Source organism: Sphingomonas sp., assembly GCF_025353885.1.
Lineage (GTDB): Bacteria > Pseudomonadota > Alphaproteobacteria > Sphingomonadales > Sphingomonadaceae > Sphingomonas_O.
In genome coordinates this window covers 1-54,443 of the sequence record NZ_JANXNX010000082.1, presented here as the reverse complement: position 1 = coordinate 54,443, position 54,443 = coordinate 1, and the positions used below count along the sequence as shown (strand labels likewise).

At 62.8% G+C, this 54,443-nt stretch carries 63 protein-coding genes, 2 tRNA genes and 2 pseudogenes (1 of these 67 running past the window's edge); 36 read left to right on the top strand and 31 right to left on the bottom strand.

The annotated features are described in order from the left end of the window. Positions 1–193: the 3' end of a sialidase family protein gene (locus Q0R02_RS08980; protein ID WP_293882541.1), read on the top strand. 2,216 nt of this gene lie to the left of the window's left edge; 193 of the gene's 2,409 nt are visible here — the last part of the coding sequence; its start codon lies beyond the left edge, outside the window; the stop codon is at positions 191–193. 157 nt (positions 194–350) lie between these two features. Here the strand turns inward: Q0R02_RS08980 and Q0R02_RS08975 are convergent, their stop codons facing one another. The 12 genes from Q0R02_RS08975 to Q0R02_RS08920 all read right to left on the bottom strand — a co-directional run bounded on the left by Q0R02_RS08975 (position 351) and on the right by Q0R02_RS08920 (position 9,454). Continuing rightward, entirely contained in the window at positions 351–1,664 is a 1,314-nt protein-coding gene (locus Q0R02_RS08975; protein WP_293882538.1) for a sorbosone dehydrogenase family protein, read from the bottom strand. A gap of 26 nt (positions 1,665–1,690) precedes the next feature. Beyond that, positions 1,691–2,605, bottom strand: a complete 915-nt coding sequence (locus Q0R02_RS08970; RefSeq protein ID WP_293882535.1) for a hemolysin family protein — start codon at positions 2,603–2,605, stop codon at positions 1,691–1,693. A gap of 9 nt (positions 2,606–2,614) precedes the next feature. After that, entirely contained in the window at positions 2,615–3,118 is a 504-nt protein-coding gene (gene ybeY, locus Q0R02_RS08965) for an rRNA maturation RNase YbeY (protein ID WP_293882533.1), read from the bottom strand. A 3-nt stretch (positions 3,119–3,121) separates the two neighbouring features. Continuing rightward, positions 3,122–4,117: a PhoH family protein gene (locus Q0R02_RS08960; RefSeq protein WP_293882531.1), complete on the bottom strand. Its 996-nt coding sequence runs from the start codon at positions 4,115–4,117 to the stop codon at positions 3,122–3,124. Further along, a complete protein-coding gene (gene miaB / locus Q0R02_RS08955) occupies positions 4,118–5,440 on the bottom strand; it encodes a tRNA (N6-isopentenyl adenosine(37)-C2)-methylthiotransferase MiaB (RefSeq protein ID WP_293882529.1) in 1,323 nt (440 codons plus the stop codon). Positions 5,441–5,450: 10 nt separating this feature from the next. Beyond that, positions 5,451–6,218 (bottom strand): 1-acyl-sn-glycerol-3-phosphate acyltransferase, encoded by a 768-nt coding sequence (locus tag Q0R02_RS08950; protein ID WP_293882527.1) that lies wholly within the window; start codon positions 6,216–6,218, stop codon positions 5,451–5,453. After that, on the bottom strand, positions 6,202–6,624 hold the full coding sequence (locus Q0R02_RS08945) for a Fur family transcriptional regulator (protein WP_293882525.1): 423 nt from the start codon (positions 6,622–6,624) through the stop codon (positions 6,202–6,204). Before Q0R02_RS08945 ends, Q0R02_RS08950 begins: the two co-directional genes overlap by 17 nt. A gap of 42 nt (positions 6,625–6,666) precedes the next feature. After that, a complete protein-coding gene (locus Q0R02_RS08940; RefSeq protein ID WP_293882523.1) occupies positions 6,667–7,089 on the bottom strand; it encodes a MucR family transcriptional regulator in 423 nt (140 codons plus the stop codon). A 102-nt stretch (positions 7,090–7,191) separates the two neighbouring features. After that, positions 7,192–7,653 carry a GNAT family N-acetyltransferase gene (locus Q0R02_RS08935; protein WP_293882522.1) on the bottom strand — a complete coding sequence of 154 codons (462 nt, stop codon included), beginning with the start codon at positions 7,651–7,653 and terminating at the stop codon, positions 7,192–7,194. Further along, complete coding sequence (tsaB, locus tag Q0R02_RS08930; protein ID WP_293882520.1) at positions 7,650–8,285, bottom strand: tRNA (adenosine(37)-N6)-threonylcarbamoyltransferase complex dimerization subunit type 1 TsaB; 636 nt, start codon at positions 8,283–8,285, stop codon at positions 7,650–7,652. Before tsaB ends, Q0R02_RS08935 begins: the two co-directional genes overlap by 4 nt. Further along, the gene (locus Q0R02_RS08925) at positions 8,282–8,872 is read right to left on the bottom strand and encodes a malonic semialdehyde reductase (protein WP_293882519.1); all 591 of its coding nucleotides are present in this window, start codon (positions 8,870–8,872) and stop codon (positions 8,282–8,284) included. Before Q0R02_RS08925 ends, tsaB begins: the two co-directional genes overlap by 4 nt. A gap of 18 nt (positions 8,873–8,890) precedes the next feature. Further along, complete coding sequence (locus tag Q0R02_RS08920; RefSeq protein ID WP_293882517.1) at positions 8,891–9,454, bottom strand: NifU family protein; 564 nt, start codon at positions 9,452–9,454, stop codon at positions 8,891–8,893. A 264-nt stretch (positions 9,455–9,718) separates the two neighbouring features. On the opposite strand from Q0R02_RS08920, the gene Q0R02_RS08915 reads away from it, so the two are divergent. Beyond that, positions 9,719–11,023, top strand: coding sequence for a DEAD/DEAH box helicase (locus tag Q0R02_RS08915; protein WP_293882515.1), 1,305 nt, complete (start codon positions 9,719–9,721; stop codon positions 11,021–11,023). Positions 11,024–11,053: 30 nt separating this feature from the next. Here the strand turns inward: Q0R02_RS08915 and Q0R02_RS08910 are convergent, their stop codons facing one another. The 4 genes from Q0R02_RS08910 to Q0R02_RS08895 all read right to left on the bottom strand — a co-directional run bounded on the left by Q0R02_RS08910 (position 11,054) and on the right by Q0R02_RS08895 (position 14,041). Then, positions 11,054–12,622 (bottom strand): cisplatin damage response ATP-dependent DNA ligase, encoded by a 1,569-nt coding sequence (locus Q0R02_RS08910; RefSeq protein WP_293882513.1) that lies wholly within the window; start codon positions 12,620–12,622, stop codon positions 11,054–11,056. A gap of 6 nt (positions 12,623–12,628) precedes the next feature. Further along, on the bottom strand, positions 12,629–13,129 hold the full coding sequence (locus tag Q0R02_RS08905) for a DNA starvation/stationary phase protection protein (protein WP_293882511.1): 501 nt from the start codon (positions 13,127–13,129) through the stop codon (positions 12,629–12,631). A gap of 93 nt (positions 13,130–13,222) precedes the next feature. Further along, on the bottom strand, positions 13,223–13,714 hold the full coding sequence (locus Q0R02_RS08900; RefSeq protein ID WP_293882510.1) for a hypothetical protein: 492 nt from the start codon (positions 13,712–13,714) through the stop codon (positions 13,223–13,225). Between the two features lie 3 nt (positions 13,715–13,717). Next, complete coding sequence (locus tag Q0R02_RS08895; protein WP_293882508.1) at positions 13,718–14,041, bottom strand: hypothetical protein; 324 nt, start codon at positions 14,039–14,041, stop codon at positions 13,718–13,720. 164 nt (positions 14,042–14,205) lie between these two features. Here Q0R02_RS08895 and rpmG point away from each other — a divergent pair, with 164 nt between their 5' ends. Beyond that, the gene (gene rpmG / locus Q0R02_RS08890) at positions 14,206–14,379 is read left to right on the top strand and encodes a 50S ribosomal protein L33 (protein WP_121152860.1); all 174 of its coding nucleotides are present in this window, start codon (positions 14,206–14,208) and stop codon (positions 14,377–14,379) included. Between the two features lie 11 nt (positions 14,380–14,390). Here the strand turns inward: rpmG and Q0R02_RS08885 are convergent, their stop codons facing one another. Then, a complete protein-coding gene (locus Q0R02_RS08885; RefSeq protein WP_293882506.1) occupies positions 14,391–14,774 on the bottom strand; it encodes a response regulator in 384 nt (127 codons plus the stop codon). A gap of 80 nt (positions 14,775–14,854) precedes the next feature. Between Q0R02_RS08885 and Q0R02_RS08880 the strand changes: the two genes are divergently transcribed. The 5 genes from Q0R02_RS08880 to Q0R02_RS08860 are packed head-to-tail and all read left to right on the top strand — an operon-like array spanning position 14,855 to position 18,125. Continuing rightward, complete coding sequence (locus Q0R02_RS08880) at positions 14,855–15,094, top strand: DUF3572 family protein (protein ID WP_293882505.1); 240 nt, start codon at positions 14,855–14,857, stop codon at positions 15,092–15,094. After that, a complete protein-coding gene (locus Q0R02_RS08875) occupies positions 15,091–15,720 on the top strand; it encodes an HAD family hydrolase (protein ID WP_293882503.1) in 630 nt (209 codons plus the stop codon). The genes Q0R02_RS08880 and Q0R02_RS08875 overlap by 4 nt, the downstream gene beginning before the upstream one ends. Positions 15,721–15,752: 32 nt before the next feature. Continuing rightward, positions 15,753–16,220, top strand: coding sequence for a RidA family protein (locus Q0R02_RS08870; protein ID WP_293882501.1), 468 nt, complete (start codon positions 15,753–15,755; stop codon positions 16,218–16,220). Continuing rightward, a complete protein-coding gene (locus Q0R02_RS08865) occupies positions 16,192–16,968 on the top strand; it encodes a glycerophosphodiester phosphodiesterase family protein (protein ID WP_293882500.1) in 777 nt (258 codons plus the stop codon). Before Q0R02_RS08870 ends, Q0R02_RS08865 begins: the two co-directional genes overlap by 29 nt. Beyond that, positions 16,965–18,125, top strand: a complete 1,161-nt coding sequence (locus tag Q0R02_RS08860; protein ID WP_293882499.1) for a GNAT family N-acetyltransferase — start codon at positions 16,965–16,967, stop codon at positions 18,123–18,125. Before Q0R02_RS08865 ends, Q0R02_RS08860 begins: the two co-directional genes overlap by 4 nt. On the opposite strand, the gene Q0R02_RS08855 is transcribed toward Q0R02_RS08860, so the two are convergent. After that, positions 18,122–18,418, bottom strand: a complete 297-nt coding sequence (locus Q0R02_RS08855; RefSeq protein WP_293882498.1) for an SEL1-like repeat protein — start codon at positions 18,416–18,418, stop codon at positions 18,122–18,124. The genes Q0R02_RS08860 and Q0R02_RS08855 overlap by 4 nt on opposite strands. Positions 18,419–18,503: 85 nt before the next feature. Next, complete coding sequence (panC, locus tag Q0R02_RS08850; RefSeq protein WP_293882496.1) at positions 18,504–19,346, bottom strand: pantoate--beta-alanine ligase; 843 nt, start codon at positions 19,344–19,346, stop codon at positions 18,504–18,506. A 97-nt stretch (positions 19,347–19,443) separates the two neighbouring features. Between panC and Q0R02_RS08845 the strand changes: the two genes are divergently transcribed. The 4 genes from Q0R02_RS08845 to Q0R02_RS08830 all read left to right on the top strand — a co-directional run bounded on the left by Q0R02_RS08845 (position 19,444) and on the right by Q0R02_RS08830 (position 22,375). Next, positions 19,444–20,235, top strand: coding sequence for a division plane positioning ATPase MipZ (locus tag Q0R02_RS08845; protein ID WP_293882494.1), 792 nt, complete (start codon positions 19,444–19,446; stop codon positions 20,233–20,235). Further along, positions 20,232–20,483: a J domain-containing protein gene (locus tag Q0R02_RS08840; RefSeq protein ID WP_293882492.1), complete on the top strand. Its 252-nt coding sequence runs from the start codon at positions 20,232–20,234 to the stop codon at positions 20,481–20,483. Before Q0R02_RS08845 ends, Q0R02_RS08840 begins: the two co-directional genes overlap by 4 nt. An 83-nt stretch (positions 20,484–20,566) precedes the next feature. Continuing rightward, positions 20,567–21,949 (top strand): phosphoglucomutase/phosphomannomutase PgmG, encoded by a 1,383-nt coding sequence (gene pgmG, locus Q0R02_RS08835; protein ID WP_293882490.1) that lies wholly within the window; start codon positions 20,567–20,569, stop codon positions 21,947–21,949. A gap of 78 nt (positions 21,950–22,027) precedes the next feature. Beyond that, a complete protein-coding gene (locus tag Q0R02_RS08830) occupies positions 22,028–22,375 on the top strand; it encodes a hypothetical protein (RefSeq protein ID WP_293882488.1) in 348 nt (115 codons plus the stop codon). Between the two features lie 64 nt (positions 22,376–22,439). Here Q0R02_RS08830 and dnaN read toward each other — a convergent pair whose 3' ends face one another. After that, on the bottom strand, positions 22,440–23,543 hold the full coding sequence (gene dnaN, locus Q0R02_RS08825) for a DNA polymerase III subunit beta (RefSeq protein WP_293882486.1): 1,104 nt from the start codon (positions 23,541–23,543) through the stop codon (positions 22,440–22,442). Positions 23,544–23,658: 115 nt separating this feature from the next. After that, on the bottom strand, positions 23,659–24,279 hold the full coding sequence (locus Q0R02_RS08820) for an outer membrane beta-barrel protein (RefSeq protein WP_293882484.1): 621 nt from the start codon (positions 24,277–24,279) through the stop codon (positions 23,659–23,661). A 131-nt stretch (positions 24,280–24,410) separates the two neighbouring features. Here Q0R02_RS08820 and Q0R02_RS08815 point away from each other — a divergent pair, with 131 nt between their 5' ends. From Q0R02_RS08815 to Q0R02_RS08785, 7 genes are read left to right on the top strand one after another with little or no spacing between them, the layout of a single operon-like run. Further along, the gene (locus tag Q0R02_RS08815; RefSeq protein ID WP_293882482.1) at positions 24,411–25,058 is read left to right on the top strand and encodes a histidine phosphatase family protein; all 648 of its coding nucleotides are present in this window, start codon (positions 24,411–24,413) and stop codon (positions 25,056–25,058) included. Next, entirely contained in the window at positions 25,055–25,531 is a 477-nt protein-coding gene (locus Q0R02_RS08810) for a hypothetical protein (RefSeq protein WP_293882480.1), read from the top strand. Before Q0R02_RS08815 ends, Q0R02_RS08810 begins: the two co-directional genes overlap by 4 nt. A gap of 45 nt (positions 25,532–25,576) precedes the next feature. Further along, entirely contained in the window at positions 25,577–26,761 is a 1,185-nt protein-coding gene (gene rlmN, locus Q0R02_RS08805; RefSeq protein WP_293882479.1) for a 23S rRNA (adenine(2503)-C(2))-methyltransferase RlmN, read from the top strand. After that, a complete protein-coding gene (locus Q0R02_RS08800) occupies positions 26,754–27,512 on the top strand; it encodes a sulfite exporter TauE/SafE family protein (RefSeq protein WP_293882478.1) in 759 nt (252 codons plus the stop codon). The genes rlmN and Q0R02_RS08800 overlap by 8 nt, the downstream gene beginning before the upstream one ends. 60 nt (positions 27,513–27,572) lie before the next feature. Further along, on the top strand, positions 27,573–28,307 hold the full coding sequence (locus Q0R02_RS08795; RefSeq protein ID WP_293882477.1) for a cytochrome b/b6 domain-containing protein: 735 nt from the start codon (positions 27,573–27,575) through the stop codon (positions 28,305–28,307). Beyond that, positions 28,304–29,065, top strand: coding sequence for a molybdopterin-dependent oxidoreductase (locus Q0R02_RS08790; RefSeq protein ID WP_293882475.1), 762 nt, complete (start codon positions 28,304–28,306; stop codon positions 29,063–29,065). Before Q0R02_RS08795 ends, Q0R02_RS08790 begins: the two co-directional genes overlap by 4 nt. A 31-nt stretch (positions 29,066–29,096) precedes the next feature. Further along, entirely contained in the window at positions 29,097–30,335 is a 1,239-nt protein-coding gene (locus Q0R02_RS08785; RefSeq protein WP_293882473.1) for a cyclopropane-fatty-acyl-phospholipid synthase family protein, read from the top strand. A gap of 6 nt (positions 30,336–30,341) precedes the next feature. Here Q0R02_RS08785 and fdxA read toward each other — a convergent pair whose 3' ends face one another. Genes fdxA through Q0R02_RS08770 form a run of 3 tightly spaced genes read right to left on the bottom strand, consistent with a single transcriptional unit; the run spans position 30,342 to position 33,489 of the window. Then, on the bottom strand, positions 30,342–30,680 hold the full coding sequence (fdxA, locus tag Q0R02_RS08780; RefSeq protein ID WP_293882471.1) for a ferredoxin FdxA: 339 nt from the start codon (positions 30,678–30,680) through the stop codon (positions 30,342–30,344). A gap of 36 nt (positions 30,681–30,716) precedes the next feature. Beyond that, on the bottom strand, positions 30,717–31,010 hold the full coding sequence (locus Q0R02_RS08775; protein ID WP_293882656.1) for a S4 domain-containing protein: 294 nt from the start codon (positions 31,008–31,010) through the stop codon (positions 30,717–30,719). Positions 31,011–31,032: 22 nt separating this feature from the next. Then, complete coding sequence (locus Q0R02_RS08770) at positions 31,033–33,489, bottom strand: helicase-related protein (RefSeq protein ID WP_293882654.1); 2,457 nt, start codon at positions 33,487–33,489, stop codon at positions 31,033–31,035. A gap of 151 nt (positions 33,490–33,640) precedes the next feature. On the opposite strand from Q0R02_RS08770, the gene Q0R02_RS08765 reads away from it, so the two are divergent. Then, positions 33,641–35,122, top strand: coding sequence for a M23 family metallopeptidase (locus Q0R02_RS08765; protein ID WP_293882469.1), 1,482 nt, complete (start codon positions 33,641–33,643; stop codon positions 35,120–35,122). 62 nt (positions 35,123–35,184) lie between these two features. Here Q0R02_RS08765 and Q0R02_RS08760 read toward each other — a convergent pair whose 3' ends face one another. After that, positions 35,185–35,886 (bottom strand): RlmE family RNA methyltransferase, encoded by a 702-nt coding sequence (locus tag Q0R02_RS08760; protein WP_293882467.1) that lies wholly within the window; start codon positions 35,884–35,886, stop codon positions 35,185–35,187. 13 nt (positions 35,887–35,899) lie between these two features. Then, complete coding sequence (locus Q0R02_RS08755; protein ID WP_293882466.1) at positions 35,900–36,979, bottom strand: Ppx/GppA phosphatase family protein; 1,080 nt, start codon at positions 36,977–36,979, stop codon at positions 35,900–35,902. 141 nt (positions 36,980–37,120) lie between these two features. Here Q0R02_RS08755 and Q0R02_RS08750 point away from each other — a divergent pair. The 4 genes from Q0R02_RS08750 (at position 37,121) to Q0R02_RS08735 (ending at position 40,195) form a co-directional block, all read left to right on the top strand. Continuing rightward, a tRNA-Gln gene (locus Q0R02_RS08750) sits at positions 37,121–37,194 on the top strand. Positions 37,195–37,331: 137 nt separating this feature from the next. Beyond that, positions 37,332–38,720 (top strand): MFS transporter, encoded by a 1,389-nt coding sequence (locus Q0R02_RS08745; protein WP_293882465.1) that lies wholly within the window; start codon positions 37,332–37,334, stop codon positions 38,718–38,720. A 204-nt stretch (positions 38,721–38,924) separates the two neighbouring features. Then, positions 38,925–39,470 carry a CarD family transcriptional regulator gene (locus Q0R02_RS08740; protein ID WP_293882464.1) on the top strand — a complete coding sequence of 182 codons (546 nt, stop codon included), beginning with the start codon at positions 38,925–38,927 and terminating at the stop codon, positions 39,468–39,470. 41 nt (positions 39,471–39,511) lie between these two features. After that, complete coding sequence (locus Q0R02_RS08735) at positions 39,512–40,195, top strand: DUF2807 domain-containing protein (RefSeq protein WP_293882463.1); 684 nt, start codon at positions 39,512–39,514, stop codon at positions 40,193–40,195. A gap of 15 nt (positions 40,196–40,210) precedes the next feature. Here Q0R02_RS08735 and recF read toward each other — a convergent pair whose 3' ends face one another. The 3 genes from recF to Q0R02_RS08720 form a co-directional block, all read right to left on the bottom strand. Further along, the gene (gene recF / locus Q0R02_RS08730) at positions 40,211–41,284 is read right to left on the bottom strand and encodes a DNA replication/repair protein RecF (protein ID WP_293882462.1); all 1,074 of its coding nucleotides are present in this window, start codon (positions 41,282–41,284) and stop codon (positions 40,211–40,213) included. A 3-nt stretch (positions 41,285–41,287) separates the two neighbouring features. Further along, on the bottom strand, positions 41,288–41,812 hold the full coding sequence (locus tag Q0R02_RS08725) for a DUF2721 domain-containing protein (RefSeq protein WP_367271449.1): 525 nt from the start codon (positions 41,810–41,812) through the stop codon (positions 41,288–41,290). A 137-nt stretch (positions 41,813–41,949) separates the two neighbouring features. After that, positions 41,950–43,155, bottom strand: a complete 1,206-nt coding sequence (locus Q0R02_RS08720) for an LL-diaminopimelate aminotransferase (RefSeq protein ID WP_293882460.1) — start codon at positions 43,153–43,155, stop codon at positions 41,950–41,952. A 97-nt stretch (positions 43,156–43,252) separates the two neighbouring features. On the opposite strand from Q0R02_RS08720, the gene Q0R02_RS08715 reads away from it, so the two are divergent. The 11 genes from Q0R02_RS08715 (at position 43,253) to Q0R02_RS08665 (ending at position 52,788) form a co-directional block, all read left to right on the top strand. Beyond that, complete coding sequence (locus Q0R02_RS08715) at positions 43,253–44,863, top strand: class I poly(R)-hydroxyalkanoic acid synthase (protein ID WP_293882458.1); 1,611 nt, start codon at positions 43,253–43,255, stop codon at positions 44,861–44,863. Between the two features lie 282 nt (positions 44,864–45,145). Further along, positions 45,146–45,589, top strand: coding sequence for a phasin family protein (locus Q0R02_RS08710; protein ID WP_293882456.1), 444 nt, complete (start codon positions 45,146–45,148; stop codon positions 45,587–45,589). A 113-nt stretch (positions 45,590–45,702) separates the two neighbouring features. Next, complete coding sequence (gene clpS, locus Q0R02_RS08705) at positions 45,703–46,047, top strand: ATP-dependent Clp protease adapter ClpS (protein WP_293882649.1); 345 nt, start codon at positions 45,703–45,705, stop codon at positions 46,045–46,047. 48 nt (positions 46,048–46,095) lie between these two features. Next, positions 46,096–47,379 (top strand): UDP-N-acetylglucosamine 1-carboxyvinyltransferase, encoded by a 1,284-nt coding sequence (gene murA / locus Q0R02_RS08700; protein WP_293882454.1) that lies wholly within the window; start codon positions 46,096–46,098, stop codon positions 47,377–47,379. A gap of 18 nt (positions 47,380–47,397) precedes the next feature. Then, positions 47,398–48,276, top strand: coding sequence for a thiamine-phosphate kinase (gene thiL, locus Q0R02_RS08695; RefSeq protein WP_293882452.1), 879 nt, complete (start codon positions 47,398–47,400; stop codon positions 48,274–48,276). 96 nt (positions 48,277–48,372) lie between these two features. Then, positions 48,373–50,499: a sodium-translocating pyrophosphatase gene (locus Q0R02_RS08690; protein ID WP_293882450.1), complete on the top strand. Its 2,127-nt coding sequence runs from the start codon at positions 48,373–48,375 to the stop codon at positions 50,497–50,499. Positions 50,500–50,703: 204 nt separating this feature from the next. Next, positions 50,704–50,922 carry a translation initiation factor IF-1 gene (gene infA / locus Q0R02_RS08685; RefSeq protein WP_293882448.1) on the top strand — a complete coding sequence of 73 codons (219 nt, stop codon included), beginning with the start codon at positions 50,704–50,706 and terminating at the stop codon, positions 50,920–50,922. Further along, complete coding sequence (locus Q0R02_RS08680; protein WP_293882446.1) at positions 50,922–51,509, top strand: Maf family nucleotide pyrophosphatase; 588 nt, start codon at positions 50,922–50,924, stop codon at positions 51,507–51,509. Before infA ends, Q0R02_RS08680 begins: the two co-directional genes overlap by 1 nt. Continuing rightward, positions 51,502–52,500, top strand: coding sequence for a ribonuclease (locus Q0R02_RS08675; RefSeq protein ID WP_293882444.1), 999 nt, complete (start codon positions 51,502–51,504; stop codon positions 52,498–52,500). The genes Q0R02_RS08680 and Q0R02_RS08675 overlap by 8 nt, the downstream gene beginning before the upstream one ends. Continuing rightward, positions 52,481–52,684, top strand: coding sequence for a DNA gyrase inhibitor YacG (locus Q0R02_RS08670; RefSeq protein WP_293882442.1), 204 nt, complete (start codon positions 52,481–52,483; stop codon positions 52,682–52,684). Before Q0R02_RS08675 ends, Q0R02_RS08670 begins: the two co-directional genes overlap by 20 nt. 28 nt (positions 52,685–52,712) lie before the next feature. After that, a tRNA-Phe gene (locus Q0R02_RS08665) sits at positions 52,713–52,788 on the top strand. A 460-nt stretch (positions 52,789–53,248) separates the two neighbouring features. Here Q0R02_RS08665 and Q0R02_RS08660 read toward each other — a convergent pair. Then, positions 53,249–53,458 (bottom strand): annotated as a pseudogene (locus Q0R02_RS08660) (IS3 family transposase); the annotation flags it as partial. Positions 53,459–53,516: 58 nt separating this feature from the next. Here Q0R02_RS08660 and Q0R02_RS08655 point away from each other — a divergent pair. Beyond that, a pseudogene (locus Q0R02_RS08655) lies at positions 53,517–54,305 on the top strand (IS256 family transposase); the annotation flags it as partial. Between the two features lie 33 nt (positions 54,306–54,338). Here Q0R02_RS08655 and Q0R02_RS08650 read toward each other — a convergent pair. Continuing rightward, a partial coding sequence (locus Q0R02_RS08650; RefSeq protein ID WP_293879742.1) for an integrase catalytic subunit occupies positions 54,339–54,443 on the bottom strand: 105 nt, incomplete at its 5' end.

The following is a 54,443-nucleotide window of genomic DNA, read 5'->3' as shown; positions in this document are numbered from 1 at the left end:
AGTGATCGTGATCGAGGGGGACAAGAACATTTTCGGCCGCGTCTACGTCGGCTATATGGGTTCGGGATGGCTGTATGGCGGGCCGACAGGGTGCGGGGCGCTCCCGTTTCGGGCAACCGACGACCGCGATTGCCAGGCGGTCGGCCGTGCCGCAATCACCGCTGAGCCGTCTTCGCGGCCGCAGGGGCGCTGAACCCTCGTCACCCCGGCGCAAGCCGGGGCCTATACGGCTGTCGGATCGGGTACGGACCGGAACGCGTGCGCATCTTTCGGAAGCCCGTATAAGCCCCGGCCTGCGCCGGACTGACGGAATTGGCGGTGTAGGGCACTCAAGCGCCTCGCCCCACCCCTCACCGACCCAATGAGACCCGCCAGATCCGGTTGCCGACATCGTCTGCCACCAGCAGGCTGCCAGCCTTGTCGACGATCACGCCGACCGGTCGGCCCTGCGCCTTGCCGTCCTTGTCGAGAAAGCCGGTCAGCACGTCCTGCATCTTGCCCTGCGGAAACCCGCGAGGCCCAAAGGGGACAAACGTCACCTTATATCCTGAAACCGGCTTGCGATTCCACGATCCGTGCTGGCCGATGAACGCGCCGTCGGTGAAAGTGCCGAGCGACCCGAACGCCAGACCCAGCGACGCCGTATGCGGCCCCAGAGCATAGTCGGGGCGGCGGGTATATTGCAGCAGTTCGGGACGCGCCTCGACGCGCGGGTCCTCGTATCCGCCCCAATAACTGTACGGCCAGCCATAAAAGGCACCGAGTTCGACCAATGTCAGATAATCGGGCGCAAGGTCGGAACCCAGCATGTCGCGTTCGTTGACCACCGTCCAAAGCTGTTGCGATTTCGGTTCCCATGCCATGCCGACCGGATTGCGAAGCCCGGCGGCATAGATGCGGATCTTGTGCGTCTGCAAATTATACTCGAGGATGTTTGCACGGTTTTTTTCCGCGTCCATCCCGTTGTCCGCGATGTTGGTCGACGATCCGACCCCGATATACAGCAGGTTGCCGGTCGGGTCGGCCACCACATTCTTGGCCCAGTGATTCCCGCCACCGGGCAACGCCACGATCTTCTGCGCAGGCGCGGTGATCCTTGTGTCTCCGGGTTTATAGGGAAAGGCGACCAGCGCATTGTGATTGCCGACAAACAACCGGTCACCCACCAGAGCCATGCCGAACGGTGACTCCAGGCCGGTCAGGAACACCGAACGAAAGTCTGCGACGCCATCACCGTCGGTATCACGCAACAGGGTGATGCGATTGGCCGACGGCCCCCCTGCGCCAACCTTCGACATCAGCGTCTTCATGACGAAATCGGATATCCCGCCGGTCGGCCGCTTCGGTGAATTCGTCTCCGCAACCAGCACGTCGCCGTTGGGGAGTTGGTAAAGCCAGCGTGGGTGGTCCAGATCGGCCGCAAACGCATTGACCGACAATCCCGCCGCAGCGACGGGCTTTGCCGCGCCCTGCCATCCGACCACATCGGCGACATCGATGGTCGGGAATTGCTGAACCCGCGGACTGGTGATCCGTGGCCGGGTGCCGGACACCGCATCCGCACTCAATTGGGCGGTGTCGCCGCGCGTGAGGTAAAAGATCACGCCGGCGATGATGGCGATCAGGACGACGATAATGATCAGGATGCGGCGGCGAATTGTCATACCCCTCTTTATGGTGACTGGCAGCACTACTTGCCAGTGGGCGCGTCGTCATCACCGATCACCGGCGGATGCAGGCGCACGCGGGTCGCGCGGCGGGTATCGCCCTCGGTGATTTCGATGCGCCAGCCGCTGGCGTGGGTCAGGCATTCGCCCGGTTGGGGAACATGCCCCGCCAGTACGAACGCCAAGCCGCCGATGGTATCGACATCGCCGTCGACTTCTCCCAATCGGGGGTCGATGGCGGCGGCGATATCCTCCAGCTCGGCGCGGGCGTCGGCCTCCCACAGGCCATCGTCCAGCGCGACGATCAATGCCTCGGGGGCGTCGTCATGCTCATCCTCGATATCGCCGACGATCTCCTCGACCAGATCCTCGATCGTCACCAGTCCCTCGGTTCCCGAATATTCGTCGATGACGATGGCCAGATGGACGCGTTGCAACCGCATTTCGGCAAGCATGTCGAGCACGCCCATCGACTGCGGGACATACAGCGGCTGACGGATCAGGTCGGCGATCGTGTCAGGGCGCGGCCCCTCGTGCGCCAGGATCGCAAAGACGTCCTTGATATGAATCATGCCGATGATGCTGTCCAGGCTGGCGCGATAGACCGGCAGGCGGCTGTGACCGGCGTCGGCAAAACAAGCGACCAGTTCGGCGAAATTGGTCGTGTCGGGGATGGCGATGATGTCGGATCGCGGGACGGCGACATCGTCCACGGTGCGCTCACCGAAGTGGAGCAGGTTACGGACCATCTGGCGCTCGACCGGCGACAAATCCCCCGCCGAGGTCGGCTCGGGATCGTCCTCATGGTCGGCGATCGCTTCCTCGATCTGGTCACGCAGAGTCGGCTCCGCATGCTCGCCGAACAGCATTGCCCGCAACCCGCTGAAAAAGCGACCGTTTTCGGGCGGTCGGACGGTTCTACTATCACCTTCTTTCATTGCGGGTTGTCAGTCCTCGATCGGATAAGGGTCGTGCAGCCCGAGCGCAGCCATCGCGGCCTGCTCGATCGTTTCCATGGCCTCTGCCTGCGCATCGCCCATATGGTCATGGCCTAGCAAATGCAGGACGCCATGCACAATCAGATGCGTTGCGTGGTCCGCCAGCGCAACCCCGCGCGCCGCCGCCTCGCGCGCGCAGACATCATGGGCCAGGACGATGTCGCCCAGCAATATCTCCCCATCGTCGGTATTGCCCAGCGTCTCGATCAGGTCGGGTTGCACCATCGGGAATGACAGGACGTTGGTCGGCTTGTCCTGCTGGCGATACTGCCGGTTGAGGGTGTGCACCGCGTCATCGGACGTCAGCCGTACCGAGATTTCCACCGTCGCCGACGTCTTGGCTAGGTCGGCCTGCGGGCTGGCGGCCAGCGCTGCCGCAACGGCGCGCTCGCCCAGCGTCTGCCAGTCATGATCGGGCCAGGGGGGCTCAACAAGATGCTCTACCAACATCATCGCCTAGGCGTCCGGACCTTCATAGGCCTGGACAATCCGGCCGACGATCGGATGCCGGACCACATCGGCAACGCCGAAACGCACCGTCGCGATGCCCTCGACCCCCTCCAGCTTGGCGACGGCATCGGCGAGGCCGGACTTGGTGATGTCGGGCAGATCGATCTGCTTGGGATCGCCGCAGACCACCATCCGGCTGTTCTCGCCAAAGCGGGTCAGGAACATCTTCATCTGCGACGGCGTCGTGTTCTGCGCCTCGTCCAGGATGATGAACGATCCCGCCAGCGTCCGCCCGCGCATGAACGCGATCGGCGCGATCTCGATCTCGCCACTGGCAATCCGCCGCTCGACCTGTTCGGCGGGCAGGCAATCGTATAGCGCATCGTACAACGGGCGCAGGTAGGGATCGACCTTTTCCTTCATGTCGCCGGGCAGGAATCCCAAACGCTCACCCGCTTCGACCGCCGGCCGCGACAGGATCAGCCGGTCGACCGAACCGGTGATCAACTGCGACACCGCCTGCGCGACGGCGAGGTAGGTCTTGCCCGTACCGGCTGGCCCCAGGGCAAAGATGATGTCGTGCTTGACCAGCGCTTCCATGTAGCGGATCTGCATCGCCGAGCGCGGCACGATGGTTTTCTTGCGCGTGCGGATCATCACCGTCGGCGATTCGGATACGTCGTGGCGGATGATGCCGTCCAGCGTCGGTTCGGACGACATGGCAATCACCGCCTCGACCGCGCCGCTGTCGATGTCCTGCCCCTGCACGATCCGGTTATACAGACCGGTCAGCACATCACGAGCGCGCGCGATGGCCGATGCCTCGCCCTCGATCTGTAATTTATTGCCCCGTGCCGCGATATAAACGCCCAGCTTGTTCTCGATCGCGACCAGGTTCTGGTCATATTCCCCGAACACCCGCCCCAGCAGTTGCGGTTTATCGAACATCACTTCCAGTCGCGAACGGTCTCCAGCTTTTGCGGGAACGGGCTTACGCGACATTCAGGCCGCCTTTCTTGTGTCGGGTGAAGTTCCGGTAACAGAATTAGGGCCGGCCGCTACAATGTCGACCTCTATCAAATCGCCAGCGGTCAGTTCGGGATGAACGACATGAACCGACTGCAGCCAGGGCGATTTACCCAACATCTGCCCCGGCAGCTTGCCCGCCCGTTCGATCAAGATGGTTGTCCGGGTGCCGATGGAAGCAATGTTGAACGCGTGTTGTTGCTCGTTGATGACAGCCTGCAACCGCTGGAGCCGTTCGTCCATCACTGCTTTCGGGATCTGCGCACCCATCGTCGCGGCGGGCGTTCCGGGCCGCGGCGAATAAGTAAAGCTGAACGCCTGCGCATAGCCGACCTCGGCCACAAGTGTCAGCGTGTCTTCGAAATCCGCATCGGTCTCCCCGGGGAAACCGACAATGAAATCACCCGACAGCGCGATGTCGGGCCGGGCGATCCGGACCCGGTCCAGCAGCCGCAGATAACTGTCGTGCGAATGACTGCGGTTCATTGCTTTCAGGATTCGGTCGCTACCCGACTGCACCGGCAGATGCAGGAACGGCATCAGTTTTTCGACGTCGCGGTGCGCATCGATCAGCCCCTGCGTCATGTCGTTCGGATGGCTCGTCATATAGCGGATGCGCGAGAGCCCGGGCAGTTTGTCGAGCGCGATTGCCAGCCCATCCAGACCGACGCCATCGTGCCCCCAGGCATTCACATTCTGCCCGAGCAACGTGATTTCGCGCGCTCCACCATCGATCAGCGCCCGTGCTTCATCCATGATCGCATCGAACGAGCGCGAGACTTCGGCCCCGCGCGTGTATGGCACGACGCAATAGGTGCAGAACTTGTCGCACCCTTCCTGAACCGTCAGGAACGCCGATGTCCGCTGACCCTTCGTCCGCGCCGGCAGTGCACCGAATTTCGACAGCGCGGGCATTTCTGTATCGATCACCGCCTTGCCGCCGCGCGCCGCCGCCACCAGTTCGGGCAACCGGTGATACGCCTGCGGTCCGACCACGACATCGACGTCGCGCGCCCGTTTGGCGACCTCAGCCCCCTCGGCCTGCGCGACACAACCCGCGACCGCGATCATCGGCCGCGTGCCATCTTCGCGCTTCAGCGTGCCGATTTCCGAATACACGCGGTGCACCGCCCGCTCGCGAATGTGACAGGTATTCAGCACGACGAGGTCGGCATCGTCGGACCCGACCGCGACCATGCCTTCGCTCGTCAGCAACTCGCCCATGCGGTCGCCGTCATAGACATTCATCTGGCAGCCGAACGACTTGATATGGAATGATTTGGGGTGCGGGCGAGTCAAGATTGGGCGGCTATACAATCGCAACGCCGCCCAAGGAAGCGGAGAGCGCCTTGGTCATGCGTTTTCGTATTTCGGCGGTCAGTGCCTTGCGATCGGGAAAGGCGTTCGGGTCAACCGGATCGAGCAATTCGACGCGGACCGGAAACTTGCCCCGCCTCCGCAGCAATCGAACGGCATTCTCGCCCGCCCCTTCCTCGCCAATCCAGGCAATATCGGTCGCCGCCGACCCATAGTTCAGCAACACCGGCTGCACCAACAGCTTTCGTGATGGGCGCATAACCACTTCGAACAGGGACGGCTTGAAGGGCAACAGGCTCTGACCATCGGTTGTCGTCCCTTCCGGAAACAAAACGACCGGCTGCCGATGATCGAGCGCATCGCGCAGCGTCGCGATCTGCTGGCTCACGGTTAGCCGGTCAGTCCGCGATACGAAGACGGTCCGGTTCAACTTTGCGAGCCATCCAATCAGCGGCCAGTCCGCCATCGGCGCCTGCGCAATGAACGCCGCACCGGTCTGCCCGGCCAAAACCGGGATATCGAGCCAGCTGATGTGGTTTGATATGAAGAAAACATCTTTGGTCAGCGCTTTGCCATGAACCGACACGACCGCACCGCAAATCCGCGCAACGCGTGCCAGGAAAAGCCGCGGCACGGTGGATGGCAGCCGAAGAAAGCGGACCGCAAGGTGCAACGGCAGCGCCACACCCAAGGCAATCGCGAGCATTGCAAGTCGGAGCGCCAGACGGGCGGTCCCGGCCCGGTCAGGCCTTGCGATCAAGCGCGACCCCGTAAAGCTCCATCCGATGATCGACCAGGCGGAAACCCAGTTTTTCGGCAATCACCTTTTGCAGGGCTTCCAGTTCGGGATCGACAAATTCGATCACCTTGCCGGTTTCGACGTCGATCAGATGATCATGATGCGCTTCGGCAGCGGCCTCGTAACGCGAACGTCCGTCGCCGAAATCGTGCCGTTCAAGGATACCGGCTTCTTCGAAAAGTCGTACAGTCCGATAAACCGTAGCAATCGAAATGCCCTTGTCGATGGCCGCAGCGCGCGAATGGAGCAGTTCCACATCGGGATGATCCTCGGCCTCCGACAGAACGCGTGCTATGACCCGCCGCTGTTCGGTAATCCGAAGTCCTTTTTCAGCGCACAGCGCTTCAATATCGATTCTACGTTGCATCGCGGTGACGCTAGCCCAACGCCAACGTCACCGCAAAAAAATTCAGCGAGCCGGTGGTTTACGACGCTTCGTGCCGAGCCCGATTTTCTTGGCAAGCGTGCGCCGCTGCTCGGCGTAATTCGGCGCCACCATGGGGTAATCGGCAGGCAGGCCCCATTTGGTGCGATACTGGTCCGGCGTCATTTGGTAATGCGTCATCAGGTGGCGCTTGAGCATCTTCAACTTCTTGCCATCCTCAAGGCACACAACATAGTCCGGCTTGATCGACGTGCGAATCGAAACCGCAGGTTCCTGTTTGACGACCGGGGCAGCAGCAGGCTGATCCAATTTGCTCAGCGCGCCGTGAACATTGGCAATGAGCGCAGGCAGATCGTTTACCGAAACGCTGTTGTTGCTCACATGCGCCGCGACGATGTCGGCGGTCAATGTGATGAACGTTTCCTGCAGTTCCGACATTTCACTCATATTATATTCCATTTCGTCTGGTTTTGCGCGCGACGCGCTAACTCTTGGCGTTTACCGATATTCATGATCTAGACTTATATTTGTTTTGTTAAAGGTCCAATTTTAACGCAGCATCCGGCGATACGTTTCAGCGTCGAAGACCTGGCCCGCACTACCACGATAATAGCGCGCGCGAACGCCGACTTTTTCAAATCCTGAATAGCTATACAATGCAATTGCCGGGTTTGCGGCACGCACCTCCAGAAATACTGCGGTCGCGTTTTCCCTCATCGCCGTCGTTATTACAGTGTTGAGCAACCCCTTGCCCAACCCTTGCCGTTGCGCCGCCGGATCCACGCCGAGCATCATCAACTCACACTCGCCGACGATGGTCCGCGAAAGCGCAAAGCCAAGCACCCGATCAAACCGCGCCAGGACTAGGCGGGTTCCGGGCATGGTCATCAGCGCCAGGCACTGGCTGGACGTCCATGCCTCACCAAAAGCTGGATCGAACGCGGCTGTCATGACCGCCATCACTTCGGGCAAATCCGTGGCCGATCCCTCGACGAACGCGGTATCGATCATCCCGCCGGGGCCCGCGGCACCATGGGTTTGGCATCAGCATCGCGACCGTAGATCGGGGTGGGGGGCAACGACGCCAGCACGACCGGCAACAATCGCGCATTGCCTGCATCGGGCGTCCGCTCGAACGCCTCTCCACTACCACGATCGTCAACGATCGCCCTTGCGGCATCGCCGACGATCACCGAACCGGCGACAATCGCCGCCTCGCCTGGCGTAATCGAACGCAGCGGAGTGACGCTTCTGACCGGATTTCCTTCGAATGACTGAACGAACAACTGGCCATGTCCGGCGCTGATCGCGACGGTCACCGACAGGTCGGAACCGCGACAGTCGGCAAAATGCCCCGCCGCCAGCAATGCCAGCGATGAATAGCCGGTCACCGGCACACCCCAGCCTAACCCAAGTCCGCGTGCCGCAGCGACGCCGACGCGAATACCGGTAAAGCTGCCCGGACCGCAGTCCACCAGGATCGCCGCGGCGCGCCCTCCCCCCGGCAACGCCGCGATCAGCGGTAGCAGCCGTTCGGCATGACCGCGCCCGACATTCTCAGTGAAGGAGGCGACGACTGCGCCATCCTTCAGCAATGCGACCGAACATGCCCGCGTCGCCGTTTCGATGACCAAAACACTCACCTGATGGAATTGAACCGGTCGAAGGCGGGTCGCGGCAAACGGCCAAAGACACTGGACGGCTCGCCATACCCGACCGTCGTGATAAAATTCGACTTGATTGACGTGCCCGCGAAAAACTCGGCATCAACGGCAGCGTTGTCAAAGCCCGACATCGGCCCAGTATCGAGGCCAAGAGCACGGGCTGCCAGGATCAGATAAGCACCCTGCAACGACGAATTGCGGATCGCGCTGAGTTCGATCAAGGCATCGTTGCCTACGAACCAGCTGCGGGCATCGGCAGGCGGGAACAGTTCGGGGAGCTGCTCATAGAATTCCATGTCCATGCCCACGATGACCGTGACGGGCGCGCTCATGATTTTGGCCTTGTTCGCAGCACTGGCGGCACCGGCCAGCTTTTCCTTGGCCGCCGGGCTTTTGACCCAAATCAAGCGCGCGGGCAGCATGTTGGCCGACGTTGGCCCAAACTTCATCAGTTCCCAGATGGCATCCATCTGGTCGTGGCTGACGGGTTTATCGGTATAGCCGTTGTAACTGCGCGCGGTCCGAAACAGTTGATCGAGCGCGAGATCGTCAAGCGGTGCAGCCATGTCGTCCGGTCCTTTGTGTCAGACCGCGAAAACCCCGGTCACCTCGGGCACATAGTGTTTCAGCAGCGATTCGATACCTTGTTTCAACGTCGCCGTCGACGAGGGGCACCCGGCACAGGCCCCTTGCATCTTCAGATAGACATTACCCTTGTTGAAACTCTGGTAGATGATGTCGCCACCATCGTTTGCGACGGCCGGTCGGACGCGCGTTTCGATCAAGTCCTTGATCTGGTCGATAATGTCGGCGTCGGCCGGGTCGTCCACCGATACTTCTGCCGCCGATCCCCCGGCAGGGGCGGGCCTGAAGAGCGGCATGCCCCCGCTGAAATGATCGAGCAGGATGGACAGCACGTCGGGTTTCAGGTTGCTCCAGTTGCTTCCGGGGCCCGCGGTGACCGACACGAAGTCACGTCCGAAAAACACGCCCTCGACATCGCCCAGCGCGAACAGCGCTTCCGCCAGCGGCGAAGCATCGGCTTCCTCCGGCGTCGCAAAGTCCCGCGTGCCACCCTCCATCACGGCGCGACCCGGTAGAAATTTCAGGGTCGAGGGGTTCGGAGTCGTTTCGGTTTCAATGAGCATAGGAAGTATGTGGGCCGCCAGAACGCCTCGATCAAGGCGAAGGTTGCATTTATGCGACTTACCTGCCATATCCTGCCGCAGCGCAGCGAAGCGACACCCGTTTTCGCAGGTCGGCCAGCGTGAATTTCCGTTTGTTCGGACAGGCTCGACCCCTTGACGCTCTCAGCCAATCGGCTTCCCCTTTCACGCGGGTTGTCACAACCTCCCGCTTGTCCAGCGCGCCGTTTTCGTGTGCGCGGGCCTGGCAATATTTGAAAGTTACCCATGACCAAGTTTTCCGATCTCGGCCTTTCGCCGCAGATTCTCGACGCCCTTTCGGCCAAGGGATATGATACGCCAACGCCGATCCAAGCGCAGGCTATTCCGAAATTGCTTGAAGGCCGCGACCTGTGCGGCATCGCGCAGACCGGCACCGGCAAGACCGCGGCATTCGCGCTGCCCTCGCTGATGCGCTTGGCTGCCTCTGGCAACAAGCGCATGCCAGGGGCCTGCCGGATGCTCGTCCTGTCACCGACCCGCGAGTTGGCCGCCCAGATCGCCCAGTCGTTCACCGACTATGGCAAGGGCATGAACCTTGCCGTCGGCGTTGTGTTCGGCGGCATGCCGATCGGTCGCCAGATCAAGATGTGCGGACAGGGCCTCGACATCCTTGTCGCCACGCCGGGCCGTCTGATCGACCTTATCGAACAGCGTGCGCTGAACCTGCGTCACGTCGAAATCTTCGTCCTCGATGAAGCCGACCAGATGCTCGACCTTGGGTTCATCCACGCGTTGAAGCAGATTGACCGTCTGTTGCCCAAGCAGCGCCAGTCGCTGTTCTTCTCGGCCACGATGCCAAAGTCGATTTCCGAACTCGGTGATCGTTTCCTGACCGACCCTGTCAAGGTTTCGGTGGCTCCCGTGTCGTCGACGGCAGAGCGCGTGGACCAGTATGTGACCTTTGTAAACGCTGCCGAAAAGATGGCGCTGCTGACGATCGTTATCCAGAACGAGCCGATCGACCGCGCGCTGGTGTTCAGCCGCACCAAGCATGGTGCCGACAAGATCGTGAAGTTCCTGGCCGCCGCGGGCATTCGTTCGGCAGCGATCCACGGCAACAAATCGCAAAACGCCCGCATGGACGCGCTCGACGCGTTCAAAAAGGGTGACATCAAGATTCTGATTGCCACCGACATCGCTGCGCGCGGCATCGACGTTTCTGGTGTCAGCCATGTGTTCAACTTCGACCTACCAAACGTCGCCGAACAATACGTCCACCGGATCGGCCGTACCGCCCGCGCCGGAGCCAGCGGCATCGCCGTCAGCTTTGTCGATGGCGAGGAAAAGGGCTGGTTGAAGAGCATCGAGCGTCTGACCGGGGTTCCGTTGACGCCAACGCCTCTGCCGCCTGAATTCGACGAATTGCGCTCGAAGCTGCCTAAACCGGTGATCGTGCGCAATGCACCAAACGGTCGCGGCGGCACGCGCAGCGATGCGCCGCGTTCAGACGATACTCGCCGTCACTTCCCACGTCGTCCCGGCGGCGTCGGCGCGCACAAGTCCGCGGTAAAGCGTACCGGCGGACGGTAATTCGATTGGCCTGACTTGCAGGAACGCGGGTCAGGCAATCATCCGCTTCAACGTCGCAATCATATCGGCCTCAGCGGCAGGCTTGTCCGTTCGTATCCGCGAAATACGTGGAAACCGCATTGCGATGCCCGACTTGTGCCGCTTCGATTCGTGAATCGAATCGAACGCAACCTCCAGCACCAGCGTCTTTTCAACCTCGCGCACCGGCCCGAACCGGTTCAGCGTATGCTGACGAACAAATCGGTCCAACCCTTTCAGTTCCTCATCGGTGAACCCGGAATAGGCCTTGCCCACCGGCAGCAACTCGCCCTCCTCGGTCCAGCATCCAAACGTATAATCCGAATAGAAGGAAGACCGTTTCCCGTTGCCGCGCTGGGCATACATCATCACGCAATCGGCGGTCAGGGGGTCGCGTTTCCATTTGTACCAAAGGCCTGCCCGCCGCCCGCCGGTGTAGATACTATCGCGCCGTTTGAGCATGACACCCTCGATCGCCGCATCGCGAGCCCCCGCGCGTATTTCCTCCAGCGCGTCGAAATCGCGGGCCTCGATCACCGCTGAAATATCGAAACGTTCAGGGTCGAAGCGGGGTAAGGCCATCTCCAGTCGCGCCCGACGCTCAGTCCATGACAGACCGCGCAAATCCTCCGGTCCGTCAAACATTATATCATACAGCCGCACGAACGCCGGATATTCGGTCCGCATCTTCGGCGACACGGTCTTGCGCCCCAACCGCTGCTGAAGCGCATTGAAACTTGCCGCCTCGCCGCCCTGCACCTCGCCGCGCACCAGCAATTCCCCGTCAAACGCGCCATCGACCGTCACCGCATCGGCGACGTCGGGAAAGCTGCCGGTGATATCGTCACCACCCCGGCTATATAGTCGCACCTGCCCCCCGGCGCGCACGATCTGGACGCGGATGCCGTCCCATTTCCACTCCGCTGCATAATCGGCCAGGTCGACCCGCGCGTCTTCAAGGGGGTGCGCAAGCATGAACGGACGGAACACCGGCGTGTCGAGCGCGGTCGGCTGCGCGATCTTGCCGTCGGCCCAATCAAAGATCGGGGTGTAGGGCGGCGCAATCCCATGCCAGACCTCTTCGACCGCATCGACGTCGAGATCGAAGGCCTGTGCCAAGGCGGTCTTTGCCAGTCGCGAGGAAACCCCCGCCCGCAACCCGCCCATCGCCAGTTTCAGCAAAGCGAACCGCTCGTCCGAATCCAAAACGTCGAGCATCGCCGCCAGAGCAGCAGGTGCGTCCACCCGCCCAAGCGAAAGCAACCGGTCGATGACGAAGCCGAGCTTCACGCTGGCGTCCGGCTCGCCACGCGCGGGCCATAGCAACGCCACCGTCTCCGCCGTATCGCCCACATAGTCCCGGCTCATCCGAAACAGCAGGGGGTCCACACGCTCCTCAATCAAAGCGCGCACGACCGCCGGCTTGACGCCCGGCAGGTCGAGCTCCCCGGTAAGCGCGGCGAGCGCCCAACCCCGGTCGGGATCGGGCGTCGTCCGCAGGTAATCACCGATCAGCCGCAACTTGGTGTTACGACTCCGCGTATAAATCAGGCGGTCGAGAAGATCGGCAAAGGCACGCATATCATATTAGACGTTCTGCGCGGCCTCGAACAGGAACCACGCGCGCTGCTCGGCCTCGTCGGTCCAATTGTCGATCACCGCCGACGTCGCATTGTCCTTGGCATCGTCGGCCAAGTCCTTGGCAACACGAAGCGCCTCAACCAGCTTCAGATTGTCGTCGCGCAATTCGGCCAGCATATTGGCAGGCGACACGAAATCCAGATCATTGTCCTTCGAAGTTTGATGACGCCCAATATCGCCGATCGACCGCAGCGTCGTGTTGCCAGTCTTGCGAACGCGCTCGGCAATCAGGTCAGTCGTCGCGAAAATCTGTGCGGCCTGCTCGTCGAAAAGCAAGTGATAGTCGCGGAAGTGCGGGCCCGACACATGCCAGTGGAAATTCTTGGTCTTGAAATAGAGGGCGAAGCTGTCGGCCAATATACCATTCAGCGCGTCGGCCACCGTGGCGACCGCATTGGTCGGCAGGTCGGTCGGGGTCTTCAGTTTTGCTTTTGGTGCTTTTGCCATCTCGGATGATCCCTGTGTGATATGTTTCGGCTGCATAACCATTTGCAGGACAAAAAGCTCCTTCGCGATCGTCGATTTCTATTTGGGCGGGCCCTACAGAACGCGCAATCCGCTAAGCATGGCAAAAATACCGGCCAGGCCCAGAATTGTGCCTGCACCGACGCGCGCGCCTCGCGGCATCGACGGCGCGACGGTGCCGATGCCCGCGGCCACTACCAGGGCGGCCATGGAGCCCGCACCCGCTCCGATCGGCGCACCCATCCACGCGGTAAAGGCGAAGGCCAGAAAGGGGGATGGTGACCGATACAGCGTCAGGGCGCTGGCCAACAGCGTCGAAGTATCTCCACCCGACCTGCCACGACCGAATTGCGCCGTTGCCGCAAACACCAGTGCGAGGCCGAGCATCAGCGTTCGCGCCGGGACGATGAGCAATGCTCCGATCATAGAACCGGTGATCACCGCCAGCACGATCAGCAAGAGCATGATGAACGCCGCGACAAGACGGCGCTCTCGACCGAAAATGATCAGGCCGCCGCCGATCTCGGCCAGCAGCACAGCGACGAATGCGGGAATAAGTGCGTTCACGGATCAACCGTGCAGGCGAAGCCCCACCGAGGCAAGGAAGCTGGCGGCGACCGCGGGATCGATGCTTTCACACGTTACCGCATCGCTCATCGCTTCAAGGAACGGCAGGACCATCGTCGCACCACTCGATTCGGAAATTGCGTTCTCCAGTCCACGGGCAAGTTCGGCCAGCGGCCTGAGGTCGTGGTTATAAGCAGTGCGGCGGATGTCGTCGACCGCGAACGCTAGCGAGCTGGCGGTCATGTGCGGCAATTCCATTGCCAGCCGGTCGATGCGGTTGCTCAATTCGGCCTTTACGACCAGCCTGGCGTCGGCGCCCATACCCATGAGATCGTCCCTTTTGTCCCCGTAATTGCAGACTGCGCCCCTTATGGTGAAGAAGAGGTTAACGCAGAGCGGGGCACAAGCGCGGCGATTGCTTGACTTTTTGCCGCCCGACCGCCATTGGCCCGCCTTTCCTTGCAGACACCAGAATCGAAAGTGCTTCAGCCGTGGCAAAGCCGACTACCATTAAAGTAAAGCTCGTCAGCACGGCCGACACCGGCTTTTACTACACGACGAAAAAGAACCCGCGCAGCCTGAACACGACGGAAAAGCTGTCGTTCCGCAAATACGACCCAGTCGTCCGCAAGCATGTCGAGTTCAAGGAAGCCAAGATCAAGTAATCTTGCAACCTTCAGGCTGGCGTCGGTGGACGATTTGCCAGCCCCTCTACCGTTTCGATAAAGCGCATCAGCGAAATAGGCTTGGATACATAGGCGTCGGCTCCGGCTGCGCGAATCCGGTCTTCGTCAGCTTTTCCGGCATAGGCGGTGACGGCCATGATCGGTATCGTACGCAATGTCTCGTCGGCGCGAATCGCCTCGGTCAGTTCAAGGCCGGTGACGTGCGGCATCTGGATATCCATGACGATCAGGTGGGGCATGAAGGCGCGAGCGCGGTCCAACGCCTCTCGCCCGTCGCGCAATCCCTCGGTCTCATAGTCATGCGCCCGCAGCAGGTCGCAGAATAACCGCAGGTTCAGTTCGTTATCCTCGACAACGAGCACCCTTTTTGCCACGCGCTAACTAACCCCGATCAAACTGGCCCAACAAACTGGAACCGACTTAGGCGATGAGCGCGGAACAGACAAATAACGCAATGGACCTGGCGCTTTCGGCGCTGGTCTGGATTTTACAGGACGAGGAGCGCGCCGATCGCCTGCTGGCGCTGACGGGCCTCGATGCCGACGGAATTCGCTCGCGCGTGACCGACCCGGCCTTGATGGAAGCGGTACTCGGTTATCTGGCAGGGCATGAACCCGATCTTATTGCCTGTGCCAAAATGCTCGATGTTCCCCCCGTCGCGCTGGTCCTGGCGCGCGAAAGGCTTGCCCAATGACCCGCCCCCTCCTGATCACCGACTGCGACGAAGTCCTGCTGCACATGGTCAGCCACTTCGGCGACTGGCTGGACGAAGCGCATGACATCGACTTCGCTCCCGTTGGCGGCGACTTTTCGAACGCGCTGAAACATCGCACGACCGGCACCGCACTGTCCGGTCCTGAAGTCTGGCCGCTACTAGACGGCTTTTTCAAGACAGAGATGAGCAGGCAGACATTGGTGCCCGGCGCGCGAGAGGCATTGGCCGCAATTGCCGAAGTCGCCGACATCGTGATTCTTACCAACCTGACCGATCAATTCAACGAGGCGCGCGCCGAACAGCTTGGCACCCACGGCATCTGGCACCGCGTGGTCACCAACCAGGGGGGCAAGGGCGATCCTGTGGCAAAACTCATCACCGAGTTTCAACCCTCGGTCACCGTGTTTGTCGACGACCTGCCGCAGCATCATGAGTCGGTCGCGCGCCATGCGCCCGAAGTCTTTCGCCTGCATATGATTGCCGAACCAATGGTCGCGGAGGCAACGCCGCCCGCTGCCGCCGCCCATGCCCGGATCGATCATTGGGACGACGCGCTGGCGTGGATCCAGGCGCGATTTTCGGGCGTGCCGCTCGAAGCCGCTTGACCGCGCCGCCCGCGCACGCTTTGGCTGTCACCATGAAAGATACGATCGACGCCATCCTCGCCAAGCGCGGCCTTAAGCTGCCAACCCCTGCGGCCCCGGTCGCTGACTATGTCCCCGCGGTCGAAGTCGCCGGGTTTCTCTACGTTTCGGGTCAACTGCCCTTTCTCGACGGCGCGGTTATGACCGGACGGCTCGGTGAAGACCGTGATGTGGCAGCGGGCAAGCAGGCCGCCGAAGCCTGTGGCATCATGCTTGTTGCCCAGATCAAAAAGGCGCTTGGGTCGCTCGATCGCGTCGAGCGGATCGTGAAACTCGGCGTGTTCGTCAACAGCGACTCGCGGTTCACCGACCAGGCAAAGGTTGCCGATGGCGCATCTTCGCTGATGGTCGAACTGTTCGGCGATGCGGGCCGTCATGCTCGCGCCGCGGTCGGTGTCCCGGTGCTACCGCTCGGCGCCATGGTGGAAATCGATGCGATCGTCGCTGTTCGCCCCGCTTGAGCGGCTGATCGCACCCGCGCCGCACCCGCAGCGCATTGCATTCCTGAAGACGCAACCGTTTGCGCATCGCGGTTTGCACAACACTCTATGCGTCGAAAACAGTCGAGCGGCATTTCGTGCGGCCATCGTGCTGGGCCACGGCATCGAACTCGATGTGCAGGCTGCCTCGGGTGGGGAAGCATTTGTGTTCCACGATGCTGAACTGGAACGGCTGACGGCGGCGCGGGGTGCGTTCGGGTCGCGGTCCGCGTCCGAACTGGACGCAATCAAGCTGGCCGGCACCGACGAGTGTATCCCGCGCCTTCCCGAAATCCTGAAGATTATCGGTGGCCGTGTTCCCGTCCTGATCGAGGTGAAGACGAAGGAGCGCCATGTTGCCGCGCTGTGCCTGTCGGTCCACCGCGCGCTTGAGGGGTATCGCGGGGCAGCAGCGGTCATGTCGTTCAATCCGCAGGTCGCCCACTGGTTCGGTCAGAATGCGCCGCGCGTCGTCCGGGGTCTGGTGGTCACCGAACGGGGCGAAACCACGCGCAAGGAGCGGATAAAGGGCTGGTTCCGGCGTTGGGCGTCCATGGCGCGTGGAAAACCCGACTTTCTGGCGTACGATGTCCGCGACCTGCCTTCACGCTTTGCGGCGAACGCGCGCGGTCGCGGGATCGCCCTCCTGACCTGGACCGTGCGCGACGCCGCCAGCGAACAAGCCGCCTTCGCCTATGCTGACGAGGCGATCTACGAGAAGATTGCGTGAGCGAAGGCAACAGTGACCAACCCGAAGCTGGCGCGGTGACGGCGCGCATCGGCAATGGAATTGCCGCGTTCGACGCCGTCCAATGGGATGCCTGTGCGGGTGACGCCAACCCCTTTGTCAGCCATGCCTTCCTCAGCGCGCTTGAAAAATCGGGCAGCGCGGTCGCCGGGACCGGTTGGCAACCTGTGCCCATCGCCATCGATGCGACTGACGGAACGCTGGCCGGAGTGCTGCCTGCCTATGCTAAAAGCCATAGTCAGGGCGAATATATCTTTGACCACGCATGGGCCGATGCCTGGGAACGGGCGGGTGGTAATTATTATCCCAAACTGCTGATCGCGGTGCCCTTTTCACCGGTCCCCGGCCCCCGCCTGCTGGCGCGCGACGCTGCCCTCGCCCCCGCACTGATCGCCGCTGCGGAGGTGCTGGTAGACAACAATAACCTGTCGTCCGCCCACGCCAACTTCGTCGATGAGGACCAGCTCGACGTTTTCCGTGACGCCGGTTGGCTGATACGGGAAGGCACGCAGTTTCACTGGACCAATAACGGTTACGCCAGTTTTGATGACTTCCTTGCCGCGCTCACATCCCGCAAGCGCAAGGCGATCCGCAAGGAACGGGCAGCAGCGGTCGAGGGGCTGGAAATTGCCCACCTGACCGGCGCGGAAATCACCGAAGCGCATTGGGATTCATTCTGGCAATTCTATCAGGACACCGGCGCGCGCAAGTGGGGGACGCCGTATCTCACGCGCAGCTTCTTTACGCTGCTGGGTCAGACCATGGGTGACAAGGTGTTGCTGATGCTGGCCCTGCGCGATGGCCGGCCGATTGCGGGCGCGCTCAACATCATCGGCGCGGACACGCTATACGGGCGCTACTGGGGCTGTTCGGAAGACGTGCCGTGCCTCCATTTCGAACTTTGCTATTATCAGGCGATCGACGCCGCCATATTGCGCGGCCTGTCGCGCGTCGAAGCCGGAGCGCAGGGCGAACACAAGCTCGCCCGCGGCTATGGTCCGGTTGCGACATGGTCGGCGCACTATATTCCAAATCCCGGATTTCGCGCGGCCATATCCGAATTTCTCGACCGCGAACGTCGCGCGGTAGCAGGTAATGCGGCGTTCCTCGAAACGATGACGCCCTTCAGGAAAGGCTAGGCCGCCCGCCGTGTCGTGGCACCCAGCCAGGCCCGAGCCTGCCGCTGGGCTTCGGCGATTTCACGCGCCGTCATGTCATCAGCGATCTCCGCGCGGCATTCCTGCGCGCGCTCGTTGCCCGACACCGCCGCCAGATTGAACCATTTATGCGCCTGGATCAGGTCCACACTGATGCCACCCGATCCCGATGAATAGGCAATGCCGAGTTCGTAAAGTGCGCGGACATCGCCCGCTGCTGCGTCGGTCATGCGGCTTTCCAGCAGAAACGCCGCGCTCTTTAAACTATGTGCCATCCGGCCACCCCCCTCGACCGAGTGTCGATGGCCCACCTTGCGCAAATGGTTTCAACAAATGGTTAACGGCGCAGAAAGTAGAACTTCAGCGTCTCGCAGGGTTCAGGGAAACCGCGAGATTATCGATCAGCCGGGTCGTGCCGATGCGAGCGGCGGCCACGATCCGACCGTCGGCGGAAAGGCTTGCCATGGGTAACAGTTGGTCGTCGATCAACGCGACGTAATCAACGCCGAACCCCGCTTGGGTGATATCAGCGCGCGCTTCAGTCAAAGCCTGGGCAACATCGACGCCACCCTCGATCGCGGTGACCGCCCTACAGAGCGCTTGCGGCAATGCTGGTGCCGCTGCGCGTTCGGTGTGCGACAAATACGCATTGCGCGAAGATCGGGCTAGCCCATCTGCCTCGCGCTCGGTCGGGACACCGACGATTTCGATGCCTAAATCGAGGTCGATCGTCATCCGTCGGATCACCGCCAGCTGCTGCCAATCCTTTTCCCCAAAGAATGCCAGATCGGGCCGGACCTGTCCGAACAGCTTGGCAACCACCGTCGCCACCCCATCGAAATGGCCCGGACGCGCCGCCCCGTCCAGGACGTCGCCGAACCCTGCCACCGAAACCTTCGTCGAAAATCCGTCTGGGTACATTGTCGCCACATCGGGGTGCCAGAGGATCGCCACCCCCGCCGCCTGCAGCATGGCTGCATCCGCAGCCTCTGGTCGTGGATAGCGCGCCAGGTCTTCGTTCGGCCCGAACTGCGTGGGGTTCACGAAAATCGTTGCAACCACCTGATCGGCCCGCGCTTTGGCCGCCGCGACCAGCGCCAGATGCCCCGCATGGAGCGCGCCCATCGTGGGAACGACGGCGACGCGGCCGGTCAACGCAGCGCGCGCCTTGCGAAGATGATCCAGGTCACGGATGGTTTGCACGAAAGGGGCCGCTCCGATATGGCGAAGACACACGCCTTGGCAGAGCCCGGGGTATCAAATCAAGCTAGCCCGGGGGCGGTCAGGTAATTTGAAACCGATGAAACGCGCGCACAAAATTGTTTTCGCCAATGAAAAGGGTGGCACGGGAAAATCCACCACCGCCGTGCATGCGGCCGTCGCGCTGGCGGCGGCGGGGCACCGGGTCGCTGCACTAGACCTCGACGTCCGCCAGAAGACGATGGTCCGCTATCTCGACAATCGTGCCGCCACGATGCGCCGTCGCCAGCTTGAGTTGCCGATGCCGAGCCACGCCGTGCTGACGGCCCTGTCGCCCCAGGGACTAGAGGACGAAGTCGCGCGCCTTAGCGAAGACAACGACTTTATCATCGTCGATACACCGGGTCGTGACGATCCCCTCGCCCGCGCCGCGATCTCGCTGGCCGACACTCTGGTGACGCCGATCAACGACAGTTTCGTCGACCTCGACCTGATCGGGCAGGTCGATGCCGAAACCTTTCGCGTCAAGAAGCCCAGCTTCTATGCGGAACTGATCTGGGATTTGCGCAAGGTCCGCGCCAAGGCCGATGGCGGCACCGTCGACTGGGTCGTCCTGCGCAACCGCCTCCAGCACCTGGAGGCACACAACATGCGCCGCGTTGCCGCCGCGCTTACCGAATTGTCCAAGCGCGTCGGATTTCGCGTTATCCCCGGCCTTGGCGAACGCGTTATTTATCGTGAGCTTTTTCCTAAAGGTCTGACGCTGATCGACGTCGGCGCGATCGAATCGGTCGGTCTCAGCCACATCGCCGCGCGGCAGGAATTGCGCGAGATGATCTCCGGGTTCGCTCTGCCCGCGGGTGTGGAACAGCCCCTGCAGGTTGCCCTGTGATCAAGGTAATCTTGTTCGGCGCGATGCTTTATGCGCTCTATTACTACGGCAAACGCTATCTCACCGTCCCCGGCGGAATGAACCGGTCGGAGGCGGCAAAGCTGCTTGGCCTGACCAGCGACGCCAGCAGCGATGCCGTGTTGGAAGCCCACAGACGACTGATAACAAAGGTTCATCCCGATACCGGCGGCAGCGTCGAACTGGCGTCGCGGATCAACCAGGCGCGCGACGTGATGCTCCGCCCCTGACCCGCCAGGACTCGATGCGCTGCAACAAAGTCGTCACGACTTGGTTATAGCGAAGCTGTAATCCGTTCCCGAAAGGCCCCTGCATGACCCATAGTTTCAACCCGACCGCCCTGCGCGAATATGACATTCGGGGAATCGTCGGCGAAACATTGGGAGAGGCCGACGCCTATGCCATCGGTCGCGGCTTCGGCACGCGCGTCCGGCGCAACGGCGGCACCCGCATTGCGGTCGGCTACGACGGTCGCCTGTCCTCAGTGTCGCTCGAAGGCGAATTGGTGCGTGGCCTGACCGAGACCGGTATCGACGTTGTGCGCATTGGTCTTGGACCAACCCCGATGCTGTATTACGCGGAAGCCACGCTGGAGGTTGATGGCGGCGTCCAGATAACCGGCAGCCACAATCCCGGCGAGTATAACGGCTTCAAGATGGTGCTTGCCCATGCGCCGTTTTACGGGGCGGACATTCAGGATCTCGCCACGCTGGCCGACGCCGGCGACTGGGAGGACGGTTCGGGCTCGGTCTCGAACTACGTCATTATCGAGGATTATGTGAACCGGCTGGTCGAAAAGTTCGACGGCGGGCCTTTCCGTATCGGCTGGGATGCCGGGAACGGTGCCGCTGGCGAAGTCATCGAGATGTTGGTCAAGCTGCTGCCGGGCGAACACCACACAATTTTCACCGATATCGATGGTAACTTCCCCAATCATCACCCGGATCCGACCGAAGAAAAGAACCTTGCCGATCTGAAAAAGCTCGTCGCCGACAACAAGCTCGACTTCGGACTGGCTTTTGATGGTGATGGTGATCGATTGGGCGCAATTGACGGGCAGGGCCGCGTCGTCTGGGGCGACCAGATCCTGTCCATTTTGGCTGAACCCGTCCTGATCGACGAACCCGGCGCGACGATCATCGCCGATGTGAAGGCGTCTCAAGCGCTGTACGACCGGATCGCCGAACTCGGTGGCACGCCCCTGATGTGGAAGACCGGCCACAGTCTGATCAAGACCAAGATGAAGGAAACCCATTCCCCACTCGCCGGGGAAATGAGCGGCCACATTTTCTTTGCACATGAATATTACGGGTTCGACGACGCCCAATATGCTGCGGTCCGCCTGATCCGCGCGGTCCACCAGCTTGGCGGGTCGTTGACCGCGCTGAAGGATGCCATGCCCGCGATGGTCAATACCCCCGAGATGCGGTTCCAGGTCGATGAGAGCCGCAAGTTCGCGGTTATCGACGAGGTGCTCGACCGGCTCGAAGCCGAAGGTGCGGACATCAACCGGACCGATGGCGCGCGGGTAAATACCGTCGATGGGTGGTGGCTGCTGCGCGCGTCGAACACGCAAGATGTGCTAGTCGCGCGGGCGGAGGCGAAGGATCAGGCCGGGCTCGACCGCCTGCTCGGCATGATCGACGCCCAACTGGCGGCATCGGGATTGGTGCGTGGGGAACAGGCGAGCCATTGATCTCGTCCCAAAGCGAGGAGCGCAACCATCCGGGACGATCTTCGTTCTCGGATGGAGTGCTTTTAAAGGGCCGACATCATGAAAACGACACTCTTCGCGGCAGCCATCGTCAGCATCGTATGGCTATCCGGCTGCACCTCAAGTGACCCCAAGGAACGCGCCGCCGACGCCATCGAATCAAACGCCAGTGCACAGGCTCACGAAATACAGGCCGCAGCAGCACAGCGCGCCGAAGTGATGTCAAACCAGTCAGGTCAGTTGGCAAGCGAAGCCGATAACGCCGGTGGCTATCAGGGCCAGTCGCTGGATGTCCGGGCTGATGCGTTGAAAAAAGAAAGCCGCATTATCGAGGCGCAGGCCGCTGCACAGGCCGATGCCGTGAAGACCGCTGGTGCCGCGCGAGCAAAGGCCATCCGCAGCCAATAGTCGTGTCAGCGGAGTTAGTCGCCCGATCGGAAAGCAGCGAGTTTCCTTACTCGCGGCAAGTCCTTCAAACCCGCATCGGCATCAGCACATAAAGCGCCGCCGCCTTGTCGTTCTCGCGCAACAACGTCGGAGCAGCCGCATCCGCCAGATGCACCTCGACCGAATCACCCTCGATCTGCGCCAAGATGTCCATCAGATATTTCGCGTTGAAGCCGATCTCAAAGCCACTGGCGGAATATTCGCCCGGCACTTCTTCAGCCGCCGTTCCGTTTTCAGGCGACGTCACCGAAAGCGTAATCTTGTCCTTGTCGAGCGCCATCTTCACCGCGCGGGTCTTTTCCGACGCAATGGTCGCAACCCGATCGACACCCTGCATGAAGCTTTTGGGATCGATCTTCAAAATCTTGTCGTTACCGGTCGGGATCACACGGCTATAGTCGGGAAAGGTGCCATCGATCAGCTTGGACACCAGCACGGCATGACCCAGCACAAAACGAATCTTCGTCGCTGACAGTGAAACCTCGACCGAACCATCCACCTCGTCCAGCAGTTTGCGCAATTCGGCGATGCACTTCCGCGGAATGATGATGTCGGGCATCCCTTCGGCCCCGTCGGGTCGGGCAACCGTCACGCGCGCCAGGCGATGACCATCGGTGGCCGCTGCCTTCATCGTGTCGTCGACCACGTGCAGAAAAATACCGTTCAGATAGTACCGCGTCTCTTCGGTCGAGATTGCAAAGCGGGTCTTGTCGATGATCTGGCGCAAGGTTGCTGCGGGCAGTTCGAATTTGGTCGGCAACTCCCCTTCGGCGATAATCGGGAAATCGTCGCGCGGGAGCGTCGGCAGGTTGAAGTTCGACCGGCTGGCCTTAACCGCCATCTTGCCGTCGGCGGCGTTCAGCGAAACTTCGCTCCCTTCCTGCAACTTGCGCGCGATTTCGAACAGCGTGTGCGCCGATACCGTGGTGGTGCCCGCAGTTTCAACCTTGGCGTCGATCGTTTCCAATATCTGCAGGTCCAGATCGGTCGCCATCAGGCGAATGCCGCCCTCTGCCAAAGCCTCGATCAGGACGTTAGACAAGATGGGAATGGTGTTGCGTCGCTCAACCACCGACTGGACATGGCCCAGGCTTTTCAACAGCGTCGCGCGTTCGATCGTCGCCTTCATCGGTCTGAAACCCCCGGGTCTTCTGAAACAAAATGCAAGGATCGACTAATGGACAGAAAAAAGGGCCGGGGCAAGCGCCCCGACCCTCCAATCGCCGTTCAGCGACGTCGACGTGTCAGAAACGCACCCCGATACTGCCAACCACTTGATGGCGGTCGAAATCAGTGTCGATATTCGCATCGCCAACATTCAGGTTCTTGTAGTTCGAGTAGCGATACTCGGCTTTCACGAACCCGCCGGGGCCAAACACGTTGAACTTCTGCTCGACACCGGCACCGACACGGTAACCGTCGGCGTTGGCGTGACCGCCCGAGATCGTGCCGGCGCCATTGTCATAGCGCTCACCGAAACGTGCGTTGGTATAGCCGCCCTTGACGTAGAGCAGCGTCGCAGGCGCTACGGCATAGCCGATACGTCCGCCGATATACAGGTCACGCCCCGCGCTGACACGCGCATTGTCGCCCGTTACCAGCACATTGCGGGCACGAACCTTGTTGGTTGAATCAGTCGCTTCACCTTCGATCCCCAGGATGACGCCACCGACCTGGGCATCGTATCCGGCGCCGACACCATAGACGAAACCATCATTGTGGCCGCCGTTGCCATTGCTACCGGTCAATCGATCCCAACCGCCAGTGACTTCGACGTGCGGTCCGGTGAATGGCGCGTGCCCCTGGGCAAGGGCCGGGGTAACGAATGCCGACGCCAACAGCGCGGCAGTGAAAATGGTACGCATTACGCAACTCCTTACTGGTCCCCGAACTGGGGACGGTGTCTAAGTAGTGGTGCCAGCCGTTCATTGCATGAACCTCAGATAAACAGCAGATTTTGTTGCAAATCTGCCACAAAGAAGGAATTGACCTTGACATGAAACCGGCTGGAAACCTGCTCAAGGGAAAGACGTGGATCGCACGGCATGGCGAGACCGTGTTTAATGCGGGTCGGCGCTTGCAAGGTGAAATTACGCACACGCCACTGACGCGCGCGGGCTTTGCCCATGCCGAGGCGATGGGCATGGCGCTGCGTGCGCAGTTGGGGGCCGCACCCGCGCTGACATTATGGTCATCGCCGGCGGGGCGCGCGCTCCAGACACTGGCGATCATTGCCGAACATCTCGACCTGGACTGGCACGGAGCGCACATTGACGATCGGCTCATGGAAATCGGCATGGGCAGTTGGGGCGGACGATACTACGCCGACGTGGTGGCAGAGGCCGGGCCGGTCATAGATCCGATGACCATGCTGCTGAAACCCGCACCCGATGGCGAGACCTACGGCAGGATCGCCGCCCGCGTAGGAGCGTGGGCTGGGGATGCTGCCAGCGACCCCGGGGACCGGCTGGTTGTCATGCACGGTATTTCAAGCCGGGTGCTGCGCGGCGTCCTCACCGGCCTGCCGATCGACCCGGCCTATGGCGCACCGATCGCAACCGGCCTGCCGCAAGGATCGGTGGCCGTCATCGCGGATGGCGTCGAACAGATCGCCATTCTCGGCACCGGCGGCGGCCACGCATGAGGCGGCTGCTGGTGATTCTGGCTGTCCTGATTTCTCCCGCCGCAGCCCGGACTTCGCTTGGCACGTTCGAGGGATGGGGCACTTTTCGCGATGAACGTCCAACGCGCTGCTATGCCATTGCCCAGCCGATCAGAGCCGATGGCGGCAAATGGCGTTCTTTCGCCTCGGTGTCGAACTGGCCGCAATCGGGTGAGCGTGGCCAGGTTCAGGTACGCCTGAGCCACGCCCTGCTTGCGGGGGCGCCGGTCGTGCTGACCATCGGGGTCCAGAGGTTTGCGCTGGTCGCTGGCGGGGCCGATGCCTGGTCCCCCGACCAGCGCACCGACGCTGCGCTGGTCGCGGCGATGCGGAGCGCCCCCGGCTTTACGGTCAGGGCCCGCGCAGCGACGGGCCGCGTTTTTTCCGAAAGCTATGCGCTGAAGGGCGCGGCCACCGCCATCGACGCCGCAGCCCTCGGTTGCGCGCGACGATAGCGTTTTGGCCCCATCAGCCCTATATCGCGCTCGATGAACGCCCTGATGCAAAGCCCCGGACACATCGATCCCGTCACCGTCCCCCGCGCCAAGACGCTGCGCGATGATGGCCGCATCGACCTGGTCGGCCTGACCAAGGACCAGCTCCGCGACGTCCTGACCGAAGCGGGTATGGAATTAAAGCAGGCGAAGCTGCGGTCGAAACAGGTTTGGCACTGGATCTACAATCGCGGAGTCATCGAATTCACGTCGATGACCGACATTGCCAAGGCCATGCACGTCTGGCTCGACGAACGTTTCGTCGTTGGTCGGCCAGAGGTGATCGAGGCGCAGGTGTCGTCCGACGGCACTCGCAAATGGCTGCTGCGATCGCCCGACGGCCAGGATTACGAGATGGTCTTCATCCCCGATGCCGACCGCGGCACCCTGTGCGTGTCGAGCCAGGTCGGCTGCACGCTGAACTGCCGGTTCTGTTTTACCGGGACGATGCGGCTGGTCCGCAACCTGACGGCGGGGGAAATCGTCGGCCAGGTCATGCTGGCGCGTGATTCGCTGGGCGAATGGCCCTCGGGCGAGGAGGGTCGGATGCTCACCAATATCGTCATGATGGGCATGGGCGAACCGCTGTATAATTTCGAAGCAGTGCGCGATGGCTTGAAAATCGTAATGGACGGCGACGGGCTCGCGCTCAGCAAGCGGCGGATCACCCTGTCCACCTCGGGCGTCGTCCCGATGATGGCGCGTGCGGGCGCAGAGATCGGCGTCAACCTCGCGGTCTCGCTCCATGCCGTCACCAAGGAAGTCCGCGACGAAATCGTGCCGATCAACCGCAAGTACGGCATCGAGGAGCTGCTCCAGGCCTGTGCGGACTATCCGCAAGCCAACAACGCCCGGCGCATCACGTTCGAATATGTGATGCTCAAGGGCAAGAACGACAGCGACGACGACGCCCGCGAACTCGTCCGCCTGATCCACAAGTACAAGCTGCCGGCCAAGGTGAACTTGATCCCGTTCAATCCCTGGCCCGGCGCGACCTACGAATGTTCGGATCGCGACCGGATAAAGGCGTTCAGCACCATCATCTTCGATGCCGGGATCAGCGCCCCGATCCGCACCCCGCGCGGCCGCGATATCATGGCTGCCTGCGGGCAATTGAAATCGGCGAGCGAGAAAAAGACGCGGGCCGAACTGGATGCGCTGGCCGAGGAAAAGCAGGCCGCGCTTGGTTGACGCGATCACGCTCGCGGTGGCGGCGGTTGCAGGCATGGTCGGCGGGGCAATGAACGCGCTGGCGGGCGGTGGATCGTTTGCGACCATGCCGACGCTGATTGCACTCGGACTGCCCTCCCCCATTGCCAACGCCACCAGTAACGTCGCGCTCCAGCCGGGCGCGATCACCAGCGCATGGGCCTATCGCGGCGGTCTGGGACCGCTCGCCGGCATGTCGGTCAGGCGGCTTTGCATCGTCACCTTCATCGGGGGATTGGTGGGCAGCCTGTTGCTCGTCGCCACCCCCTCCAGCACGTTCGACGTCATTATTCCCTGGTTGTTGCTGGTTGCCACGATCGCCATCGCCTTTGGTCCCCGCGCCGCCGACTGGCTGCGATCGCGCACCTCGATCGGGCCACGCACGCTGGTCACCGCACAAGTGCTGCTGGGCCTCTACGGCGGCTATTTCGGCGGTGGGGTCGGCATGATGATGACCGCGACCTGGGGCTTGCTGTCGGGCAGCGCACCGCACCAGCTCGCCGCCCCGCGCACCTTGATGCTGTCGATGGCCAATGCCGCCGCGACCATCGTCTTCGTGACGCTCGGCATGGTGAAATGGGTCCTGTGCGTGCCGATGCTGCTCGGCGCAATCGTCGGCGGTCATTTCGGCGCGCGGCTTGGCATCGTGTTACCGCCATGGGCGATCCGGGCGTGGACGCTGGCCATCAGCACGATCACGACCATGGTATTTTTTTATCGGGCCTATCTGTAACCTCCTCGCGCTTTACAGCGTAGCTATGTTGGCCGAAACAGTGACGCGAGGAGACCGGCAATGGGCAGCGACGACGTGAAGGGGGGCGAGCTGGTCAAGCGCCACCGCATCTCGACCCGTATCTGGCACTGGATCAACGCGATTGCCGTCATCGCCATGCTGATGTCCGGCCTGACCATCTCGAACGCGCACCCGCATCTGTATTGGGGAGAGTTTGGCGCGAACTTCGACCAGCCGTGGTACAGTCCGCCGCACTTCCCGGCTTGGGCGACCATTCCGTCAGGCTACAATCTCGCCCTCGCGCGGATCTGGCACCTGGCGTTTGCGTGGGTGCTGGCGTTCGGGCTGCTGGCCTATCTGGTCGCGTCGCTGATCACCCGCCATATCCAGCGCGACCTGACGCTGACCCGCGCCGAGATTGCCCCGTCGCACCTGTGGGCCGACATCAAGGATCACGCCCGGCTGCGTTTCCCGACCGGGGCGGCGGCGTTGCGCTATAATGTCCTGCAAAAGCTGACCTATATCGCGGTCATCTTTATCCTGATCCCGTTGCTGATCCTGACCGGCCTCGGCCTGTCGCCGGGCTTCAACGCGATCCTGCCGATCCCCGACCTGTTCGGCGGGCGCGCCACGACCCGGTCGATCCATTTCATCTGCGCGGGCGGGATTGCGCTGTTTATCCTCGTTCACCTGCTGTTGGTTGCACTCGCTGGACCCTATAACGAAATTCGGTCGATGATCACCGGTCGCTACCGCATTCCGCCCGATCCAGCACCTGCCGGAGAACCGACATGAGCAGGATCCTGACCCGGCGCGCACTGGTCGGCGGACTGGTCGCAGGGGCTGGCACCTTGGTCGCCGGATGCGACAAGCTGGGCGCCAATCCCGATTTCCAGTCACTGTTGAAACAGGGCGAGCGGGGCAATTACCGCCTTCAGCGGTTGCTGCAGGACAATAGCGCGCTAGCCCGTGAATATGCGCCCGGCGATCGGTCACCCGTCTTTCGTTCGAACGGCGTGGCGATGCCGGTCGGTGCGGACTATGCGCGCCATGCCGCTGCCGCCTTTGCTGACTGGACACTGGTTGTCGACGGCCTGGTCGCGCGTCCGCAATCGATCGCGCTGAACGACCTGCGCGCCATGCCGCATCGCAGCCAGATCACCCGCCATGATTGTGTCGAGGGCTGGAGCGCCATCGCCAAATGGACCGGCACCCCGCTGAAACTCATCCTCGACCGCGCCGGGGTCAGCCCGCAGGCGAATTATGTCGTATTCCATTGTGCCGATGCCAATGACGGCGCGCCTTATTATGAATCGATCGACCGGATCGATGCCGTCCACCCCCAGACGATGCTGGCCTGGGCGCTGAACGACCAGACCCTGCCGATTGCCAATGGCGCACCGCTGCGCCTGCGCGTCGAACGCCAGCTCGGCTACAAGCACGCGAAATACGTCAACCGGCTGGAACTTGTTTCGTCGCTGAAAGGGATACGCGGCGGCAATGGGGGATTCTGGGAGGACGCGGCCGGATACCAATGGTATGCCGGCATCTGAACTGGTTGTTACACAGGGTAAATTCAGTCCCATGTCGCTATTTGACAAATATGTTTCCAAAGCTTTCCGACACGGCACGCTGACCATCATCGACCACAAAGGCGTCGCCCGGAACTTCGGGGTGCCGACCACGGGCTTTCCCGACGTCGCTGTTCGTTTTGCCGATGGCCGCGTCGCGCGGGACATCGCGCTGGCCCCCGATGTCGGCGCTGGCGAGGCCTATATGGATGGGCGGCTGATTATGGAAAAGGGCGATGTCCTCGACCTCGTCAGCCTGCTCCGCATGAACAATCCGTGGGACAAGGGCGGCAACAGCGGCAATCCCAACATCTGGCGAGACTCGTTGCGCAAAGCAAAGGGCCGGGTCGACCGCATCAACTGGGCGCGCAGGTCGAAACGCAACGTCGCCCATCACTATGACCTCAGCGACCGGCTCTACGACCTGTTTCTCGACGCCGACCGGCAATATAGCTGCGCCTATTTCACCGATCCCGGCAACACCCTGGAACAGGCGCAGGCAGACAAGAAGGCCCATATTGCCGCCAAGCTGGCGCTTGCACCCGGCCAGCGTGTCCTCGACATCGGCTGCGGCTGGGGCGGCATGGCGCTGTATCTAAACCGCGTTGCCGACGTCGATGTCCTTGGCATCACGCTCAGCGAGGAACAGTTGAAAGTCGCCCGCCAGCGGGCCGAGGCCTCAGGGGTCGCCGACCGGGTCAGATTCGAGCTGATCGATTATCGCGATGTCACGGGCCCGTTCGATCGAATTGTGTCTGTCGGCATGTTCGAACACGTCGGCCCGCGCCACTACGAAGCCTTTTTCAGGAAATGCCGCGACCTGCTGACCGACGATGGCGTCATGCTCCTCCACACCATCGGGCGACTGGGCGAGCCGGGCGTGACCGACGCCTGGACCGCGAAATATATCTTTCCCGGCGGCTACAGCCCCGCGTTGTCCGAAATCGTGTCCGCCAGCGAGCGGACCCGCTTGCTCGCCACCGACATCGAGACTCTCCGGTTGCACTACGGCCTGACACTGCAGCACTGGTACAACCGCGTCGTTGAAAAGCGTGCCGAGATCGAGGCGCTATATGACGAGCGCTTCTATCGGATGTGGCAATTCTACCTTGCAGGCGCGACGGCCGCATTCGAAAATGGATCGCTGTGCAATTACCAACTGCAATACAGTCGCCGTCGCCGCACCCTGCCGATCACGCGAGATTACATTCGCGACGAGGAAGAGCGGCTGCGGACGCTCTCCGTTACTTAAACGAACTCAGTCCCCCTGGCCGGCCTCCGGCGAGAAGAACTTGTCGAATTTGTCGTCCACGCCCTTGAATTCATCAGCATCGGCGGGGGCCGGGCGGCTGCGCGTGATATTGGGCCATTGCGCCGAGAAGGTCGTGTTGAGCTCCAGCCACTTCTCCAGCCCGCTCTCGGTATCCGGCAGGATCGCTTCGGCGGGACACTCGGGCTCGCAGACACCACAGTCGATGCACTCGCTGGGGTTGATGACGAGCATGTTGTCGCCCTCGTAAAAGCAGTCGACGGGGCAGACCTCGACGCAATCCATATACTTGCACTTGATGCAGGCGTCGGTGACGACATAGGTCATGGCCGTAGAAACTCCCGTTTTTTTAATGCCGGTTCGTTAGGATTCCGGGGCGGCCTCGTCAATCGTCGGAGCCGCTTTTCCCAGGGCAAGATCAATATAGCATCGCTGCGCTTCGGGAGCCGGCCCCCTTCGCACCGGCAGGGCCTTGACCTTCAGCACCCTTACTGTCGGGCCTTGGGCAAAGGCGATGACCTGCCCGGGGCGGATCGCGGCATGGGCACGGTCGACGGGACGGCTGTCGATACGAAGATGCCCGCTCGCCGCGATCGCCTGAGCGGCGCTTCGCGTCTTGGCAAGCCGGGCGAACCACAGGAACGTGTCGAGGCGCATTGTGGTCAAGGATCGCGCGGCGTCAGACACGGCCAGCCCAGTCTTCCAGCACAGCGAAATGGGGGGATCGCGGGACCGCCTTGGGCGGGGCGGGGCGGGGGCGATTGCGCCAGACCCAGTGGCCCCCGCTCTCCGCACGAAAGCCGCAGGCGCGCAGGATGTCGGTAAAAGTCGTGGCATCGATGCCGAACGACGTGGCCAGCGCCGGATCGGGCACGAACGGCAACCGCGCCTTCCTCCGGTCGTGCAATGCGCGGGCGATGCGTTCGACCAGATCGATCCGCACCTGTTTGGCCCCAAAGCCGCGAAACCCCGGCAGTGGCGCTCCGGCCCCTGTTACCGTTGTCCCCGGCGCGGGTAGCGCAGGCATCGCCGCCTTGGCCCGTACCGCCCGCAGCGTCGCCACCAGCCGCAGCGGTTCGGGCTTCAACAGCCGGGCATCAAACAGGTCGAGCGTTCCGACGGTCAGCCCAGCGGCACGCAATATCCGCCGATCATCGGCGTCGAGCGCGCCGAGCGGCCCCTCCACGGTCGCGCGCTCGACACTCCCCCCGCCCGCCGCCAGCGGCGCCAACAGCGCGCGCACCCGGGGTGGCGTGAACAGGTCGCCGCCCGTCTCCGCCATCGCGAACAGCGGTTCCAGGTGACGGCGCAGAATGCTCGCCAGCCAGGTCTCGATCCGCTGGCTCACCCGCTCGCGGTCGACGGGTCCCAGCAGGCCGATTGCAGGATCGGGGATGACGCGCGGCTCCATCAACGTCCGCCCGGGAGCAAGCCGCGCCACGATCGTCCCGCGCCAAGCGATCCCGATCGGTTCGGCCAGCAGGGCAAACTCCGCATCCGGAGCCTCGACCAGCGCCTGCGCCCGCCGCGCGCGTTCCTTTGGCAAGCGTCGTTCCGCGGCCGCCAGCAGCCGCTTGCGCTCGCCCACCCGCGCCGATGGATCGACTGCAAAGGCAAAACCGTCGAGCCGCCCGATCGGCTCGTCCTCGACGCTGACCACGCCGTCGTCAGCGACCGTGACATCCAGCAACGCCGGGTCTGCGCCGATCTCTCGCATCAGCACCGTCGTCCGGCGGTCCACGAACCGCTCGGTCAGCTTTTTGTGGAGCGCATCCGACAGCCGCTCCTCCAGCGCCTCGGTCCGCGCTGCCCAGTGCTTCGGATCGGCCAGCCAGTCTGCCCGGTGCGCGATATAGGCCCAGGTCCGCGCCGCCGCGATCCGCCCGCCCAGCGCCGGAATGTCGCCGCCGACCTCGTCCAGCCGGGCAATCTCGGCAGCAAACCAGTCGGTCGGGATATGCCCCGAACCCTCGGTCAGGTGGCGATAGATGCGCTGCACTGTCCGCGCGTGATGTTCGGGGCCGACCTTGCGGAAATCGGGCAGGCCGCACGCCTCCCACAACCGCGCCACCCGCACCGGATGCCGGGCACGCTCGATCACCAGCGGGTCGTCGGCGAGCCGCTTCAGCACCGCGAGGTCGACCGCTTCGGGCGCGGCGCGCAGTTCGAAGCGGTGGGGCCGCGCCTCCAGCGCGGCGATCAGGGCCGCCACGCTCGACACATCGGGATCGCCGTCGCGCCAGTACAGATGCTCGATGCGTGGAAACCGGTGTTCCTCGATCGCCTCGATTTCCTCGGGCCGGAACATCTCCTCCCCGCCAAGCGACCCGAACGTGCCGTCGCGCTGGTGCCGCCCCGCCCGCCCCGCGATTTGCGCCATTTCAGAGATACTTAGCCGACGTTGCCGATGCCCGTCGAACTTGCCGAGCGCGGCAAAGGCAACGTGGTTCAAATCCATGTTGAGCCCCATGCCGATCGCATCGGTGGCAACTAAATAGTCAACCTCCCCCGCTTGGAACATCGCGACCTGTGCATTGCGGGTGCGCGGGCTGAGCGCCCCCATCACCACCGCCGCTCCGCCCCGCGCGCGCCGCAGCATCTCGGCCACCGCATAGACTTCCTCGGCACTAAACGCGACGATGGCCGACCGCTTGGGCAACCGCGAAAGCTTCTTTGCGCCCGCATAGCTCAGGGTCGAGAATCGTGGCCGCTTGATGATCTCCGCCTTCGGCATCAGCGTGCGCACCATCCCGCCCAGCGCCTCCGACCCGAGGATCATCGTCTCCTCGCGGCCCCGCGCGTGGAGCATCCGGTCGGTGAAGACATGGCCGCGTTCGGGATCGGCCCCGATCTGCGCCTCGTCCAGCGCCAGAAAGGCGACGTCGCGGTTCATCGGCATCGATTCGGCGGTGCACAGCAGCCAGCGTGCCTTTGGCGGCAGGATCTTTTCCTCGCCGGTGATCAAGCCAACCTCGCCCGCGCCCTTGATCGCGACAACCCGGTCATACACTTCGCGCGCTAGCAACCGCAGCGGGAACCCGATCATGCCGCTCGAATGCGCGCACATCCGCTCTATCGCGAGGTGCGTCTTGCCCGTGTTCGTAGGCCCGAGGACAGCGACCAGCTTTGACTCCATTCTCACAAGATGGCGCGCCAGTCCGCCGTTGCAAGCCGAAGTTTCAGAACCGGTTAGTTTGACATTAACGAAATCTGTCCACAGTGCTGAAACCCAGGGCGGCGGCAACGTCGTGGGTGGGTAGCACTCGAGCGTCAGGGGCGCGCAGGACTTGTATCAGGTCAACGAAGCAAGGTTCGGAACCCTCGGGCACACCGCCGTGCTGTCGCTCGACTATGCGATTCCGACCGGTGTCCCCCGATTCGGGCGCGCCGCCCCGGTTCTTTCCACAGAACATCGCGCCGGTTTCCTCGACCGATTCGATTTCGCCCCCGACCTCGGGGCTAACATCGGCTCGCGCAAATGGTGGCGCGGGCTGGCCTCGTGCATGGCGCTCTGTGCCGCGACCTACGCACTTTCGCCCAGTTTTCATGCCCTGCCCGGCGCGGTTCCCGCGACGATGGGCGCTGATGCGTGGGAGGCGGCGCGTGCCCAGTCGATCGCTCCCCTGGCATGGGGGGGCGACACCGGCAGCAGGATGGCTGCGACCGACGCCGTCCAGACGCTAACCGACACGCCTGAACGCCCGCTGCTCCAGTTGACGGCTACGATCGGACAGGGCGACGGCTTTACCCGCGCGCTGGAACGGGCCGGGGTCGCAGCTGCAGAAGCCGCGCTGGTCGCGCGCATGACAGCGGGGGTCGTCGACCCGTCGCAGATCGCACCCGGGACCACGCTGGATATGACGCTGGGTCGTCGGCTCAATCGAAACAGTGCGCGCCCGCTCGACGACCTTAATTTCCGCGCCCGTTTCGACATGCGCCTGTCCTTTCTACGCGTCGGCAACACCCTGTCGATGCAGCGCCGACCGATTGCGGTCGACCACACGCCGATGCGCATTGCGGGCACCGTCACCGATGGCGTCTACATTTCGGCTACCGGCGCAGGCGCCCCGCCCCAGGCCGTCGAAACTTATATTCGTGCCATCGCCTCGAAGGTACAGCTGGGCACGCTCGACAACGGTGCGCGCTTCGACATGGTCGTCGAGCGCGCCCGCGCGGCTACTGGCGAGGTCCAGTTCGGCAAATTGCTCTATGCCGGGATGACCAACGGGGACCAGGCCACGCGGATGATCCAGTGGACGATCGGCGGGCGCACCGAATGGTATGACGCCGCGGGTGTGGGCCAGCAACGTTCAGGATATTCCACGCCGGTCGCGGGCCGCCAGACGAGCGGCTATGGCATGCGCTTCCACCCGATCCTCGGCTATTCGCGGATGCACCAGGGCGTCGATTATGCCGCTGTCACCGGCACACCGATCCACGCCGCCACCGACGGGATCGTGACGTTTGCCGGATGGCACGGTGGCCACGGCAATATGGTAAAGCTGAACCACATGGGCGGCCTCGGCACCGGCTATGCCCATATGAGCCGCATTGCCGTGGGGCCGGGCGCACGGGTCAGCCAAGGGCAAGTCATCGGCTATGTCGGATCAACTGGCCTGTCGACCGGCCCGCACCTGCATTTCGAGGTTTACCGGAACGGCGGCGTGGTCAATCCGTCGTCGGTCAGTTTTTCGGCAAGTTCGTTGCTGAGCGGTGGTGAGTTGATCGCGTTCAACAACCGGTTGAAACAGTTCACCGCGACGCGTTAACCGGCCCGCCGTCACCCCCCACCGCCGTCACCCGGCGTAGGCCGGGGTGACGAAGCATAGCTCTATTCGATCCCCGGCTCCGCCGCGCGTTCCGCGCGCAAGGCCTCGCCCTTGAACCCCTGCGCCACGACATACCATTCGGACGATTCCTTGCGGCTCGCCGCTGGCTTGGCATGTTTCACCGTCGTAAAATTGCGCTTCAGATCGGCGACCATCGCGCTGTCCGCGCCGCCTGCAAATACCTTTGCCACGAACGCCCCACCCGGCTTCAGCACGTCATAGGCAAAGGCCGCCGCCGCCTCGACCAGACCCATCGTCCGCAGATGGTCGGTCTGGGTGTGGCCGACGGTATTGGCCGCCATGTCCGACAGCACCAGGTCGGGTGCGGAACCCAGCGCTTCGATCAACCGGTCGGGCGCGGCGTCCAGCATGAAATCCATTTCGAGGATAGCGACACCCTCGATCGGATCGACCGGCAACAGGTCGATGCCCACGATCGTGGCTTTGGGCACCTGCTTGCGGATCACCTGCGCCCAGCCGCCCGGCGCGATGCCTAGGTCGACGACGTGCCGCACTCCGCGCAGGAAACCGAACCGCTCATCCAGCTCGATCAGCTTATAGGCCGACCGGCTGCGAAACCCGTCGGCATGCGCGCGTTTGACATAAGGGTCGTTCAACTGCCGCGCCAGCCAGCGGTTCGACGAGACCGTCCGCCCCCGCCCGGTCTTCACGCGCGTCCGTCCGCCGCCGCCACCCCTGCTCACATCAAATTCCTTATCATCGGGCAGACGACGCGATCAGCGCGCGCAAAATGCCTTCACGGATACCCCGGTCGGCAATTCCGACGCGAGGAGCGGGCCAGATATCGAGGATCGCGTCCAGAATCGCGCAGCCCGCCACGACCAGGTCGGCGCGTTCGTTGCCGATACAAGCGACTTTCGCGCGCTCGGGAACCGACTGGCTCGCCAGTCCCGCGCTGATCGCCCGCAGCGCCGCCGACGGAACCCGCAGGCCATCGACCGCGCGTCGGTCGTAAACGGTCAACCCAAGATGCACGCTGGCCAGTGTCGTCACTGTCCCGCTGGTGCCGAGCAACCGCAACGATAACGGTTCGGCAATGGTTTCGGGCGTAATGAAATTGGCAATGGCGTCGGCAAAACGCTGGCGCATCCGGTCGTATGCGGCCAGTCGCCCCTCGCGGTCGGGGGCGTCATGTGGCTCGACCTCCGACAGCGAGACGACCCCCCATGGCACGCTGCGCCAGGCGACGATCCGCGGTTCGTCCACGCCGCGCTCGACCCGCACCAGTTCGGTCGATCCGCCACCGATATCGAAAATCAGCGCCGGTCCGTCGCCCGGTTCCAGCAGCGCATGGCATCCCGCGACGGCCAGCCGTGCTTCCTCGCCGGCGTCGATGATATCGAGCGCAATGCCGGTCTCGCGATAGACGCGATCGACAAAATCCTGCCCGTTTTCGGCGCGGCGACAGGCCTCGGTTGCGACCGCGCGTGACAAATGGACGCCGCGCCGGACCAGCTTGTCAGCACAGACCGACAGTGCGGCCATGGCGCGATCGATGGCGGCGTCGCTCAACCGTCCGCTGCCCGCCAGTCCCTCGCCCAGCCGGACAATGCGTGAAAAGGCGTCGATGATGGTAAAGCCGTCGTTTTCGGCCGGACGCGCGATCAGCAACCGGCAGTTGTTGGTGCCGAGGTCGAGTGCCGCAAATGTGCGCCGCGCATTGGACCATGGGCGCCCAACCCCGCCTTGAACAGCCGGTTCTGCTCCCTTGATAGCCGCACTGTTGCTCCGTTTCGCACCGGAACCCTGCGGCAACGGGACGTTGACGTCCACCATGCCGATACCTTCGAAAATCACCCGCGCAAAAGCTCGCGCGCAGCACTTGGGGCGATGCTAGCCGAAGGCGGTGGATCGGGCAACTGGCGTGTCGCAAGACCGTTGACTTGAAATAGCGGGTTACTTATTGGCGTCCCCGATTGCCCCGTCGTCTAATGGTAAGACACCGGTTTCTGATACCGTTTATCGAGGTTCGAGTCCTTGCGGGGCATCCAGCACATGGCCGTGGCTAAAAAGTCCGCCGCACCGCTATTGGCACCCGGTTAAATTCGCCGATGCGTCGCCTCATCGGGCGAAGTAGGGCATGCTATTCGGGGTTGCGAGCGCGGCCGTGCGGGTCAAAGGGATGGCGATGGACCGCGACCGCATAAAGACTATCGCCGGGATCGCCAGCATTTCGTTCGGCACCGCGCTCGTGATCCTTGACGGTGGCATCGCCAATGTCGCGCTGCCGACGATCGCGCGCGACCTGGGCGTCGATTCGTCCGCGGCGGTGCTGATCATAACCGTGTACCAACTCATCCTAGTCATGACGCTGTTGCCGCTATCGGCAATCGGCGACCGCATCGGGCTGCGGCGGCTTTACCAATACGGCCAGATCCTGTTCGCCGCTGCCAGCCTGCTCGCCTTCTTTGCCAATACCCTGCCGTTCCTGCTGGTCGTTCGCGCGTTCCAGGCGCTAGGCGCGGCGGCGGTGCTGAGCGTCACCTCGGCCATGTTGCGGACGCTTTATTCGCCCGAGAAGCTGGGGCGCGGCCTTGGTTTCAACAGCGTCGTCGTTTCCAGCGCAGGAGCGCTGGCGCCGACCGCGGGTGGCTTCCTGCTGTCGTTCGCGAACTGGCCGTGGCTGTTTGCAGCCGCCGTGCCGTTCGCGCTGGCGTCGCTCGCGCTCGGCGCGTTCCTGCCCAATCCGCCACCGCGCAACGAACCCTATGACTTTGCCGGCGCGCTGTTGTGCGCGGCGACCTTCGGCCTGCTGATCGGCGGGCTGGAGAGCGCGGTCCACGGTTCGTCGCCGCTGGTGTCGGCGTTCGTCACCGCTATCGGCGTTGGCCTCGCGGTCGTGCTGGTCCGCAACCAGAAGCGCGAACCGCGCCCCGTCCTGCCGGTCGACCTGCTGGCCCGCCCGGTGCTGGCGCTGTCGGCGATCGGCGGGTTCACGGTCTTTATCGCATCGATGACGTTGCTGGTGTCGCTGCCCTTCCGCCTCGAACACAGCTATGGCTTCACCCCGTCGCAGGTCGGCGCAATGATGGCGCCATGGCCGCTGACGACCCTGTTCGTTGCCCCGCTGGCGGGCACCTTGTCCGATCGTTACCCGGCGGGACTGCTGGGGGGCATTGGCATGGGCGTCGGCATCGTCGCACTGCTGCTGATCGCGTTCATGCCAGCCGCGCCGACCTATTTCGATGTCGCTTGGCGGATGTCGCTGTGCGGCGCGGGGTTCGGCATGTTCATGTCGCCCAACGCGCGCCTCATCATCGGGTCCGCGCCAAGCGAACGGGCGGCGGCGGCGGGCGGGCTGATTTCGACGATCCGGCTGTGCGGTCAGACGATGGGCGCGACGCTGGTTGCAGCCCTGCTCGCTTTGGGGCTGGGCGGCGGTTCGATCCCCGCGCTGATCGCCTGTGGCCTAGCCCTGGTCGCGGGGCTGTGCAGCGTCGCCCGGCTGAACCCGGGGATACGTTCGCTCGACACCCGGGAAGTGGATGCGGTTCGCCCCGTCGGGCCGCTGAACTGACGCCACCCGCGCAACAAAATACCCGGCGCTGGCATTTTTGTGGCGAATCTGTTAAAAGGTTCGCAAGCGGCGCGGTCGAACTGCTGCGCCAGCCTTCGGAGTGTCACAATCGGAACAGTCCCATCGTCGTCGAACTGCAGCGTGTTCCCGCGCCGCACTCTCGCCGATGCCCGCGCGCTGTTTCCGCTAGAAAGGTCGTAATACATGGCTGCCAATGCCACCGCCACCGTCCTGATTTTCGATGTCGGCGATTACGTCGTGTATCCAAAACACGGCGTCGGACGCGTCATCGAACTGCAGAAATCCGAAATCGCCGGAATGGCGCTCGAACTGTATGTCCTGCGCTTCGAGAAGGAACGCATGACCCTGCGCGTACCGACCAACAAGGCCGAAAGTGTCGGGATGCGCAAGCTCTCGTCGAACAAGCAGATGGACGAGGCGCTCGATACGTTGAAGGGCAAGCCCCGCGTCAAGCGGACGATGTGGTCGCGTCGCGCGCAGGAATATGAGGCAAAGATCAATTCGGGCGACCTGGTGTCGATCGCCGAGGTGGTCCGCGACCTGTTCCGTGCCGACGACCAGCCCGAACAAAGCTATTCCGAACGCCAGATCTTCGAAGCGGCGGCCAGCCGTCTCGCCCGCGAACTGGCGGCGATGGAACAACTCGACGAGCCCAAGGCGCTGGAAAAGCTGCTCGAGATCCTGCGCGCTTCGGCCGCGATCTATAACAAGACCGCGCCGTCCGCCTGATCAACCCCGTGCAAAGCGGCACCATAAGAACCCTGCTCCTCGTGATCGCCCTGGTCGCCACGCCCGCCGTCGCCCGGACCCGCTCGCTGACGATCACTCAGTTCGATCGCGTCCGGATCGAAGGTACGTTCATCATCGAAATCGTCACGGGTCGCGGCCCGTCGGCGCAGATTTCGGGCACCGAACAGGCGATCGAGCGGACCAGCGTGCAGGCGCAGGGCCAGATGCTCGTCATCAAGGCGGCGCGCAACGCATGGGGCGGCTGGCAGGGCGAAAACCCCGGCCCCGCGACCATCCGGCTGACCACCGCCGAGTTGCGCAGCATCGGGTCGAGTGGTGCATCGACGGTCAGGGTCGACCATATGCGCGGACCAACCGTCAACATCGCGCAGGACGGTTCGGGCGCCTTGGTCGTCGCTTCGGTCGAGGCTGATACGCTCGACATCGGCATGGCCGGCGCGGGAGTCCTGACTATTACCGGCCAGGCAGCCCAGGCCCATGCCGCCATTCGCGGCGCCGGTGTGTTCGACGCCAGCGCGCTCGCGATCAGCGACCTGCGCCTGACATCCGATGGCTCGGCCGTTGTAAAGGCGGCGGCGCGGCGATCAGCCAATGTCGTCGCCAACGGCACCGGCACCGTGACCATATCGGGAAGACCCGCTTGCACCGTCGTCAGCCGGGGCAGCGGATCGGTCATCTGCGGGTCGAGCAAAACCCGGCTCTAAACCCGCCGCCAGCGGTTAGATCAGCCGCCCACCCGCCACGCGCAATCGCGTTGCATCCTGTGGCACGGCTTCGAACAGCACCGCCTCGGTCCCGGTCAGCCACGCCTGATACCCCGCCGCCGAAATCCGTTCGAACAACGCCGCGCGACGCAGCGGGTCAAGATGCGCGGCGACTTCATCGAGCAACAATATCGGCGCGCGCCCGATCGCATCGGCGACCAGATCGGCATGTGCCAGCACGATCCCGATCAGCAGCGCCTTCTGTTCGCCGGTCGAACACCGCGCCGCCGCCTGCCCCTTGTCGATGTGCGTAACCATCAAATCCTGCCGGTGCGGTCCGGTCAGCGTCCGCCCGGCGGCGGCATCGCGCACCCGTCCCTCGCGCAGGTCACGCGCGAAGTTTTCGCAGGTCCATCCGGCCAGTGTCAGTCCCGCGCGCGCGAACGGCCCGGCCGGTTCGGCGGCGATCCGCTGGCCCAGTTCATCGACCAGCGCCTGCCGTGCCGCCGCCAGCGCGACACCATGTTCGACCATCGCCGCCTCCAGCGCGGCCAGCCATTCGGCGTCGGGCGCTTCGTCGGTCAGCAGGCGATTGCGCTGGCGCATGGCCGCCTCGTAACGGGTGGCGTGGTGGGCGTGGCCGGGGTTGCGCGCCAGCACCAGTCGGTCGAGGAACCGGCGACGTTCGCCCGCAGCGTCGGCGAAAATCCGATCCATCGCGGGCGTCAGCCATACCAGCGACAGCCATTCGCCAAGCGCTGTCGATGGTGAAGCCGCACCATTGACGCGCACGATCCGGCGGTCGGGGGTCGTCGGTTCGCTGCCGGTGCCGAGATCGACCGAGGTTTCGCCAGCGCGCGGCACCAGGCGCGCCGCGACGGAAAAGCCACCACCGCCATCGGTCCGCGCCATCTCGCGGAACGGCGCGCCGCGCAGCCCGCGTCCGGGGGCGAACAGCGACACCGCCTCCAGGATATTGGTCTTGCCCGCGCCGTTATCGCCGGTCAGCACGACGATGCCCGACCCCACTTCGACCAGGGCATCTGGATAGGAACGGAAATCGCCCAGCGACAGGCGCACGATGGCCATGGTTCAGCGGGTCAAAAACCGGAACCGTCCGCGACGATCGCGCTCCAGCAGGTCTTCGCGAATCCGGATGCCGTGCACCGCGACGCGCGTCTCGATCAGGAACAGCACCAGCCCCGCCGCCAGCAGGATCATCGCCAGCACGAACAGCAGCGACACGCTGGTCGCGTATTTCAGGTTGGCCAGTTCGGACACGAACAGCAATGTCACCACCACGCAAACCGCCAGAGCACTTGCAACGCACAGGAATATCGCATTCGACGCCAGCGCGATCCGGCGATCGAGCAGGCGCAGTTCCCAGACATGACGCGCATGTTCGTCGCCGCTCGATGCGGGATGAAGTGTCTCGATCAGTCGCGAACGATCGACGACGCGGTTCAGGCGTCCTGCTATCACGTTGATGAAACCTCCGATCCCCGCCAGCAGGAACACCGGCGCGACGGCCAACTGGATGGTATGGGCAATTTCGGAAACCGCAGGCGCATCGATCGTCATCCCCGCATTAGTGAACCCCCGACGCCACAGGTTCAAGCGGCAGTTCTTGCCCGCGATTACCGTCACCCCGGCGAAGGCCGGGGCCTATACGGATGTCAGAAAGAAATGCGCCCGATCCGACAATCGTATAGGCGCCGGCCTTCGCCGGGGTGACGGGATTTGAAAGCCGAACTCTACCCCGTATTCGCGCCCGTATTGACGCCCATGCTCGCCAGGTATTTTTTCACGTTGCGCGCCGCCTGTCGGATGCGCTGTTCGTTCTCGACCATCGCGATCCGCACGAAACCTTCGCCATCTTCGCCGTAACCGACACCGGGCGCGACCGCGACGCCGGCGTGAGTCAGCAACTGCTTGGTGAACTCCAGCGACCCCAGATGCGCCAGCGCGGGTGGCAGGGGGGCCCAGCAGAACATCGATGCGCGTGGCGGCGGGATGTCCCACCCGGCCCGACCGAAACTGTCGACCAGCACGTCGCGGCGCTTGTGATACAGCGCGCGATTGGTGGCGACGATATCCTGCGGTCCGTTCAGCGCGGCACAGGCTGCTGCCTGGATCGGCGTGAAGGCGCCATAGTCGAGATACGACTTCACCCGCGTCATCGCCGCGATCAGCTTTTGATTGCCGACCGCAAAGCCGATCCGCCAACCCGCCATCGAATAGGTTTTCGACAGCGAGGTGAACTCGATGGCGACGTCCTTGGCGCCCTTCACCTGCAGGATAGAGACGGTCGGATTGCCGTCGTAATATAATTCCGAATAGGCAAGATCGCTGATGATCCAGACGCCCGCATCACGCGCCCAGGCGACCAGGCGTTCGTAAAAGGCCAAATCGACCGTCTCCGCCGTCGGGTTCGACGGATAGTTCACGACCAGCACGCTCGGGCGCGGCACGGTATATTGCATCGCGCGTTCCAGGCTGTCGAAATACCGGTCGTCGGGCGTGGTCGGCACGCTGCGTATCGTGGCGCCTGCAATGATGAATCCGAAGGTGTGGATCGGATAACTGGGGTTCGGGGCCAGCACGACATCGCCCGGCGCGGTGATCGCGGTGGCCAGGCTGGCAAGTCCCTCCTTCGACCCCATCGTCACCACGACTTCACTGTCGGCATCGACATCGACTCCGAAGCGCCGCTTGTAGTAACCGGCCTGGGCTTTGCGGAGGCCGGGAATACCGCGTGACGCCGAATAGCCATGGGCATCGGGCTTGCGCGCGACTTCGCACAATTTGTCGATGACGTGTTGGGGTGGCGGCAGGTCGGGATTGCCCATGCCCAGGTCGATGATGTCCTCCCCGCTCGCGCGCGCCGCTGCCCGCATCGCGTTGACTTCGCTGATGACATAGGGCGGCAGCCGCTTCATGCGGTAGAATTCGTCGGACATTTCGACCTTTCCACTATTTGGTTGGTATTGAACGGGGCTTGTAACAGACTTGGTGCCTGATGGTATATGCAGTCAAAGCCAGTGCGCGAGGATTAGAGTGAGCCAAGACCCCCATACATCCACCCCGCCCCCCGCCGACCCGCCGGTCGAAAACGAGGCAGCAGCCGGGATCCACGCCATTCTCGACGGTTGGGGCCAGTTGCTCGCCCCCATTGCCGCTGTCGGGCGCGACCGCCTTGACCCGAAGGACAAGCGCTTTGCCGGGCCCGAATGGGAGCACCCGGTCTTCGACCTTGTCCGCCAGGGCTATGGCGTCATGGCTGACGCCATGATGAACATGGTGGACACCGTCCCCGGCGTCGACCCCGCGCAAAAGGCACGCATGACCTTTGCTATGCGGACGCTGGTCGAGGCGATGAGCCCGGCCAATTCGCCACTGACCAATCCGGTGGCGCTGAACAAGGCGATCGAGACCAGTGGTGCCAGTCTGGCCACCGGCTTTCAGAACCTGATGACCGATTTGCAACGCGGCCAGTTGACCCATGTGTCGCCGACCGCGTTCGAGGTCGGCGTCAATATCGCAACCACGCCGGGCAAGGTCGTGTGCGAGACGCCGCTGTTCCAGCTTATCCAGTACACGCCAACGACGCCCACGGTTGCAAAGACTCCGCTGGTCATCTTTCCGCCGTGGATCAACCGCTTCTACATCCTCGACCTGTCGCCCGAAAAAAGCTTTATCCGCTGGGCGGTGGCGGAGGGGCTGACGGTGTTCATGGTCAGCTGGAAATCAGCCGATGCGTCGATGAAAGATGTGGTCTGGGACGATTATGTCGACGCCCAGATCGCGGCGATCGATACTGTGCGCGACGTACTCGCTGTGAAATCGGTGCACACCGTCGGCTATTGCGTCGCGGGCACGACCCTTGCGGCGACGCTTGCCGTGCTGACCGCCCGCGGGCAGGCCAAAAAGGTCAAGAGCGCGACGTTCTTTACAGCGCAGGTCGATTTTTCGGAAGCCGGCGAACTGCTGAACTTCGTCGACGACGCCAATATCGCGATGATCGAAAAGCTGTCGAAGGATGGGTATCTGGATGGCCGCTACCTGGCGATGACCTTCAACCTGCTGCGCGGGCGCGACCTGATCTGGAACAACGTCGTCAGCAATTACCTGTTGGGCAAGGACTATCCGGCGTTCGACCTGCTTTACTGGAACGGCGACACGACGAATCTGCCGGCGAAATGGCATAAAAGCTATCTCGAAGACTTGTATCGCGACAATAAACTGGCAAAACCGGGAGCGATCCGGGTCAGTGGGGCGTCGATCGACCTGACCACGGTGAAAACCCCGTCCTATATCCAGGCGGGCCGCGAGGATCATATCGCACCGCTCGCAAGTGTCTGGAAGATAACCGAACATTTCACCGGGCCGCTGCGCTTCGTGCTGGCCGGGTCGGGCCATATCGCGGGCGTCGTGAATCCACCGTCGGCGCAGAAATACCAGTATTGGATCAACGAGAATTCGGTGGCGTCGCTGGACGAATTCATTGCGGGGGCGACCGAGACCAGGGGGAGCTGGTGGCCCGACTGGATCTCGTGGCTGCGTGGGTTCGGGGCCGACCATGTGACCGCTGCGGGCGCGCGAATTCCGGGCCAGGGTGTGCTTCCGGCGATCGAGGATGCCCCGGGCCGATACGTTCGCTCACGCTGAAAACTCACCATGCCGTAACGGCGGATGGGACGATGTTGCACTGCAACAAAACACTTGCATTCGCTTTTTTCCGCGATATATGGTGCAGCGCAACATAACCGCTTGGAGAGCGAAGTGGCCCATAATCCTATTGTCAAACCAACAGCGGTTCCCGCGGCGAAAAAACCAGAGCCAGTTGCGTCTAAACTAGATGCTCTACCAACCAAGCCGATTGCGCCCAAACCGCCAATTGCCGCTGCCCCAATCAAACCCACTCCGCTCATCATCGAAGGAAAAAAAACCGTGAACGAGACTTTCACCAACATCCAGGACAAAGCCACCAACTTCACCGCCGACGCCACGACGCGCGTCAAGTCCGCGATGGAAAAGGGTTCTAAGGGTCTTGAAGAATTCGTCGCGTTCTCGAAGGACAACATCGAAGCCGTCGTCGCATCGGGCCGCGTCGCCGCCAAGGGCACCGAGGAGATCGTGAAATATGCGACCGATTATGGCCGCACCTCGATGGAAAAAGCCAATGCGACTGCTAAGCAGCTTGCCGCTGTAAAGTCGCCGACCGAATTCTTCCAGCTCCAGTCGGAACTGGCCAAATCCTCGCTCGAGGCTTTCGTCGGTGAAGCGCAGAAGTTCGGCGAAAACTACATGAAGCTCCTCGGCGAGATCGCACAGCCGGTCCAGAACCGCTATGCGGTCGCCGTCGAAAAGGTAAAGACTGCCACTTCGGCCTGATCCGACCCAAACCACATTAAAGGCCGTCCCCGCACCCTGCGAGGACGGCTTTTTTGTGACCGCTACCCTACGCGCTCTTGCCCCTGCGCCCAGCAATGCCATATTCTGCCGATATGCAGATCACATCGGCCAACGAACGTCGCGGCAATGACGAAGACAGCGGAACCGGCCTCGGCGTCGCCACCCGGACGCGCACCCGCACGAAAAAGCCGTCGCCCTACAAGGTGCTGATGCTGAACGACGATTACACCCCAATGGAATTCGTCGTCCAATGCCTGCAGAGTTTCTTTCGCATGAGCATCGAGGATGCGACTCGCGTGATGCTGCACGTCCACCAGAAGGGCGTCGGCATCTGCGGCGTGTTCACCTACGAAGTGGCCGAAACCAAGGTGACCCAGGTCATGGACTTTGCGCGGCAGAATCAGCACCCGCTGCAATGTACGCTGGAAAAGGCGTAAATCCACCTCCGCCTTGCGCCGGGAGGCGCACCCGCTAAACAGCACGCGATGGACCGTATTATCATTCGTGGCGGCAACAGGCTGTCGGGGCGCATTCACATTTCCGGGGCCAAGAACGCCGCACTCACGCTGATGCCGTGCGCGCTGCTGACCGACGAACCGCTGACGCTGCGTAACCTGCCGCGGCTTGCCGATGTCGATGGCTTCGGCCATTTGCTGAACCAGCTCGGCGTCTCCAGCATGATCGAGGGCGCGAACCTCAACGAGTTCGGACGCGTCATGACATTGCGCGCGAACCGCGTGACATCAACGACCGCCCCCTATGACATCGTCCGCAAGATGCGCGCGTCGATCCTGGTACTAGGCCCGCTGGTTGCGCGCATGGGTGAGGCGACAGTGTCGCTGCCCGGCGGCTGTGCAATCGGGAACCGCCCGATCGACCTTCACCTGAAGGCGCTGGAGGCGTTCGGCGCGGAGATCGAGATCACCTCGGGTTACGTCAAGGCGGTTGCCCCCGGCGGCCGCCTGCCCGGCGGGACCATCCGCTTTCCCGTCGTCTCGGTGGGTGCCACCGAAAACGCGCTGATGGCGGCGACGCTGGCCCGCGGCATCTCGGTGATCGAAAATGCCGCGCGCGAGCCCGAGATTGTCGACCTGTGCAACTGTCTGGTCGCGATGGGCGCGGTCATCGACGGCATCGGCAGCGAGACACTGACGATCGAGGGGCGCGATCGGCTTCACGGCGCGACCTATGCCGTCATGCCCGACCGCATCGAGGCTGGCAGCTATGCCTGTGCCGCCGCGATCACCGGCGGCAGCGTCGACCTGGTGGGGGCCGACATGCACGAGATGGCCGCGACCTTCGACGCGCTGGCCGAAGCGGGCGTCAAAATCGAAGCGCTGAAGGATGCCATTCGCGTTTCCGCCGACGGCAAACTCGGGCCGTTGACGCTGTCCACCGCGCCCTACCCCGGATTTGCCACCGACATGCAGGCCCAATTCATGGCGATGCTCTGCATGGCGAACGGCGCGAGCGTGCTGACCGAGACGATATTCGAGAACCGTTACATGCACGTCCCTGAACTGGCGCGAATGGGGGCCGATATCCAGGTTACTGGGCGCTCGGCAGTCGTGCGCGGAGTCCCTGTGTTGAATGGCGCGCCGGTGATGGCGACCGACCTGCGGGCATCGATGAGCCTGATCATCGCCGGACTGGCCGCACAGGGTGAAACGCACGTCCAGCGGGTCTATCACCTCGATCGCGGATATGAGCGGTTGGAGGAGAAATTGCAGACCGTCGGTGCCGATATCGAGCGCGACAGCGACGGCTAGAAATTGGCGCGGGACTCCATGAACGAAGCCGACTTCCTCGCCCTACTCCGCCCCCTCGCAACCCATCCTGCGGCACGCGGGTTCGCCGATGATGCGGCGGTGCTCGGCGACCTTGTCATCACCCACGATATGCTGGTCGAGGGCGTTCACTATCTGCCAGGCGATCCTCCCGAAGACGTCGCCTGGAAGCTGCTCGCGGTGAACCTGTCCGACCTCGCCGCCAAGGGCGCGAGCCCGGTCGGTGTCCTGATGGGCTACACGCTGAGCGGCAACGCTTGCTGGGACAGGGCCTTCATCGCTGGCCTGGGCGTGGCGCTGGCGCATTTCGCCATGCCCTTGCTTGGTGGCGATACCGTGGCCAACCCGTCCGCCCCCCGGGTATTGTCGCTGACCGCAATCGGACGCAGCGCCTCCGCACCCTCTCGTTCCGGCGCACTGGCCGACGATGCGCTGTATGTCACGGGCACCATCGGGATGGCCGGCCTGGGACTTGCCGAGCTTCGCCGCGATCCGACCTGTGGGGGCGCAAACGTCGCTAGATACCGGCGCCCGATTCCTCGGCTTTCCGATGGGCAAACGCTCGCTCCGGTCGTCCACGCCATGATGGACGTGTCCGACGGCCTGCTGATCGACGCCCAGCGTATGGCCGCCGCCAGCAACCTTGCGCTGGAAATATCGATCCAAACCGTCCCTGTTGTCGGCGACGCATTGTCCGCGATGACCGCAGGCGACGATTATGAATTACTTTTCGCGGCACCGACCGGACTCGAGCTACCGATCAGCGCCACCCGCATCGGCACCTTTGCACCCGGAACCGGCCTGACCTTGCGCGATAGCAGTGGCCGTGTTCCACTCCCGGACAGGCTGGGCTGGCTCCACCAGACACCTGCCCAATAAAGTTGCATCGATTGCGACACCTTGCTTATACCCTCGCCAACACCTGACACGGAGCCAACATCCGCGCGGGTAAACCAGGAAGAGGAAGCCCAGATCATGAATCTTGTACTGTTCGCCATCGCGTGCGGCATCGTCGCCGTGTTGTATGGATTCATTACCAGTCGCCAAGTTCTGGCCGCCCCTGCTGGCAATGCCAAGATGCAAGACATCGCCGCTGCGATCCAGGAGGGGGCGCGTGCCTATCTGGGCCGTCAATATCGTACCATTGCCATCGTGGGGGTCGTCGTTGCGATCATCGTGTTCGTGTTTCTAGGCACGGTTTCGGCCGTCGGCTTCCTGATTGGATCGCTACTGTCGGGTGCAGCGGGATTTATCGGCATGAACATCTCGGTTCGCGCCAATGTCCGCACCGCCGAGGCCGCGCGCACCGGGTTGCAGAACGGCCTGACCGTCGCGTTCCGCGCGGGTGCCGTCACCGGGATGCTCGTCGCGGGCCTCGCCCTGCTCTCGATCGCGTGTTTCTTTTATTACCTCACCCAGATTGCCGGTCATCCCGTCGGCAATCCCGATGACCGCACAGTCGTCAACGGCCTGATTGCGTTGGCATTCGGGGCTTCGCTAATCTCGATCTTCGCGCGTCTTGGCGGCGGTATCTTTACCAAGGCCGCCGATGTCGGTGCTGATCTGGTCGGCAAGGTCGAGGCGGGCATTCCCGAGGACGACCCACGCAACCCCGCCGTCATTGCTGACAACGTCGGCGATAACGTCGGCGATTGCGCAGGCATGGCCGCCGATCTTTTCGAAACGTATGTCGTGACCGTCGGCGCGACGATGGTGTTGCTGAGCCTGCTTGTTCGCGTTGCCAGCGATCAGCTTTATGCGCTGATGACCCTGCCACTGGTGATCGGTGGCGTCTGCATCTTTACCTCGATCATCGGCACCTACATGGTTCGGCTCGGCAAGGGCCAATCGATCATGGGCGCGCTCTACAAGGGGTTCTGGACGACCGCGCTGCTCTCGGTTCCCGCCATTTATTTCGCCACGCACTATGTCTTGAAGGACATGGATGCCGCCATCGGGTCGACCCCCAGCGGCGAGGGCGCGACCTTTACCGGCATGGCGCTGTTCTGGTCGATGATGGTCGGCCTGGCAGTTACCGGCGCGCTGGTCTGGATCACCGAATATTACACCGGAACCAATTACCGCCCGGTGCGCAGCATCGCCAAGGCGTCGGAGACTGGCCATGGCACCAACGTCATTCAGGGGCTGGCCATCAGCTTGGAATCAACCGCGATGCCGACGCTGGTCATCGTCATTGGTATCATCGTCGCGTTCAAGCTGGCGGGCCTGATCGGGATTGCGTTTGCCGCAACCGCGATGCTGGCGCTTGCCGGGATGGTCGTTGCGCTGGACGCTTACGGCCCGGTTACCGACAATGCCGGTGGCATCGCCGAAATGGCGGGCATGGAGGATGAGGTCCGCCATCGCACCGACGCGCTCGACGCGGTCGGGAACACAACCAAAGCAGTGACCAAGGGTTACGCCATTGGGTCGGCCGGCCTTGCCGCGCTGGTGCTGTTTGCCGCCTATACGACCGATCTGGCGGAATTCTTTCCGAACCTCGTCGTCGATTTCTCGCTGAAAAATCCTTATGTTATCGTCGGCCTGCTGCTCGGCGCCTTGTTGCCATATTTGTTCGGGGCGATGGGAATGACCGCCGTCGGTCGTGCGGCAGGTGACGTGGTGAAAGACGTTCGCGCGCAGTTTGCCGAGAACAAGGGCATCATGGATGGCACGTCGAAGCCCGATTATGCCCGGACCGTGGACTTGGTGACGAAGGCGGCGATCAAGGAGATGATAGTGCCGTCGCTGCTGCCGGTCCTCACCCCGATCGTGGTGTATTTTGTGATCACCGCAGTCGCCGGGCAGGCCGAGGGATTTGCGGCCTTGGGCGCGCTCTTGCTCGGCGTGATCGTATCGGGACTGTTCGTCGCGATTTCGATGACGAGCGGCGGCGGTGCCTGGGACAACGCCAAGAAGTTTATCGAGGACGGCAATCACGGTGGCAAGGGTTCGGAGGCGCACAAGGCCGCTGTAACCGGTGACACCGTGGGTGATCCCTATAAAGACACAGCGGGGCCTGCGGTCAATCCGATGATCAAGATTACCAACATCGTGGCGCTGTTGCTGCTGGCGGCACTGGCAGCGCACGCGGGGGTTTAAGCGTCCCAACAGCCCCATAATCGCGCCGCCCTGATCTTGTTTCGGGGTCTATCGGCGCTTCGGCGAGATCAATTTCGACGGTGGCATGGACCCTGCGACGCGTTCAGGGTGACGGTGCGCTCACCCCGCATTGTTGCCGACCTTTCCTTTCGCGCCCCTTGCGGCTAAGGGGCAGGCGATTCTGCATTCCAACCAAGAGATTTGATGGCCAAGGAAGAACTTCTCGAAATGCGCGGCAGCGTTGTCGAACTGTTGCCCAACGCGATGTTTCGCGTGAAACTCGAAAACGATCACGAAGTGCTCGGCCACACGGCAGGCAAGATGCGCAAGAACCGCATCCGCGTCCTGGTAGGCGATGAAGTGCTGGTTGAAATGACCCCCTACGACCTGACCAAGGGCCGGATAACGTATCGGTTCAAGTAATGCCGAACGCCGTGCCGCGTCTGGTCCTGGCCTCTGCATCACCCCGCCGTCTGGACCTGCTCGCGCGGCTCGGGGTCGTGCCCGCGCTTGTTGATCCTGCCGACATCGACGAAGCTCCGCTCGGTGCTGAACTCCCGCGCCTCCACGTCATGCGCCTGGCCGCCGCCAAGGCTGCCGCCGTCGCCGTGAGCCATGCCGGGGACATCATCCTCGCCGCCGATACCGTGGTCGCGGCCGGACGCCGCATCCTGCCCAAGGCCGACGACGAAGCGACTGCGCTTCGGTGCCTGACCCTGCTGTCGGGCCGCCGCCACCGTGTTCTGACCGCCGTGACCGTCATCGACGCCGTTGGCACTGCGCGCCATCGGCTGTCCGACACCGTTGTCGCGTTCAAACCACTGACCGCCGCTGAAATCACTGCCTACCTGGCGAGCGGGGAGTGGCAGGGCAAGGCGGGCGGTTATGCTATCCAGGGCCGTGCCGAGGCATTCGTGCGGTTCCTGTCGGGCAGCCATTCGGGCGTCGTCGGCCTGCCGCTGTTTGAAACCCGCGCGCTGCTGGTGACCGCAGGCGTCACGCTTGGCTGAGTGGCTCTACGAAACCGGAATTGGCGAGGCACGCGCCGCGCTGGTCGATGGCGGCGTGATCGTCGAATGCCATGTTGAAGCCGATACTCCGGCACTCCGGGTCGGGCAGGTCGTCGCCGTCCGCTTGGTCGAAAAGCAGGCGGACGCGACGCGCGGTATAGTCCGGTCGGTCGTCGGTAATCACGAAGCGCTGCTTGACCGCCTGACCGGCATCGACATGGGCCGCTCGTTCACCGTCATGGTAACGCGCGAAGCGATCCACGAGCCCCGTGCTGTCAAGCGCGCCAAGGTCCGCGCCTCGGCCCCCGATGTCGCAGAAACCGCCGCCCCTACCCTGTACGACCGGATCACGGCGACGGGCACCCCGGTTACGGCCCTTCCGCCCCATGGACCCGACCGCCTGGAAGTCGCAGGATGGACTGAGACCCTTGAGGAAGCGGCAACCGGCGAGGTCCGTTTCCCGGGCGGTGCGCTGCGGATCAGCCTGACGCCGGCGATGACGCTGATCGACATCGACGGCGAACTTGCCCCGGGGCCGCTGGCTCTAGCGGGAGCGCAAGCTGCCGGTGCGGCCATTCGCCGTCTTGGCATTACCGGATCGATCGGCGTTGATTTTCCGACGATCTCGGGCAAGGCCGACCGCCTCGCAATCGCCGCCGTCGTCGACGCGACCCTGCCTCCGATCTTCGAGCGCACTGCCGTCAACGGTTTTGGCTTTCTCCAGATCATCCGTCCGCGACTGCGCGCCTCGCTTTGCGAACAATTCCGGTATGACGCTGCTGCTTCGCACGCGCGCGCCCTGCTTCGGAGGGTCCAGCGTTCGGGCCTGATCGGCGTTGTGCAGATCGTCGCACATCCTGAGATCATTGCCGTGCTACAAGCCAACCTCGACTGGCTCGACAACCTTTCCGCTCACCTTGGCGGCGCGATCACCTTGCACGCCGACCCCGCGCTCGCCAGGTCGGCTGGCTATGCAACCAAAACCAGATAAGTCAGCCTGCGCGGTTTGCGGCAAGCTCGCCAGCGCTCCCCACAAGCCCTTTTGCAGCCAGGGCTGCCGCGACCGCGACCTGCTGCAATGGCTCGGCGAGGGGTATCGTATTCCGATGTCTGCCGAGGAACCCGAAGGTGGGCCCGACGGCGCACTGGACATCGGCTGGCGACCCCCTCTATAGGCCCGCCTTCGCGTTGCTAACGCAGCGTGCCCGGGTAGCTCAGTTGGTAGAGCATGCGACTGAAAATCGCAGTGTCGGCGGTTCGACCCCGTCCCCGGGCACCACTATTTCCCTAGATCCGGAGACTTATCGGATTGTGTCCACCGGCGTTGGCAGTAAGTCGCGGTTATCTGCCATTTATTCGCAGTGGTTGGTTGATATTGTCGTGCCGGAGACGAACTAATATATTCGGTGAGATGCTTCGGCTTTTGGTAAGTCTCCGATAGCCACCGCGTGAATTCGCAGACGGCAAAGATTGGGGATATCGGAAGGCAGGTTCAGTTACGACAAAAATGGATCAGTCGCTGTTTGCATCACGACTCCGCTGTGGCTGCTCCCGCTAACATTGCTGCCGTTTACAAGGCAAATTCGCGATGTTGAAAGCGGCCTTCCGTTCATTCATGTGCCGCCGCGTGGCGTGTTGGCCGCGGTAGGGCTTGAAGCCATCGCGATCGTCGCTAATGTTGAGTGCGACATGGTGCTCCTTGACCTTGCCCTCGTCCAGCGTCTCCCTTGACGCGTTGACTATGCTGCCAAGGTGATTCGCCCGGCAAGCCATTTCTGCTCGAAAGCCATCGGGCTGTTATACCCCAGTGTCGAATGCAGCCGCCGATGGTTGTAGAAGGTAATCCAGTCTATCACCTCGTCCTTGGCTTGACGCCGCGTGCCGAAGCGCGTTCCGTGAAGCCGTTCGACCTTGAGCGAGCGGAACAGGGTCTCGGTCACGGCGTTGTCCGGGACTGTCAGAAATTTCGTGTGCGGGCGGGCATAATGGGAAAGAAGGAGCCCTATTATGTCACGACGCAAAGAACCTACGATACCCAATGAGCTTTTGGACCAGTTGCTTGCCGGCGGTGCCGCCAGTGCGGCCTTTGATCAGGGAGGCCTGCTGGATAGCCTGAAGAAAGCGCTGACCGAGCGCGCGCTCAATGCCGAGATGGATCATCATCTTGGGCAAGACGATCAGACTGATAACAATCGCAATGGCTATGGCCGCAAGACGGTGATGACCGACACTGGCAAGCTTGAGATCGCGGTGCCACGCGACCGGCAGGCGAGTTTTGATCCGCAGCTGATCGCCAAATATCAGCGGCGCTTTCCCGGCTTCGATGAGAAGATCATCTCGATGTACGCACGCGGCATGAGCACGCGCGAGATCGTGGGGCACCTGCATGATCTTTACGGTATCGGCGTATCGCCCGATCTGATCAGCACGGTGACCGACGCCGTGCTCGATGAGGTAGCAAGCTCGCAGCAGCGGCCGCTCGATCCGGTTTACCCGCTGGTCTTCTTCGATGCGATCCGGGTCAAGATCCGGGACGAAGGGACCGTCTGCAACAAGACGATCCACATTGCGCTGGGCGTTGGCGCCGATGGCCGTAAGGAGGTGCTGGGACTGTGGCTCGAGCAAAACGAAGGTGCCCAGTTCTGGTTGCGCGTCATGAACGAGCTGAAGCACCGCGGCGTCGACGATATCCTGCTTGCCGTCGTCGACGGCCTTAAGGGCTTTCCCGACGCGATCACGGCCGTGTTTCCCGAGACGATCGTTCAGACGTGTATCGTCCATCTCCTGCGCAACTCTGACCGGCCCCCACTGAGTGGTCCGTGTTGATTGTTAGTGCATTGTTGCCTCCATCGCCAGTGTCGGTCGGAGGTGGAGCGTAGCGAAACCGGAGGGCGGCAGTGGCGATGGAGCGGCTTCCGGTGCCGGGGTGCGGTA

What these genes read in the sequence shown, in the direction of transcription:
- Q0R02_RS08975 (WP_293882538.1), bottom strand. Translation starts at nt 1,664, where the DNA reads ATGACAATTCGCCGCCGCATCCTGATCATTATCGTCGTCCTGATCGCC.
- Q0R02_RS08970 (WP_293882535.1), bottom strand. Translation starts at nt 2,605, where the DNA reads ATGAAAGAAGGTGATAGTAGAACCGTCCGACCGCCCGAAAACGGTCGC.
- ybeY (WP_293882533.1), bottom strand. Translation starts at nt 3,118, where the DNA reads ATGATGTTGGTAGAGCATCTTGTTGAGCCCCCCTGGCCCGATCATGAC.
- Q0R02_RS08960 (WP_293882531.1), bottom strand. Translation starts at nt 4,117, where the DNA reads ATGTCGCGTAAGCCCGTTCCCGCAAAAGCTGGAGACCGTTCGCGACTG.
- Q0R02_RS08945 (WP_293882525.1), bottom strand. Translation starts at nt 6,624, where the DNA reads ATGCAACGTAGAATCGATATTGAAGCGCTGTGCGCTGAAAAAGGACTT.
- Q0R02_RS08940 (WP_293882523.1), bottom strand. Translation starts at nt 7,089, where the DNA reads ATGAGTGAAATGTCGGAACTGCAGGAAACGTTCATCACATTGACCGCC.
- Q0R02_RS08935 (WP_293882522.1), bottom strand. Translation starts at nt 7,653, where the DNA reads ATGATCGATACCGCGTTCGTCGAGGGATCGGCCACGGATTTGCCCGAA.
- Q0R02_RS08925 (WP_293882519.1), bottom strand. Translation starts at nt 8,872, where the DNA reads ATGGCTGCACCGCTTGACGATCTCGCGCTCGATCAACTGTTTCGGACC.
- Q0R02_RS08920 (WP_293882517.1), bottom strand. Translation starts at nt 9,454, where the DNA reads ATGCTCATTGAAACCGAAACGACTCCGAACCCCTCGACCCTGAAATTT.
- Q0R02_RS08915 (WP_293882515.1), top strand. Translation starts at nt 9,719, where the DNA reads ATGACCAAGTTTTCCGATCTCGGCCTTTCGCCGCAGATTCTCGACGCC.
- Q0R02_RS08910 (WP_293882513.1), bottom strand. Translation starts at nt 12,622, where the DNA reads ATGCGTGCCTTTGCCGATCTTCTCGACCGCCTGATTTATACGCGGAGT.
- Q0R02_RS08905 (WP_293882511.1), bottom strand. Translation starts at nt 13,129, where the DNA reads ATGGCAAAAGCACCAAAAGCAAAACTGAAGACCCCGACCGACCTGCCG.
- Q0R02_RS08895 (WP_293882508.1), bottom strand. Translation starts at nt 14,041, where the DNA reads ATGGGTATGGGCGCCGACGCCAGGCTGGTCGTAAAGGCCGAATTGAGC.
- Q0R02_RS08880 (WP_293882505.1), top strand. Translation starts at nt 14,855, where the DNA reads ATGGACCTGGCGCTTTCGGCGCTGGTCTGGATTTTACAGGACGAGGAG.
- Q0R02_RS08875 (WP_293882503.1), top strand. Translation starts at nt 15,091, where the DNA reads ATGACCCGCCCCCTCCTGATCACCGACTGCGACGAAGTCCTGCTGCAC.
- Q0R02_RS08870 (WP_293882501.1), top strand. Translation starts at nt 15,753, where the DNA reads ATGAAAGATACGATCGACGCCATCCTCGCCAAGCGCGGCCTTAAGCTG.
- Q0R02_RS08865 (WP_293882500.1), top strand. Translation starts at nt 16,192, where the DNA reads ATGCGATCGTCGCTGTTCGCCCCGCTTGAGCGGCTGATCGCACCCGCG.
- Q0R02_RS08855 (WP_293882498.1), bottom strand. Translation starts at nt 18,418, where the DNA reads ATGGCACATAGTTTAAAGAGCGCGGCGTTTCTGCTGGAAAGCCGCATG.
- Q0R02_RS08845 (WP_293882494.1), top strand. Translation starts at nt 19,444, where the DNA reads ATGAAACGCGCGCACAAAATTGTTTTCGCCAATGAAAAGGGTGGCACG.
- pgmG (WP_293882490.1), top strand. Translation starts at nt 20,567, where the DNA reads ATGACCCATAGTTTCAACCCGACCGCCCTGCGCGAATATGACATTCGG.
- Q0R02_RS08830 (WP_293882488.1), top strand. Translation starts at nt 22,028, where the DNA reads ATGAAAACGACACTCTTCGCGGCAGCCATCGTCAGCATCGTATGGCTA.
- dnaN (WP_293882486.1), bottom strand. Translation starts at nt 23,543, where the DNA reads ATGAAGGCGACGATCGAACGCGCGACGCTGTTGAAAAGCCTGGGCCAT.
- Q0R02_RS08820 (WP_293882484.1), bottom strand. Translation starts at nt 24,279, where the DNA reads ATGCGTACCATTTTCACTGCCGCGCTGTTGGCGTCGGCATTCGTTACC.
- Q0R02_RS08815 (WP_293882482.1), top strand. Translation starts at nt 24,411, where the DNA reads ATGAAACCGGCTGGAAACCTGCTCAAGGGAAAGACGTGGATCGCACGG.
- Q0R02_RS08810 (WP_293882480.1), top strand. Translation starts at nt 25,055, where the DNA reads ATGAGGCGGCTGCTGGTGATTCTGGCTGTCCTGATTTCTCCCGCCGCA.
- rlmN (WP_293882479.1), top strand. Translation starts at nt 25,577, where the DNA reads ATGCAAAGCCCCGGACACATCGATCCCGTCACCGTCCCCCGCGCCAAG.
- Q0R02_RS08795 (WP_293882477.1), top strand. Translation starts at nt 27,573, where the DNA reads ATGGGCAGCGACGACGTGAAGGGGGGCGAGCTGGTCAAGCGCCACCGC.
- Q0R02_RS08790 (WP_293882475.1), top strand. Translation starts at nt 28,304, where the DNA reads ATGAGCAGGATCCTGACCCGGCGCGCACTGGTCGGCGGACTGGTCGCA.
- Q0R02_RS08785 (WP_293882473.1), top strand. Translation starts at nt 29,097, where the DNA reads ATGTCGCTATTTGACAAATATGTTTCCAAAGCTTTCCGACACGGCACG.
- fdxA (WP_293882471.1), bottom strand. Translation starts at nt 30,680, where the DNA reads ATGACCTATGTCGTCACCGACGCCTGCATCAAGTGCAAGTATATGGAT.
- Q0R02_RS08775 (WP_293882656.1), bottom strand. Translation starts at nt 31,010, where the DNA reads ATGCGCCTCGACACGTTCCTGTGGTTCGCCCGGCTTGCCAAGACGCGA.
- Q0R02_RS08770 (WP_293882654.1), bottom strand. Translation starts at nt 33,489, where the DNA reads ATGGAGTCAAAGCTGGTCGCTGTCCTCGGGCCTACGAACACGGGCAAG.
- Q0R02_RS08755 (WP_293882466.1), bottom strand. Translation starts at nt 36,979, where the DNA reads ATGGTGGACGTCAACGTCCCGTTGCCGCAGGGTTCCGGTGCGAAACGG.
- Q0R02_RS08745 (WP_293882465.1), top strand. Translation starts at nt 37,332, where the DNA reads ATGGACCGCGACCGCATAAAGACTATCGCCGGGATCGCCAGCATTTCG.
- Q0R02_RS08740 (WP_293882464.1), top strand. Translation starts at nt 38,925, where the DNA reads ATGGCTGCCAATGCCACCGCCACCGTCCTGATTTTCGATGTCGGCGAT.
- recF (WP_293882462.1), bottom strand. Translation starts at nt 41,284, where the DNA reads ATGGCCATCGTGCGCCTGTCGCTGGGCGATTTCCGTTCCTATCCAGAT.
- Q0R02_RS08720 (WP_293882460.1), bottom strand. Translation starts at nt 43,155, where the DNA reads ATGTCCGACGAATTCTACCGCATGAAGCGGCTGCCGCCCTATGTCATC.
- clpS (WP_293882649.1), top strand. Translation starts at nt 45,703, where the DNA reads ATGCAGATCACATCGGCCAACGAACGTCGCGGCAATGACGAAGACAGC.
- murA (WP_293882454.1), top strand. Translation starts at nt 46,096, where the DNA reads ATGGACCGTATTATCATTCGTGGCGGCAACAGGCTGTCGGGGCGCATT.
- thiL (WP_293882452.1), top strand. Translation starts at nt 47,398, where the DNA reads ATGAACGAAGCCGACTTCCTCGCCCTACTCCGCCCCCTCGCAACCCAT.
- Q0R02_RS08690 (WP_293882450.1), top strand. Translation starts at nt 48,373, where the DNA reads ATGAATCTTGTACTGTTCGCCATCGCGTGCGGCATCGTCGCCGTGTTG.
- infA (WP_293882448.1), top strand. Translation starts at nt 50,704, where the DNA reads ATGGCCAAGGAAGAACTTCTCGAAATGCGCGGCAGCGTTGTCGAACTG.
- Q0R02_RS08680 (WP_293882446.1), top strand. Translation starts at nt 50,922, where the DNA reads ATGCCGAACGCCGTGCCGCGTCTGGTCCTGGCCTCTGCATCACCCCGC.
- Q0R02_RS08670 (WP_293882442.1), top strand. Translation starts at nt 52,481, where the DNA reads ATGCAACCAAAACCAGATAAGTCAGCCTGCGCGGTTTGCGGCAAGCTC.